Here is a 42,578-nt window from a genome sequence, read left to right on the forward strand (position 1 = left end):
AGGCTCCGTTTTTGTAAAAGATCTCTTGAAATTTCACAAACGGCAGGTAAAAATGTTGGCGTATCTGATTTCAAGGAAACATGTTCCCACCAAGAAAGGCACCATGTACTTCGGAACATGGATCGATGCAAACGGGGAGTATTTCGATACGGCACATTTTCCGGATAGTCTTAAGCAATATGATTTTCAGGGGGGAGGATGTTATTTATTGCTAGGAACGGTGGAAGTAGATTTCCATTTTCCTACCATCACCATTCACAAAATGGCAAAAATGCCCATGATTCCCGATCCTCGATATGCCTATGACAAAGAAAAGCAATATGATATTCACCGCCAGATTAAAGAAGATGTGAGTATGACTCATAGAAAACCTTATCCTCAGGCGTATGAGATCGGATTGATAAGACACAAGATACAATAACCCTACTATTATAATATAAAAATGAATCAGTTGAGTTTATTTAACACAGAAGAATTCTACGAATTTCCGAAAAATCTTTTGGATTACAGGGAAAGCTTCCTGAGCAGGGAAGAAGCAGACCTGCTTAAAGATATAGTATTACATACAGCTCCATGGGAACAGAGTACTCAGAAGATGTATGATAAAACCGTGCTCACCCCACGATTAACGGCATGGTATGGGGATTCAAAATATGCTACATTAAAAGAAAATAAAAAGCCTACGAATCCGTGGACTCCAGAATTGTTTTCTTTAAAACAGAAAATTGAGAAAGAGTTTGGCTGTCAGTTTAATGGGGTTTTACTTAATCTCTACAGAGACCACAACGATTCGGTAGCTTGGCACAGAGATAAAGAAAGTCGTTATGGGAAACGACCTGTAATCGCATCCATCAGTCTGGGTCAGACAAGAAACTTTGATTTCAGAAAAAAAGATCATCATCAGAGTAAATATAGCCTTCCGCTTCCCCACGGTTCATTATTGATTATGAAAGGAGATTTGCAGGAACATTGGGAGCACAGAATTGCTAAATCAAATGTACCTATGAAAGAACGTATAAACCTTACTTTTCGATTAGTTAAGAGCCTATATTCGTGATTCAAATCACATGTATTTTGTGATTTGAACCCTTTCTTTTTTTAAAAATTATTATTTTTTTTGTGTAAAGATTATATTCAGATCTCGATCCTCTAGAATTGCTTTATTAGAATGGGGGATTAATGATATTACAACAGTAAAGTGAAACAACTGATATTTTTTATGCATCGTAATATAGACGTTAAAAATATTCTCTTTTTTGAATGTATCGGCTCCAGTATATATGGAACTTAAAAGTTAACTAGTCTATCATAGTTTGACTGAAGTATTAAAAAACTTTAGCATTCGTTTCTGCTAAACGGCTGTAGTTTGGAGAATTAATGGTAAATTGGCTAGATCTTATTTCATATAAAAGCTTGGGTAATTTGTCAATACGCTTCGTTTTCTTACAATTTTTGTAGGGGTAACGAAAGTATATTGCTAATAACTAATGAGTAAATAATATGAAAATTGTATCCTTAGAACATCCGAGCAAGTTATTATTTGTAGAAGCACTGGATTATAAAAATCCTTATGATTTTACCCAAATACATAAACATGATTATTTCGAGATCATTTTTGTTGAAAAAGGAGGGGGCTCTCAATTAATAGATGATCAGAGGTTTACACTGGAAGATCTTTCTGTGTTTATCATACAACCTGGACAAGTTCACTTACTTAATCGAGAGGTTGCCGAAGGAAAAATTATTCAGTTTGGGAAAGATATATTTGCTCACATGTTTCCTTTGGAATTTCATCATCTATTATTTAAACAGCCTAGAGTTCAGATCTCAGAAGCCGATTTTTTTCACTTATATTCTCTGATAGAGCATATGGGTACAGTAATTAAACAGGAAGAAGCATCTGGTTTGGCCATTTTCAAATCTTACAGTTATCTTCAAATTATTTTAATACACTTGATCGAAAAACATTCCGTAACACAAACAAAAAATAGTAAGCTTGCAGCACGCTTCTTAGAACTCTTAAGTCTGCATATAAAAGATAAAAGAAATGTTGTTGATTACGCCAATATGTTATACGTAAGTGTTGATACATTAAATTGTCATTGTAAGCTCAATTTTGGAAAGACTCCATTGAGTTTAATTAATGAAGAAGTGGTTAAAGAAACAAAAAGACTGATGCTGCTGGGTACCCATTCCATTGTAGAAATAGCCTATGAATTAAATTTTAACAGCCCATCTAATTTCAGTTCTTTTATCAAGAAAAATACGGGAAAAACACCTAAACAGCTTAACGTAGATATTAAAAATATTATATGAACGGGTAATTCAGGGAATTCATAAATCTAATCGGGAAATTTGAAACTTTTATATAAATATTGAGCATAGTTTTGTTGTACCGAACTAAAGGAGGTATATGATGTACCACTGATCATGTTTCTTTTTATTAGAAGAGACTTGAATAAGCAGAATGACTTGTTTGCCGTAGGAGTCTATGCCATACGGCTTATTAATATATTCATATTCAACCAAAATAAAGATCTGTAAGTAAGACAATAGATTTTTAGAGATTAAGTTAAACACGAGACGGAATTATCCGTCTTTTTTATTTGCATTGAGTTTTTATAGAAAAAGTAGATAATTCGGGAAATACATAAATCTGTTCAGGAAATTTGAAATTATAATAAAAAAATGACCGGTAATTTAGCGTAATAAATAAAGAATCAAATGAAATGGATTTACCGCAAAATATAGATATAGGTTAAATCATTGAATGCTCATTATTTTATCAATGGTAAATATTTTACCGGTATCAACAAAATAAAGATTTCAATTTATAACGATACAGTTGTTTATATTCTATCTATCCTATTCCTAATCTTATAGATATGATAAAAGGGTCTATTTTATCTAATACTGAGAGTATACATTGTAAAGTTGTAATGAAGAAACTTTTACTTTTTTATTAGTCGAGACGGGCTTGCCCCGTCTTTTATTTTATAATATTAGTGAAAATGTGTACTTAAGGCTGATAATGAGATCATGTAATCTTGTACTTTTTGTTTTAGAATTTAATAAATAGATAAATTTGTCTTCTCAATGAATAGATCATGAATACTTTTAGGCAGCATATAGAAAAAATTACCCCCGTAACCGATGAAGAATTTGAGTATATTTTTTCTTTGTTCTCAATTAAAAAGCTTCGAAAGCATCAATTTCTGGTACAGGAAGATCACGAAGTAACCAATGATTATTGGGTAATCAGCGGCTTGCTTAAGGCATATCATATCAATGAGGATGGAAAAATGCATATCCTGCAATTTGCGATGGAAGATTGGTGGATATCGGACTATCAAGCTTATAATAATAAAACACTTGCAACCATTTCCATAGATTGTATTGAAGACTCAGAGCTTCTCGTCATATCAAAGGAAAATAAAGAAAAGCTTTGCAGCGAAATGCATACCCTTGCTAACTTTTTTAGGAAAAAATCTAATATTGGGTATGTTGCTCTTCAACAACGTATTTTGATGCTGCTGGAAAAAAATCCACAGGAAAGATATAACCGATTGTATCAACTGACCCCACAACTTTTACAAAGACTTCCAAAAACTTTACTGGCTGCATATTTGGGGGTGTCAAGGGAAACTCTTAGTCGTTTAAAGCAACCTTAATGTGATTGAACTCACATTCATTTTGTGATTGACATCATTTTATTTCTCCTTATATACTCTCAATTTTGTGTATCAATAGTTATAAATATAATACATGAAAAAGGGAGTGTTATTTTTGTCGCTTAATACAAAATAAATATTCCATAATAAGTAAAAAAACTTGAACCTATGAAAAAAAAATGGGTAGTGGGAGTTTGCTGTGTAGCGCAGATATATACTTTTGTTTCTGCTCAATCAAAAGTCCAGTTAAAATCAACAATTGAAATAGTATCTTCTTTTACCGATGAACGTCCCAGTAATATAGCCATTTCCCCTGAAGGAAGAATATTTATCACGATGAGTGCCGAAGGAAACACTCAATTTATAGTCAGAGAAATTCTCCCTGATGGCAAAACGCTTTATTTTCCGGATGCAGAATGGAGCAAGAAGCCGACAGGTAATTCTATGAAAGGGATTAGTTCTGCAATAGGTATTCAGGTATCATCAGATAATATTCTTTGGGTATTGGATATGGGAAAGAGTAATACAGATCCTAGGCAGACTCCCAAACTTATGGGTTGGGATATCAAAAGTCATACATTAGTACATGTATACCCTTTACCTGATGCTGTGCTGCGTCCGTCATCATTTTTACAGGATTTTGTAATCGATGAAAAGCACCAAACCGCTGTTATTGCTGATATGACAATGGGAGGGATGGTATTACCGGCATCTCCGGCATTTGTTGTCATCAATTTAAAGACCGGTTACAGCAGACGGATGTTAGAAAATCATAGTTCTTTTCAGCCGGCTGATGAATCTATACGAGTGAATGGAAGACCCATAAGCCATCAATTTGCAGACGGAAAAAAATATGAACCAAGATATCCTCTTAATCCAATTTCTATTGATGCGGAAAGAAACTGGATTTATTATGGAGCACTTGGTGGAAAAAAGATTTACCGTATTGCAGCGGATGCAGTGGCTAATGAAAAGCTTGAAAATGATGACCTGGAAAAACGAATTGAATATTATGCTGAAAAACCTAAATCAGATGGATTCAAAGTCGGTGCCAACGGACAAATCTATATAACCGATGTCGAACATAATGCTATTGGGGTTTCGACTCCGCAGGGGTACAGAATCTTAGTCCAGGACGATAGGTTATTTTCGTGGCCCGATGGCGTTGCCTTGTCACCTGATGGTTACCTCTATGTAGTCTCTGATCAGCTTCAAAATAAACCTTGGTGGAACAATAATCAGAATGACAGTAAGCCTCCTTACTATGTACTTCGGATTAAGATAAAATAGGAGATCTCACAAACTTCATTTTGTGAGTGTAATCACACAATAGCAAAGAATGTTTAAGGTAATTTTGTAAGGTTCAATCTTAATATATAATCTAAATATGATGAAAAAGTACACAAAAGATTTACTGATCTTCTTATTATCTGTTGTTATGGTAGCATGTGCTAAAAGCGAAAATAAACCGGTTAAACAAAAAGAAATGATGAAAACAAAAAAAGTGTTGTTTGTGACAACTTCATTTGATCAAGTACAAACGAATGGAAAAAAAACGGGACTTTGGATCGAAGAGTTTGCAACACCTTATTATGCACTTTCCTTAGAAGGCGTAGAAATTACAGTGGCTACCCCTAATGGAGGAAATACACCGATTGATCCTAAAAGTACCCAGCCTGAATATGTAACAGCATCTGTTAAAAAGTTTTATAGTGATCCAGTGGCACAAAAGAAACTTGCTCAGACAATGGCTCTTAAAGATGTGAAAGCAGAGGATTATGATGCTGTTTTTTATCCTGGTGGTCATGGACCTATGTGGGATCTTCCGGATAACCCATATTCCATAGCCTTGATTACATCATTTTATCAGAATGGTAAACCCATTGCTTTGGTTTGTCATGGTCCGGCAGCATTGAAAAATGTAACTGATAAAAAGGGAGTGTCTCTAGTAAAAGGTAGAAAAATTTCAGCTTATACCAATACTGAAGAGTCTACTGGGCAAACCTTGGATATGGTTCCTTTTTCCTTAGAAGATATGATAAAGTCAAAAGGAGCCCAATATGTTAGAGGAGAAGACTGGAAGCCCTATTCAGTGCAAGACGGATTATTGATTACAGGGCAGAATCCGGCATCAGCGGAAGCTGTAGCCAAACAATTGATCAGTACTTTAAACAAGTAAAAATATATAAGGAAATAATTGATCGTTATATATTGACAGGTTGTCTTATAGAAGCAGACTACTAACATAAGTTAGTAGTCTGCTTTTTATATTATATTTTGATTAGTCTTTGATAATTTTTTTAGAAATTATGTCTTTATCAGTCTTTACTTCCACGATATAAATTCCTTTCATATAAGCTGAAATATTAATAGATTCCTGATCATTGCTGATGACTCCGCTCTGTAGTCTTTTGCCTGAGAGATCGTATAGGGTAAATGTTGATTTTCTGGGAGCTTTTATGATATTGATAACATCTTTCGTAAGTGTTGGAGCTATACTAATTTCATGAGTTGAGTTAACGAGATCTTTGGTACCCAATACTTCATTAAATCCAGTGACTATTATTGAATAATTCTGAGGAGCGGAAACTCCGGTATTATTGACCAATGTCCCTTTATTAGTGATCTCTATTCTGTAACTCCTTCCTGCTACAGGAGCATCAATGACAACCTGTTCTACATTGTCAACATTGTTGTCTGCTTTTGTCGCAGGGGTCATGGGGCTGTTAGCATTAAGTTTCCAAGGATAGTAAATCGTATTGTTAGTGGTATCGATAACTCGTACATCAAGATCGTTAATTAGTCTTGACGTTCTATTGTTGAAAACATCAGAGACAGATTGAAAGCTAGGAGTATAATGAGGGTCAATCCAACTGATGGTTACCTTCAGAGGTTCTGATCCTGAAGCTTTAACTGTTTGAGAGTTTTTTACACCACTTGTTAACGTTTCATCTTTGAAGACCACTGTATTATTAGATTTTCCAACAAGGAGTTCCGCTCCTCTTTTTGCATTGATAAAACCCCAGCCAAAATGAGGATCAGGACCAATATTTCCTGCTTCAGAAGCTGAATGAATCGTAAGAGCTTTTGCTGAAGCGGCATTGAATACTGTATTATTGAATAATTGTTTATTGATTTGGGTCCAAAGTCCGATAATCCCTGTTACAATAGGTCCCGAAAATGAGGTTCCGCTACCTGCTGCCCACGTAGAACTTCCGGCACTATTTACGGTGGCTGCATAAAAAACATTGGTACCTACCGTTGAGATATCCGGTTTGATTCCTCCGTCATCTCTCGGACCTGCACTACTGTAATTTGAATGAACAACATCACCAGCTGTAGTGTAACGATTGTTATTACTTGTTATGATATTGGTTGCTCCCACAACAATAATGTTCTTGGCCAAGGAACCGCTTCCGATACAGTCATATCCTAAAGCACAATTGTTAGGCGGCAGGGGATCTGTGGTGTTAAAAGAGGCTATTCCTGTTCCGGTTGCAGTTCTGTAATATCTTGGAGCGTTAGAGCCGGTTCCACCAGGTCCCGAACCGTAAGAATTACCTGCTGATTTTACAATAATATAGGATGGATTGCTATAAACAATCATATCATAGTTACGATCATCATTCGTGTAAGTTCCTTGATAGTCATAAAATGTACTGCCTGATCTAAAACCGTTGTAGACAAAAGAATCTAAGTTTCCGTTATTGTCATATTCTTCGATCCAGCCGGTATCAATCCCATAGGAATGGTTGGAAATAGCAGGCTGGGCAATGAGAATTTTTTCAAATACAGTACTTGTTGCAGTATTTCCAGGTAGCGTAGTGGTATCAAACATATAACTGTCTATTGTTGAATTGATGGCTACTCCTTTAGCGTTTCCTACGGGGACATTATTACTGCTTAGGGGCACATCTCTACCCCCAATGAAGCTACTGACTCCCGTTGCATGATCCGAAAAATTTTCTGTAGAAGCTTCTTTATTGGTAATTCGGCCTGTGGAATTATTGAAAGCGACATGGGAGGCATATACTCGGCCTCCATCAAATACGGTATACTTTATATTTTCACCATTGAAGGCTCCTGTTAATCCTGTTATATTCCCTGAGGTATTCAATAGATCGGAATTAGAATTAAGAAGTTGTCGGGTATCATGAGATTTCAGAAAGTAAGGAACTCCACCATTAAATCCAGCCAGAGAGGATCTTAGTTTTTCAATCTCCTGTTGCTTTTCAGGATCAATATTTGTTCCGTAGATTTTGGTAACATACGCATTGAACTTCTCGTTGTTCTCTTTGTTTTGCCTCGCAAATTCTGTTTTTAGCGTCTCATTCTGAGCACTCATTAAAGTAGCCGCCAAACTGCTTATTAAAAGTAGATGTTTCTTCATAAAAGTTAATTTTTAAGATTGTTAGTATTATTATTTCGGTCTTTATTAATCTGCTTTTTGTAAAATGAAACCTTAATAGTGTAGGGTAGTTATCATTTCATGTGAAAATGTATTTTTAGCACATGAAATAGGTTTTTTATTTGCTAATGCTAAATTACCGGTCATTTTTTTACGATAATTTCAAATTTCCCGATTAGATTTATATATTTTCCGAATTAATTAATAAAACACTATTTATGTAAATTAAAATTCATTAAATAGTGTTTTTGGCTGCTATAATATTTATCCTTTAATTTATTTATTATTAATAGAATATATATTAAGTTGCTAAAGAAAGAATGCTATATCTGAGATGATAGTAGTGGTGAAAAACTTAGAAGTACTATTCAAAAATAATTTTGCCGTTGACAATTGTAACCGTTCCTATGCTTTGTAAATATTTGACGGTTCGTATAATAGTTTCTACACGTAATCCAGTAAGCGAGGCAATTTCTTGTCTGCTAAGCAATACTTGATTAGAAGCTGTCAGTTGATTTGAGTTTTTTAAGTACTGGAGAAGTTTAATTGTTTTTTCAGCAGGAGTTTCTACATTCTGGCCATTCATTAGGTAATTATAATGCATATTTTCTGCCATGCATTTATAGAGCTGTAGCAGAATGTCAGGATTATTTTTTAGAATTAAGGCAAAATTTGACCTTTCTAATATGAATATGCTACTCTTCTCCATAGCAACAGCACTTACCGAATATTGATGCTGTAAGAATAAGAAGATTTCTCCTAAACAATCTCCAGAAGTAGGTATATTATGAATAAATTCCCGGCCTTTTTTTTGGTGACTTACAATTTTTACTTTTCCTGTCAAAATTTGAAAATAGGAATGCACTTCAGTATTTTCTTTAAATATGAACTGCCCCTTTGTGTAAGTTCCAATTTTAGCTCCCGAGCTTAATAGAAGATCTTCTCTTATTAGCATAAGTGTTTGATTGCACTACTTATACAGCCTTGCTTTATTTCTTAAAGATAGTCATTTTAAACATAACTATTTTATTTATCTTATGACTTAACTAGGGGGAATGAGTAAGTACATTTAGTAAAATTATAGATTTTTACTAAAGGGTTTTAAGAATTATTTCTAATGTATTTCTGGCAATAATAGCTTGTTTTCTTGTTATTTCTTCTGTTTCTGCAATTTTATTAGGATGGACTTTATTTCTTAGCTCTCTGACAAAATGCATTTTTGTTTTATCTGCACTACCAGTATAGCTATTGATAAGATTAAATAACGGAGTAGTAGAGAGGTCTTTATTCAGTAAGGCTTCTAAGGCTGTTCCAAAATTCAATGCTGCATTTTTATATAGTCCATTATCCAATGAAAATTGTCCTTCGATATAGTGTTTTGATGTAATCTCACTGCTTTTATCAGGATTTGTATACGTTGAATCTATGATAAAGTTTAATACTTTAGCATCAGGGCGCATATAAAAATAATTGAGCTCAATAATGATATCGTAATCATTTTGTAATTCGAAAGGTCCTTTCCATTTTGTTCTATATTGATCAAACTCATAAGATTCATCTTCTTCATAAGATACACCATTTACAAAAATTGTTGAACTATGCAGATGGTAACAATTGATAAATGGGGTGAAAATTTCTTGCGCAGGTACATCAATACAATGATTTGAGATTTTAAAAATAGCTTTATACATAATGGATATTAAAGAAATAATGATTATCGGATTGGATTTTTTGAATAAGTTTATTTTATAACAAGCCCAATCCACTTGCCGTACGGTGTAAAAATATTGAAGTTTCCTTGGTTATTCGGAACCCAATAGGTAGACCAATGATTTTGCAAATCAAAAGTGTTATAGCCATTTTTTTTATTGGATACTGCAAAACCGGTCCAGTTTGCATGGGAATCAAAAATTAGAATAACTCTTTCACTAGCTTCAACAGTAAAGCTTAAAGGAGTCAACTGCAAGTCATAGATGAATGCTCCGGATATGTTGGTGGATATGTTTGGATTTAAGCTCAAGGTAATTCCGGGATTAACTGAACTATGGATAGTGGGATTGAGTGAACCGGTAAGAAAAGGATTAATAGAGCCGGTAATGATAGGATTGATCGAACCTGTTATAAGAGGATTGATTGAGCCTGTAATAATAGGATTCAGTGACCCTGTTATTAATGGATTTATAGAGCCTGTTATGTTCGGATTAACAGAACCGGTTACAAAAGGATTGATCGCGGAATTTATTTGAGGGTTTTTGTGAGAAGGTATATGCATCGTGTGGTGTATGGTGATAAAAGGTAAGAATAGGTCTTACTATCAAATATACAAAATTCGTATACTTTTCTGTATTGTTTTTGTAATTTATTATTGATGGTAATGTATTTTTGTGAAATAGATAGAGTGTGTTCCGTTGTGTTAATAATAATGGTTATAGTATAAGCTATTTATCATGATAAAAGCCACCAATGTGGTGGCTTTGTAAAATATTTTATCGTTAATCCCAGTAATCCTCTTCATAGTCATCGTAGAAATCCTCCGGATGACGGCTAATAGGAATATCTTTTATAATACGGATATGGGCTCTTCCAAGATCAATTCCTACTAAGAAGGAAGGGACATCTAACGAAAATCTCCATCTTCCGCGATCCTGAAATACATATCCTCTACGGTAAGGATCATAAAAAGTATTGTACTCCCTAAAGTATACGTGATGATGTGAATCATACCTGTGGACTTTTGCCCATTTGGGAAAACCGTGTTTATAGCTTTCTTTATAATATTTATCACGTTCTTTATCACGCTTTTTATAATATTCGCCTCTTCTCTTATCTTCCTCTTTTCTCTCCTTCCAATATTTTTTATCGTGTTCATGCCGCTGAGCGCGGAAGGTACCTGTTGTTGTTACCAACATTCCGATTGACAGTGCAATCAGAAAAACTACATTTCTCATTTTAATATACTATTTCATCTATTAAACAACTTTAAGACCAATTTATTTTATAGCTATGGTTTTAAAGGATGTTAAAAAAATAACCTTGACCATTTTTGGTCAAGGTTACATTTTAATGATTTATCGTCGTTGACAATTTAATTAGAAGTCATATCCAATTCTAAAACTTAAGTTAGGAACTACTTGTAGATCATAGTCTGACTTTAGAATTTTACCAACTCCTAGACCTAATTGAAGTTCATAATTGAAATTTTTTGCAAAATTTCTTCTTAATCCCCATGTAGGAACTAATGAGATCATTGGATTTACCTTAATTCCGTCAACATTTGAAATAACAAACCAGTCAGGAGCATAGCTTAACTTTGCAGAAAGATAATTTGCAGCGTTATATTTTATATTCTTGTTTTTATTGCTTCTTCCAATACTATTGTAATACCATTTTGGAGTTACTGACACTGAGGGTGCCAATGCAAAACCTGTTTTAGAATATAAATCTCCACCCCAGATACCTGCTGTTAAGTCGACTTCACTTCTCAATGTAAATTGTTCAGAAAGATCAGATTCGTTATAAATGTTTACCCCAAAAAGTCCTGCCTGAACACCAAAAAAAGATTCTTTGTTGGACTCTTTTTCTTGAGCATAAATACATGTAAACATCGAAACGAAAATAAAAGAAATTATCTTTTTCATATTTTATTGTTTTTGAAAACTAAAATTACCGGTTAAATTATTCTTCGTCCAAACTCCACTGCTTTTAGACTCTTTTAAATAGCCTGAAAATTTGTAATTACTTTTTGTATTCATATCAAACTTTCCATCAAAATTGACATAGCCATTTATCGATTCTTTTGTATTGCTTGGAGTCAGGTTGATTTCGCCAACTATTGTACCCTCTTTTTGAACTACAAAAGTGACTGAACCATTATCATCTCCAGTGAAATTCCCTGACCAGTTTCCTTGGAATCCTGAATTTACTTGTCTTGCACTTTCTTCATCAGAGATGCATGAACCAAGTGAGAATAAAATAAGAAATAATAATATTAAATTAGTTTTCATAAAACATTGAGTTTAATTGTTATTGAGCATTTAGTTTTACACCATGCCAAGCTCCGTTCTTCTTAGCGATTCCGTACATACTAACTGCAACTGCCGTAGGCTGAAGGAAATTGAATTTATAGCTTGTAACTGCTAAACCAGTTCCTGTTCCGCCACCAAAAGTATATGTGAATTGAGGAGTTGCAACACCCCAATTAAATACTCTTTCGATAACATCTTGGTTATCTTGAATTTGACTGAAATCATAATACTGTATGTAAGTGCTTTGATAAGAGTCAACTACGAATGCTACTCTGTTCAGTTTTTTATTTTGCCCTTCAAGAAACTTGTTAGCCTGCTTCCATGCATTATCCCAAAATAATTTGTTGAGTTGAGCTTCAGTCAAACCTGAAACGTCTGCTGTAAATTGAATTACCGCATCAACTGTTGCGTTATTTGAGAAAGGAAAAGTTGGCATGGTTGAAGATCCTGCATTCACATAATCTGTACCGTTTGCTGCTTTATACATTTTTCCGTCCAACCAATAAACTTCTCTTGGCGTATTATCTGAAGCGTAAGTTAAAGAGTGAGAAAATTTCCAAGAAATTGAATTAATACCAATCCCTAATTTATCTGCATCCTCTTTTCTCCATAATCCAGTCCATCCTTTATATTGATGTTTAACTTTACATCCTACGGCATAAACAAGATACAGATTCTGAGAATAGAATTTTACTTTAACTCTTCTTCTGCTTTCGTATTTGTCATCAGTTTCCCAAGTTGTTCCGAAAATATTTCCTAACCAAGGCTTTCTTACTTCTCCAATAGGTAGACCTTGAACAATAGTTGCCATTGAAGGCTCTGCGGGTGGGGTATACGTACCTCCGCCACCGTAACCTCCGCCGCCATAGCCACCACCGTAGCCACCGCCATATCCGGTTCCTCCTGTTCCGGTTCCATCATCAATAGTTTCAATAGGGGAAATATAATAATTAATTTTATTATTGGTATTTTCCAAAGGAGTTAATTCTCCCGTTACTTTATCTGAAATAAAATCTTCTTTTACAGTAATTTCAGTTGGCTCTAAAAGGTTAGGCGAAATCTGTCTTACTTCAAGGTAGTTTTCAAGATTAGCGTAGTTTTCAACTGGTGTAACAAATAATCCGACATCGGTATATTTATATACATTATTAGCAACTTGAATTTCTGCATTACCATTCAGCATGGCAGCATATACATCATCACCAACTATTTCTTCCAGATCGTCCAGATCTTCATAAACATCTTCAGTAGGGATAGTTGTTATGGGATCAAGTGTTCTGGATGAAGAGTTTTTTAAAAAGGTAAGTTTTCTAGCTTTTAAAGTGTTGATCACTTGATCTTCATTTTTCTCAGTAATGATTGGGATTAATGATTCAATGCCCTTATCATTGATGAAATTTTGAACCGACTCAAGGTTTTTATGCTTTAGCTCTTTATAAGTTGCTGCAAGTGACTCTCTGTTTGGAAAATATAATCTTCCGTTTCTTACACTCGCTTGTTCTATTGCATTGCTGTTTTCTGATAATGTTTCTGTAAGTTCTTCTCTACAAGAAGTTGTAAAGATTAGTAAGCTGAATACAGCTATTTTTATTAGTTTGGAATTTTTCACTTATTCAAAATAATTTGATCTCATTTGTGTTTGTGTTGAACTACAAATAAAGATGTAACATTTAATTTGTTCTTGTTTTTTAATTTGTAGCTTGTCATTTCATGCAGACAATTACCAAGCTTGAAATTATCTGCTCCTGCATTAAAGAGTTTCACGGTTTTGTTTTTTTTCAGGCGCAAATTTAATAATTAAACTAATTGAGCCAAATTTTTTTCACTTAAAAATGAGTTATATATCATTTTTTTTATCCACATATTTAAAATGGATATAAATAGTACAGAAAAGCAGGGCTCTATGAACTGATTAAAGAAGGGGGGAGGTGTAAAGTTTCTTCTTAGAATGTAGGGAAGAAGAAGAAGATTAGATTGCTTACAAATAGGATATTAGAGCTTTAAGATTGGATAATAGAATTTTAACCTTATCCAGCGTAGCTCATAAGAATTAAGAATAATGATTAAAATAAGTTGAAATAAATGTAGAAGTACTTTCGAATTTACGTTTTAATTACTTCGACTATTTTCGCGAGTTCTGTAATAATTGGCAATATGAACTGCCATAGAAATCACTAAAGCCCTGATCAGTGACCATCCTAGTACCTCATTGAATCTGCTGCTTGTTAAACCGCCATCATCATAAAAATTAATATCAATAAAAAGGATAATGGGGGTTAAAGCTAATGTTGCGACGATAATATTTCCTATTCTTTTAGTGTTCATGGTATTTTTGTTTTTTAATAAGTATTTTGGGTTAAAAATAACAATAATAAAGGTGTTTTAACAGTTTATTATTTCTAAGTCTGTTGTGGATTTACTAATATAATTTCATTTGCATGCAGTCCATCCCTAATAAATAGCTCGGGTGTATTCTCTTCGTTAATCCCTTCCATCATGACCAATGATTTCGCCTGCTGAAATGCTTTGCCAACGGAATGTCCAAAACCTATTGACGAATAAAACTGTGAAGAGAATACTCTAGCTGCATCATCTCCAATTGAAGTATTCATACCGATGGTGGCTTCTACAAATTCTGATATCGCCTCAGCCTGATTTTTTGAATAGCACGTATTGAAAAATACTAATCTGATATTCTCAGCGGAAGCCATCATCGTCTGTACAATAGCTTCTTTGGTTACTAATTTCATTTTACCATTCTGATCCTGAAAAGCAATTTCATCATTATCGGAACCGTGGCCGCTGAAATGGACTATTGTGGGATTAAGCTCATTGATTGCCTGTAATAAATCCATGGGTTGCAATGCCCAACGGGATTCAAATTGAACGGAATCACGATACTTTGACTGGCGAATCATGTTGGCTATAGCTCTTGCTTCTTGATCCAATCTTAATTGGGTAAGATCTAACGGATTAGAAGCCAGAAAAAGCACGGTGATTTTTTGAGGAATATCTTTTAATGCTCTGATTTCACGTTGCGTTTGCAGATGAAGCTCCTTGTGGTTGATAAGAGTTTTACCGATATCTCTTAAACTCTTATCCTGATCCTTTTTAAATTTTGTTTCAGTGGTTTGGTTCTTTTTATCCAAAGAAGATTGTTCCTTGTCTATTTTAATCTGACAACCCGTAATTTCTTTATCTTTATTTACAATCTTAGCCTCAATATCTGCAATTTTCTTTGTGATTGTCGCAATATCCGTAGTACATTTATTAATCTCTTTGAGCTTGGTATTAATTGTGCTGGCTGATGAAGTTCGTTTTATAGCATCTCTGGCGGCTTGTGCTTTTTTATTAAGCATTGCTATTTTTAAATATTCTTTAGCTTTGTCCGATACCAGTTTAGCCCGTTCTTTTTCCTTTGTTAGTTTCGAATTTTTATAGGTATCAATCAATGCCATAATAGTATATTTTTTTCTAGTAAAATAGTAGTACGAATGTACAATATTCTTTACATTGAAGCTTAACGTATCAATGGAGTAATTAAAAAATAAAGTAACTTTAATTTAGTTTATTTCATAATCGTTGAAATATGAAGAATAGCACTCATTCTATGTTTGATAAAACAAGAGTATACAAATCGATGACTGAAAATGCAGTAATTGATCTTCTCTTGAACTGGAATAATGATCGCAAAAATAAAGACCTCAGAACTTTTTTAAGTGGAATCTTTTATCCCGATCAAAAAGCCTATTTTGAGTATGAAGGCTTCTATGTGACAAAAACAATTCTTAGAGAGGAACTTCAACTTGAAAAAGGGAAGAAACCCGGAGATATTGATGTAATGATCATTCCATTTACGAAGACAAAAATCTATTTTGAACGAACTTCGGTATATGAAATTAAAATAGTGCGTCCTACAAGAAAAAATCCTAGCAGGAATGCCAACTCGTTAGGAGTTACTCAGGTGTTAGGATTGATTGATGATGGTTTTCCTGTCGTAGGTTTGATTCATGTTTCTATAACTGAACCTTTAAGGGAAGAAGAAAAAAGGACTATTAAATTCTCAACAATAAAGGCTAATAAAGAGTTTTTACCTGAAGAAGGGAAATCATTTGAAGACTATTTTGTTGATATTAAAATAGACCAGTTTCCGGGCTGGTCAAGCGAAAATCAAATAAAAAGATTGATGACTTATAACCTGCCTGACTGTATAGGAATCTCTACTCATGGATTAGAATTTTATGATGATGATACGATAACGATTTGTTCTTGTGATGTTTCATATCAAAAAGCAGCAGCTTGCTCATTTAATCCATTAACTTCACAACAAACGATTCTCAAAATTAAAAACCATTTTCTAAAAAATAGAGAGAAATACCAAGTAGTTTTAAATAAGAAACCTGAATGAAAAATGTAATTAGTTTATGCAAAGAAATTTGTATTTAGATCGTCCTTGAATCCAAGATTTGATAAAACTAAACAAATTGCAATTTTTCTTAAACAATATACTTGAGATTGTAAATCTTCTTCTTTGATAGAATTCAAACTTCCATGTGTAATACTATCTCTGGTTTTCTTTAATGTTCCAAACTTGAAACCAAAAGTTGATGGATCAATATTATTCAATTTTAAAGTTTCTTCAAGAGGACTTTTGAATGGCTTAAATTCCAGTTTGTCAACCGTTCCTTTAAGCTTTTTCTCAAACTCTAATTCATCTTCTTTATTGCTTAAAAAAGGTTTTAAAGTCTCAAGTAAACTTTCAGAAATTACTTTTTTTTCAGTGTTAAAATTAAATTTTTCTTGTTTTTGATTAATATTAAAAATTTCGATAATGTTGAATAATAAGAGAAAAGCAGATGCTGGATTTACTTCTCTGGCATGGAGGATATTATCTATTGCTTTTGTGATTTTTTTCTCATTTTTAATGTAATTTGAGTACCAATCATTTTTTAGGAATTTCTCTATCCTATTATTATTTTTTAAAAACTCTGAAACACTTTCCATGTCCGAAACATAGGTCTGGTTTGTTGGTTCCATATTTCTGAAAATATATATATGCTTATCAGTTCTAAAAACTAATTTATCTATTATTATTCGTATTCCGTAGAAAAATGAAAGACAGTTACAAATTATTTGTAGTCGATATTTGATTTCTTCAAATCCAATTTCTTCAAATTTGAAGTTAAGAGTACCTATTTTTTTAATGGTAAATTCCTCACTCGATCTTCGCTCATTATCTATAAACTCCAATTCAGGTCTATATAACATACTATCAATTTTATAATAGTTTGACATACCTTTCATTCTGGATATGGAAAATAAATTTTTATTATCGAGATTTGTGAAAAAAGAATAAAATAGATTGACGACTTTCAGTCCATTTCTATTTAGAAAAACGATACCTTCATTGATAAATTCCTGATGAATGTTATCCTTGATAATGCAAACATTACTAAGAAAGATAGTAAAAAAACGGTTTTTGCCATCATTTTGAAAAGAAATAGATTTATAAACTCTACTTTGATCGAATATAAGAGAAATTTCCGTATCGATAATTTCAAAACTTTCTTCGAATAGACCTAATGCATTAGACGATCGTGAATAATAGATATCAATGTGAGACTTGATGTCATTGTCAATTATTTGAAAATACATTTCTTCATCAGAAACGAATAAATGTGCACGATGAATTTTACTGGAAATTCTTTGATCTTTAAATTTTAAGTTTATACGATAATAATTTTTCATAAATAAGATGGATGATTACTTCAATGCTATTATTTCAAAATAGGAAGGAGCTTATTTTTTTAATAACAATGATAAACTTTATCTAGTTAATAAAACCTATTTTGAGAAAAATATCAAAATAAATTTCAATTGTAGATGATAATAAGAGAAGTATTTCAAGGATATATAAAAACAATAAAAATAATAAGTCTATTATGAAAAAATAAAATATAGATGCTTCTATTAATTAAAACTTATATTAACATTGGTTTGTTTTAGAATATCTTTTCTATGCCAATAAAATCTCCAAAGATAAAGAAGTCCTATTATTATCAAAATATAGGCAAGCCATTTTCCTAAACGCTCTAAAAAATTGAGTCCAACAGCTTTCTCGTAACTTGAAAATCCTTCTATTCCACCAATACCACGTCGATTGAATTTCCTACGGTTGATCCAATAACGTAAGGAGAAACCCGATAACAAGCTTATAATTGAAATTATTAGTAAATACATGTAGTCCGATTTAGAAGTTAATTCATTCTAATAGGACTAAAATTACAAAATTTAAATGATTGATAATAAATAATATATTTAGAATTTAATTCTTTAATTATAAATTTTTTTCAGCATATGTTTTTAGTGAGTCTGCTCAAAAAGAACTTCCTGCAAATCTTGTAAAGGGGTCCAAATTCCGGATTTAACTTTCAGGTAAGTCTTGCATAGCGAGACGATTTTTTCTTCATCCCCAAATCTGATTTTTTTTCTTTCTAATTCTGTTAAGCCTTCGAAAGCATTTGAGGTAAAACCGTATGTTGATAAAAACAAACCGCTCTCTCTTTTTTCATTACAGATTACTTTTAAAAATTCCTTTACAGATTTTTGACCCACCATTTGTTTGGATTTCCAGTGTTTAATCTCAACAATATACTTATGAGGTATTCCTTTTTTGATGATCTCCAAAATAATATCCTTACCTCCATCTTTGCTTGGGGGTGTAAGTATCACATCAAATGCCAAACCTTCAAATAACTCAGCTATTGTTTTCTCCAATTCTCTCCATTCTATTTTTAACAAAAAGTTTGAATCTTCTGCTATTTTTTCGATGAATGTTTTGCTTACAATTTTGATGATGTCTTCATATTCATGAGTATTTAGGTTAGACTCTATTTCAATTTTAGATGTCCAAGATTTCAAGTCATCTATTGTTAATAGTTCCACTTTTAAAGGATCAGTACTATTTACAAAACGATAGCATGCTGAGGTAAACCCATGAGGGGCAAACAAAATAAGACGGTCATAAGGATAGTTGAAAGCAAATGATACCCTCTCGTGTACCCGGTTTTCATGAACACTTTTACCTGAATTTTGAAGAGAAATACATATTCTGTCTCGCGAATCTTGCTTTGTACACATGAAATCAAAGTTACTTGTATCAGGATTTGGATTAAATATCGTTGTAAAACCATCATTTGATAACAATTTTGAAATAACTTGATGAAATGTAAAACAAATTTCTCTATCGTCTTTCGGATTTGCTATAGAGTTTTCTAATACAAGAATATCCCGGATTAATTCATCTTTTTTTGTTGGAGTCATAGCATCAATTGTAAGCTTCAAGATTATATAAAAACAAAAATTGAATAATATAAAATTTATTATAATTAAGATTTACGAAAATTATTTTTGGACGAGTGTTTAATGAAAGACTATTATGTAATGTTTCGTGGTTAAAAATCTTTATTTATTATGGTTTATTTTTTATGCAAGATTTATTCAGTATACTTATTTACAGCATATCTAATTGCTCATTAATATCCTGTAAAAATTTTGATAAAGGTCTTTTATATATTCCCTCTTCACTGGTATAAGTTCCTAGCTCTAATCTAGTATCAATATTTTCTACATTTCCCACTATTTTTCCGAATTTTTTCTCAAGTGAAGATTTGTAACACTTGTTGTATTTTAATTTTCTTTGTATAAGTTCTTCAATATAATCAATGTGGTTGTCATATATTCCATGTAAATAAAATTTTTCTGAAATTTTTGTGGAATCATTAATTTGAATTACTAACTTAGAATTTTGGGTGATATGACTAGTTAAAGATTCGGAATCAATTCTAAATTTTAAATTTTTATACATTTTAGATATATCATATTCTCGATTACCTTTGAACTTATTGCATGAGCCACAAATTGGAAAAAGATTATGTAAAGAAATTGATAAGGCTGGATATAAGCTTTTTGGATAATAATGATCAAATTCAAATATGAGTTTGATTTTTGATTTACTATTAGCAACTAGCGTGTATTGTGCATTGCATATATAACAAGCAGAATTTGTTAGTCCATGAAAATAGTTATATAGTGTTGAAGGTTGATAATTAAGTGAATTAATAACTCTTTTATTGAACTCAGAATTTAGTTTGTTTTTTTTACATTCTTGGCATTTGTTACAATTTTTTCTGTTTATTTTTCCGCTACATTTGAGCTTGTTATTAAAATTAATAATTTTATCAAAACTATTCTTTGCAATTTCTAATTCATCTAAAGTACCAACTAATAATTTACTTAAATGAATATTTAAATAACGTATATACTTTTGATATTCTTCACTTTTGAATTTTCTACATTGTACAATTTTGTTAAGATTGAATTTTTTTTCAGAATATTCAATTAATTTATCTTTATCAAAGTTGAATTTTGGAAGATTCATTGTTATATTATTTGCTTAATTCGTTAATTCTTTTTTGATAAAATTCTATTAATGTTTTATTATCTAGATATTCTTGAAACTTTTTGTCTAACATTTCTAAAAGTGGTTTTCGCAAGAGATGCTCTCCTATAATGTTAATTTCTTGAATTAGTGATTCATAATTTTCAATGTTAATTACTAATTTATCACTGGAGATTGTCTTAAATATCTTCTGTATTTTTTTTGATGCGAATTCGCCCATAAAACCATTTTCTAGAAAAAATTCATCTGCTAACAAGTCATGAATGTTAGCGCCAAAAGAATTAGTTGAGTTCTTACAATAATCTGGCTCCCCATTTTTGAGTTTTAAAATATTTTGATTGGGTATGTCTGATAAAATAAATGGTGAATGTGTAGAAAAAATTATATTAAAATTAAGTTTTTTATATTTCTTTTGCTTGAGTAAAACTAACAAACTATCGATGTAAATTCTTTGATATTCAGGGTGATAATATAGTTCTATTTCATCGAGGATAATATTTATTGCTTTATATGTGAGAATTTTTGAATCAGAATTTGTATTTGCTTCTTCATTTTCAACAACTGATAAAATATTATCAATATGATATAATAATGATATGAAAGAATGCAATAGTTGTTGTTCTCCTGAACTTAAGTATTTAAGCTCAAAGTCAGAATTGAAATTAGCTTTTCTGAAAAAGAATAGTGCTTCAAAAAAAGCATTAGGTATTTCTTCATCTGTGAGTAATTTTACTTGGTCAAAGTAATTCTTATTAACAGTGTAATAAACATTATCATCCTTTTCAGAAAAATTCTTTTGATCTGAAATAGTTAGGTAATTAAAGAAATTTGATTCTTGCATGTTCAGGACTTGACGAAGTTTTAGTGTCACATGGCTAGAGTCGAGGCTTAATCTTGATAAAAGATTTGAAATATAAATTTCTCTAAAATTAGTACTGGCTAATTTTTCATTAAAATCATCTAGGAAACTATTGATTATTTCAAAAACAGATACGCTTTTTTTGTAGATGTACTGGCAAGATTTTTCGTATTCATTATTTATAACTGCTTCATCATAAAAATTATAATAATATTTTAAAATATTTCTTTTAATGAGATCTATATTTTTAAGAAACATTTTGTCTACCTCGTAAATATTTTGTTTAGTTAGCTCTACAAATTGTATTAAATTAAGGTTACTTCCAGAAGGCGAAAAAAACTTAACATAGTTTCCTATAAAAATATCAACTAAATTATTATTTGATTGTAAATTACCAATTTTAAAATCATTAAATAGAGGCTTAAAACCTTTATAGTTTTTATAATTAAATACTATTTTTATGATTTTTTTGAATATGTACAAATTGCTTAAATTAAAACATTGGTGCATAAACTTATGGCTATCCTGAAAATCTATTTTAGAATATGAATATATTAATTCTCTATATATTATTTTTTTCTTAAAAAATGTATATAATTTATTGAAAAACAATTCATTCCTATAACTGTTGATTAATTCGAATTGGCTTACAACATCTTCAAGTTCATAAGTTTTATCATTAAAGTAAATATTTAGATTTTTCTTAATGTCCAATTTAAATAACAGTTTTTGTATTGATAAATCTCTTATAAGAGCTGATGTTTTTATTTCATTCTCTTCAGATGATAATAAAAATACTTTAAGTAATCTTGAATTCGCTAATTCAAATTCGCTATTTATATTAATATTACCATCCTCTCGATAAGGAGTTAATACAATAGGTGTTTGATAGCCATCATTTTTTATAAAAAGTCTATCTAACCATCTGTCTTGATCAGAAGAACTATTTAATCCATAGATTGAATAGTTAGTTACGATGGTATATATAGGTATCTTATAACTACTACTACGGTTCTCAGAAAGCTCAATATTAGAAAAATCTTTGATGTATAAATTTTTGTTTTTGTGATCCTTGATATAAGATATTTTAGTGAATTTATGTGTGGAATTCCATTTAAGACAATAAATGCAATCATCTAATTGATAATAAAATTCTATAAAAAATTCTTTTGTATATTCACTAGTAATACTTTGATGGTTTAATAAGCGTTCATACAAAGAGTATTCATACAGAAAATAATAGAAAAGCTCTAGTAGAGAGCTTTTTCCACTACCATTTTTTCCTACTACTGCACAAATGTTAATATTGTCGCCATAAAAATCATCTGGGACACTTCTTTTATGTTTAATGATTTGAACATCAGTGTATTCTGTTGTGTTAGCAATTTCATTTCTATCTTTATCTAAAAAAATATAATCACTATAAAATCGATAAATAAAATTATCTTGTAATCCTTTCAGAATATTTTTTCTACAACTATGTTGAATACTGTTGATTTCTTCATTTAAGGGTCGAATTGCTAAAAGTTTAAAATTTTTCATTTTTTATCTGAGTAATATATTACCTTGTATCCCTTTTTATCATTGTTTTTTTTTTCAATGTCTATTAGTGCGTTAACTTTTTCAATTTCACCAATAAACTGATTTTCGATTTCAAAAAATTCTGATTTATCATTGTCAATATCTGTATTTAAGGAGTCGGATAAATTTTTTTCCAATAAGTCAACCATTTATGACGTTCCTGGTTCATATGTATTTTGGTGATTATTAATTTAAAATGCGTTCAGATATTTTTCTAAATACTTAATAGAGTTTTTGTATTCGTCGTAATTTTCTCTGACATATTTACTTGAAAATAGACAGTTTTTCCGTTTTTAGCAATTTATGTTCTGTACTTTCAGCCAATTTTAATGAAGGGATAAACCAAAAATCAGGAGTAGATTCTAAGTCATCAATTTTACCATTATAACAAACCAAAGCATAAATTAAAAAATGTACCGGAATTTGTAATAAGCTAGTCATTGCGTTTATTGACACCTTTAACCTCAAAAATACATGTTCTCCTAAATTAGTTTTGAAGATTATATAAACACCATTTTTATTGCCTAAAGAAAGATATGCATCTTTACCCGTTCTGCAGAAAATGCTCATGATAAGATATTCCTAGGCAAGATTGGTGTTATAATTATTGTCTGAACTTCTAATTGTTTTTTCCATACATTTTGTTTAAAGATATTTTTTTACTTTCTTCTCAACATAAGAAAAATCAATCCATTTACTGAAATTCAATAAAGCAAAATGCTGTTTTTCTTCGGGCATTTTCTCAAGCTCCGACATAATTTTGTTTGGTTTTATTTCATTTCTTATCAGTAATAGTAACATATAAAATTCGTAATCAAAATCCCTTAGAAATTTAAATTTTTCTAAATCTTGAAATGCACATATTTCAATGAGTCTTTTCTTATAATAAGGACTCAAATCCATGAACCATAGATCTTCTGCATTTGATGTAAGTAAATGAGCATTTTCTTGTTTAAGCAATATATTTAAATAGCTTGTATCCCCAGAAACAAAAAAATGATCCAATAACATGTCGGTTACGTCGGTTTCTGCAAAACTTAAATATCTGAGTGCAGCCTTATTGTTATGTGAATAATTTGAATAAAAAAATGTATTAAAAAAATCTGTTTTGTAATCTTCTGTTAACTGCGGCAATAACAATTCTAATATTATTCTGATTCTTATAGATTTATGATATGAAACTTCGGTTTTCAAAAGTTCTTTTAGACTACTGTACATTTTTTCATGTTCGCTGAATGTAGTAACTCTTTTTTCAATGTTGCTAAAGATTGAAGATTTAAATTCAGTGTATTCATTGTCAATATGGTAATTTACTAAATCTTCAAAGTCTATTGTATTTAAAACTGAATGGATTAGAATGTCATATGGGTGCTCTATACTAGTTTCTTCTTTCTTTTTTCTTGATAAAGAAACTAGAAGCTTTTTTTGATGTTCATTCATGGTTATTTGTTTTTATGGTCTTAACTTTTCAATAATATCGTTTAAAGTCTCAAACTCTTTATCATCAAGGATATCTAATGAATTATTTGTGGCTAATAATATAGTTTCCTTACATACATTTATGCACCTTAATAGAGGACTTACAATAGAATTTCCGTGTTGAACAAATTTATATTTTATAGGAAATAACAAAATTTTTGACGTAACTACTTCCAATTTTCGATTAATCTAATTGTTTTATTATCTGGTTCATTTGCTTTATCAATTGGAGAAATATCAACCATAATGGGTATTTGTAAGCATTGCCCGGCAATAATACAAGTGCCTGTTGGCAAAATAGGTAATGATTCAAAAGAAACTTTATCCAAATATGATACAGTCCTTTCAACCGCAAGAATATCGTTATTATTAATTAATCGGTGTAGAATAAAATTATGTAACTGAGAAATAATTGTTGCGGAAATATCCGACGGTCTCTGACTAGCAATTGTCATAAAAACACCAAATTTTCGCCCTTCCTTTATTATTTCCTCAAACGTTTCTAATCTGTAGTCTTTCCAAGTTTCGCTTTCTCTTTCGGAAATATATGAAAGAATATTATGAGCTTCGTCCACTATTATATTTAAGGATTTTTCTTTTTTCCTATTGGATTTTTTATGTTCTGAGTAAAGTTTTTGTGACACGAGTAGGGGAATCATTTTTTTTATGTTCGTATTAGTTTTATGCAAATTAATAACACAAAAAAAATTATCATGCCAAAAATCTTCTTCATCTAAATCATCTATAACTTTAATTACAGCATCAATATCTTTATGGAAACTTTTTAGCTTATTTATTACAGGGGAAATATGTTCGTTGATAGCTCTATTGCTAAATATATCATTTATTAATTGTAAATAAAGGAAATGTATTATTCTCGAAATAAAATCTTTGCTAAATTCATATTGAGTTATATGCTGATAAAGTAATGTATCCTCTATACTTTCTGGGTTACTTCGCAAATATTTGCCATCAAATACAAATTCACCATATTTATTGTTGAAGTCAACATCATTTGCCAGATCAACTTCAATATTATCTTCGTCATATAAAGGTGGCAGAATTTCTCTAAAATAGTCGAGCAATAATTCAGCTTTAATTTTATCAGCCATCTTATATACGTCTTTAACCCTTTTTCTGAGAATATTCTTAAAATATTCTAAAGCATCATCTGACTTAACAATTTTTTTATAAAATTCTAAAGTTCTTGCCACAAATGGTTTTTGTGTCTTTTCAGTTGCATTTGCAATTATACTGAACAAATCTTTATCAAGTAAATCGCTTTCGTGAAAGATAAGCTTATCCTTCTTACGTGCAAAACGAGTATTTAAATTGTAAACTTTTTTTTCTTCAATTATACTGTATTTGGATTCGTACTCGCCGTTAAAATCGAAAAGAAGAAATTTTGCATTTTTATTAAACTTTTCTTCGTTCTTAAACTTCATAAAAAGTTCGTAATATACTTTTGCCAAAGTATAAGATTTACCGCTGCCTGTATTTCCAAAAATACCAATATGACTAGCAAAGAGTTCATTAATACCAATTTCCACATTTTGGTTGGGTTCATGGGTTAAGGTTCCAATATTTAATGGTAAATCAGTTTTTCCTACAAAATGGTGTACATCTTGAAATTCTTTTTTATCTAACAGAAAACATTCATTATTAATTAGAGGAAGCTCTTTGATACCCCGTTCAAAACCCCGTTTTGTAAAAAAGCCTAGGAGCTTTACAATTAAAATTCGCTTAATTTTCTTTTTTTCATTTGTATAATCCTTATCAGTAAAGTTAGAATCTTCATAAATAGATTCGCCATCAACTTTACCGATGATACGATTAAATCCTTTTGTAATTTTAATATAGCTATTTACCGAAATATTTCTAATTATTTCACCATTATACAATAAATGTGAACTATTTTTACTCTTGTCAACTTCAATTTTTACTGTTCTTCCTTCAACCGAAACTACCTTGCCAACTTTAAAAATAGAATCTTTTTGTAAATCTTTTTCCATTTTTTAATCACAATTAATGTTATCTAACATTTTTTTAAATATAGTTTCATTGATGACATTAAGATTAAAATTCTCAATTTCAGTTAGTAGCTCTACATTATGAAAATCTTTTAAATCAATATTATCTAATTTAAGATTACTTACTATATCTGTTGCTGCTTTAGTGTAAGATGATATAAAAACTTTTAGTGTAGGATTAGATCTTATAGCTCTGAAAGTAATATCTCGGATGTGCTCGTCTGCCATTGAAAATCCGAAAATAAATAATACACTATTTTCTTTTTCTAGCTCATTCGCATAAAGCCTTAACATTTCATAATATGACTTGTTGAAAGTCGTATCTTTGAATTTTGCTTTTGTTGGATTTACAACTTGAAGTTTTTCATACGCCGAAACAAAATCTTTAGTATCTATAATTGTTGTTTTTTGTGCTTCTTTAACAATTTCTTTAAAGGGAATATTTTTTTTGTGTTTATTCCAATAATCATTATCTAACTTAATGATGTCTAAAAATTTGATTTTATTATACTCTTCTTGAATTGAATATATTGTATCAATGTTATTGAAAATTAATTGATTACCTTCAAGTTTCCATGTAATTGATCCATGTATTTTTAGTAGATTATAAACCGGGATTTCAGCAATGTTATCGTAATGAAGACTTTTTTGATAAAAAGATTTTTTAAAATTACTTAAGCTAAAAGTTTTCTTGAAAACACCATTAAATCCATCATTAAAATGAAGATTTAGATCTTCTATCACTTTTTCTAAAAAGATATCGATGTTTGTTGTAAATAAGTTGGTTTGTTTATTTACTGTATTACTCCTTCTTTGATAGATTATTTGATTAATTAATCGAAGAAAATCCTTGTAACCTTTGTACGTGTTCTGAAGTTTTTCGATGTCATTTTTAGGTGCTGAAACTAACTCATCTTTAATTGACACTATATCGTATAAGAGAATGTTTTTTTGCATTGCTACAACAAAATAACTTGCATATAGACTCGCTTTAATATAATCTCTTAAATCTGCTTTTATTGAAGTATCATTTTCTAATTCAGTTAGCCAGATTTCAATATTTCCTAACGTTCCAAAAAAAGGATTTGAAAGGCCTGAACCAATCAAAAAATTTATATTACAATCTTGGATTATGTTTTGCCAAGTTTTTAGCTTGTCTTCAAATGGATTCGGGGTGGCGCTCATTTTTCTATGGTTATTAGTTTGAATCTATTTGTTTAACAATCAAATTTTATTAAAATTAATAATTGTTTCTTCAACTCTATTACGGCTTCCCGTAACAATAAAATTAAAACTCAGTATTATTACTAATATTTAATCAAAGATTATAATCTATTCTTTATCAATAATTTTTATAAAAATAAATCAGATAAAAATGATTTTAAAAAATAGAATTTTAGAAAAAAAATTCCGAGAGTATGAATTAAGAGTAATAATAAATGGCCAATTTCTCAAAATATGCGGTTAAATTAATTCTAAATTTGTATGCTTGTAAATTTCTTCGTATCCAATATCTAAGCACATCTTATTAGAAGAATAATTATTTAGATCCGTCATTAAAAAACTTTTTTGATTTTTGTCAAATAAAATTTTACTGCATTGAGACAATAATAACTTGCCTAAATTTCTATTTCTAAAATCAGGTCTCACAAAAATTATTCCGATATCAGGATCAGAAATTGTACAAAACGCTACAATTGTTTGTGATTCCTTTAGTATATAAATGGAGTTATCTTTTATATGCTCAATAATCGTAGCGTTTATAAAAGCTTTCTCTTTATTTCTCTTTCCTTCATATTCTTCAACATAATAGGCTAGCATCATTTCCGTTAGTTCTGTATGGTCTTCTAATTGTGGTAGTAGTGGTGTTTCACTATTTAAAATTAATAAACCTTTATTATTTAGTTGGTAAAAAATGCGATCCTTTATAACTGAAAAATTTGTTACATTCTTTCCTCTTATAATGCTGTAAACTAAATTATAATCACCCATTATTTCAAACCCCTGAAAAGATTCAAAATTTATGATACTTTGCAATTCAAGTGTAAATTCTTTTAATGTGTCGCCATAGATAAATAGTTTTCCATCTGTTTCAATGTAAATAGCCCAATATGTATCCAATCTCAAAATTCTTGTATTTTCTGTTATTGGCAGTTGACCAGTAGCAAACGCGTAATGTAAAACATTACTAAGATATTTGTATTTATATTCAGTTACATCAATATTATAGTTTAAAAAATGAAAAAAGTCGTCTTTTTCATTGATAGTAATTATTTTCATAATATGTTATTAGTTAAATCTAATATAAAAAATATTTTTTTATTAATATTTATGTTTACAAGGCATTATATTATTTTACCGGAGAAATTTAATAGTTTTGAAACATATATTAATAATTATTAAAAGATGATGATCTCTTTCTTGTGGAAACAGAATTCATATTGGTATTTCATAACCTTTAATTTGCAAATGTTATAAATTTCTTTATATAAGAATTATTTCACCAATATTCTGAGCGTAACTATTAAGAAATTTGCAAATAAAAAATCCTGACTATCAGTCAGGATTTTATCTATTTATATTGCCAAAAAAATCTTCTAAAGTCATTTGCCTTTTTTGACAAATTTTAATCAAAGTTTTTAAAGACATATTGTAATCAGTCTTAGATGTTCCTAATGCAATATTTTTAATTCTTCTTACAGTACTTTCTTCGACACCACATTTTGAAGCAAAATCTCTCTGTGACTCCGCTTTTGAAATCCAGTTAAGATAAATGTATTTGCAGATATCAACAATTATGTCTTTCTCATCCTCCATTATAACAAATTAAATGAAAGAACAAAAAAATAGTGCGGTTTTCTGTGCGCAATGGAAAATTATTGTTATATTTGTAAAATAGGTTACAGAAAGTGTAACTTTGTGATACTTCAAAGAAATAATGAAGCTATTGCTTAGAATCTTGTACTAGAAAACTGGTAATTTTTAAACACACAAGACGATAAGTATTAAGCTCACGACCTAGGCGTGGGCTCTCTTATCTGTGTGTAAGGTATACCAGTACCCCTAGTTCAGAGAATGTAGAGTTCCCATGCCGTTTTTTCCAATGAAGTTGCTCTTTCTACATAAAAATCTAAGCCCGCTCTACGCATAAAGTATCAGAATATAGGATACAATAGGAGGGTACAACCTATTGCGGCTGTAAAAAGCTTACACGGGAACACAGATTTCATTCATATTAAATTCTTTCCGGTGCCTTGCGGTCACTGATTACAGAACCTCACCAGTCCTTTTTCATACCAAAGGGCATCAGGAAAGTCTTTACTTCAACCCATGAATACAAGCAACAACTAAAATTAAAATTAAAATCGAAGAAAAAAGAAAGCCCTTTCCCATACAGTTTGCAGACCTACGGAAAAGAGCAGAAATCAGTTATTAATTAAAAATTAAAAACCTTTACAAATCTATGAAAAATTCCTATTACCATATAGGAGGCATTTTCTTTGGGCTTATGTTTGCCGCGGTAAGCACCAGTATAAAAGCCCAAATACGCACCATTTCCGGTACCGTCACTTCATCAGGAAAACCTTTGCAGGGAGTCGTTATTTCCCAAGAGGGCAGTGATCAGGTAACCATGACCGGAGCCAACGGAACCTACCGTCTGGAGGTTTCAGCAGAAAATCCCATCCTATTGTTCAGACACCCTGATTATGCAGAAGAGAAATTCAAACTCACGCATCAAACCGTCGTTAATATCAGCTTAGAACAAAAAGTAAAGGGAATCGAAGAAGTTATTATCAATGCAGGATATTATAAAGTTCGGGATAAAGAGAGAACGGGAAGTATTGCTTCGGTTTCTGCTAAGGACATAGAAAACCAGCCTGTAACCAATGCATTGTCGGCAATGCAGGGCAGAATGGCAGGGGTGAGTATTGTTCAGAACAGTGGAACTGCGGGAGGTGGTTTTGATGTTCAGATCAGAGGTCGGAATTCTTTACGAACCTATAGTACAAGCAGCTTCAATGCGAATGCTCCCTTATATATTATTGATGGAATACCCATGCCATCAGGAAATGAGTTCAGATCGGGACTTGCATCGGCGGTTTTACCGTACTCTGATACCAATCCTTTAAATGCCATCAATCCGGATGATATACAAAGCATTGAAGTCTTAAAAGATGCCGATGCAACAGCGATCTATGGTTCTAGAGGAGCAAATGGAGTGATTCTGATTACCACAAAACAAGGAGTCAAAGGTAAAACACAGTTCAGCTTCAGTTCCTCCTACGGATTGGGGCGCATTGCACGACTTCCTAAAATGATGTCTACCGAAGACTATATAAAGATGAGAAAAGCAGCCTTTGCCAATGACGGAATTCAAACGATTCCAATTACAGCTTATGACTTGAAAACGTGGGATCAAAATAAATATACCGATTGGCAAGACTATTTTATCGGGAATTGGTGTGAACAGACTGGCAATCATATCAATGTATCGGGTGGAAATGAAAATACAAAGTTTACGCTGTCAGGTGCTCATGATGAGCAGACCACCGTATTTCCGGGTAATTATCGGTATAAAAGGAATAATGCAGGTCTTAGTGTACAACATCAAAGTACGGATCGTAGATTTTCAGTGAATTTCTCATCCTATTACACCACCCAAAGCAATGTGTTGCCACCCACTGATTTTTACAGAATTTATACCGGTATAGCTCCCAATGCTCCCGATTTGTATACACCTGATGGAAGCATCAATTGGGAAAATAACACGTTTACCAATCCGATGGCCGCAGCTTCTCAAACCTATAAGACCGACTCCAAACAGCTGATTTCAAATCTAACATTGGAATACAAAATTGTTTCAGGGCTTACCGCAAAATTGAATAGCGGATACACCGAAAATACAATTAATGAGAAAAGGCTCTATCCTAAAACATTCTATAATCCGAGTACGAATATCGGAAGCGAAAGATCAGCGATCAGAAAAGGAGAAACGAACAGCACAAGCTGGATTGTTGAACCTCAGTTGAGCTACACTAAACAGATCGGTAAGCATAGTTTCAATCTGTTGGTAGGAACGACTTTTCAGGAGCAGCAGGCGACCAATCAGGTATTGTATGCCTCCAACTTTCCATCGGATGAACTGATTGAAAATATAGGTTCAGCACAAAGTGTTGTCGTAAGCAGCACAGGATCTTTTGTCTATCATTATCAATCGGTATATGGTCGCTTTAACTATCAGTTGGATAAAAAGTATATCCTGAATATAACGGCTCGTCGTGATGGTTCCAGCAGGTTTGGACCCGCCAACAGGTATTCCAATTTTGGAGCATTGGGAGCAGCATGGATCATATCCAACGAAAAATTCTTGGAATCTCTACCATGGATAAGTTTTGCTAAGTTAAGAGGAAGTTATGGAACGGCAGGGAGTGACCTGATAGGAGATTATCAGTATTTAGATACCTATCAAAGCGGTTTATACCCTTATGACGGAGTACCAAGTGTCAATCCTGTAAGGTTGTTTAATCCGAATTTCGGATGGGAAAGAACCAAAAAATTTGAAACAGCACTTGAATTGTCATTTTTTAAGAACAGGATTAATTTTACGGGAGCCTATTACAGAAATAGAAGCTCAAGTCAGCTTGTAGGAATACCATTGCCGGGAACTACAGGGTTTACAAGTATTCAGGCGAATTTGGATGCAACGGTACAAAATTCAGGATGGGAATTTACATTGGAATCGACCCATATGAAAAAGGATGATTGGAGCTGGAATACCTCCCTTAATCTATCCGCACCAAGAAATAAATTAATTGATTTCCCGAATATTCAGGGCTCTACTTATGCCAATACTCTGGCAATCGGACATTCGACAGTGATCAGAAAATTGTTTCATTACACCGGAATTGATCCTACAACGGGAGTATACCAATTTGAAGATGTGAATAAAGATGGAAAGCTGGATATCAATGACCGAACAGTAATCAAAGATATTGGGGTACGTTGGGAAGCAGGGATTACCAACAATATTCAGTATAAGTCATGGAAGCTGCAATTTTTGATTCAGTTGGTCAATCAGCTACAGAATAACAGCTATTCTTACGCGGCAAATCTAGGATTAATGGGAAACCTTCCCATTCAATTTTTAGACTATTGGACTCCCGAAAATCCTAATGCAACATTTCAAAAACCAACGACCTATGCAAATACGACTCTGGCAAATGCCGCTTTGAATTTTAACAATAGCGATGCAACGGTAAGTAATGCTCTTTATGTGAGACTAAGAAATATCTCTTTACAGTACGATTTTCCTAAAGAGACTTTTAAAAGTATGCATATGTCCGTGTTCTTTCAGGGACAGAATCTGTGGACTTGGACAAAATTCAAGAATCTGGATCCGGAGTTTATCACGGCTGGGTTTACGCCTCCTTTACAGGTTTTTTCCCTAGGGTTTAACATAAAATTTTAAAAGATGAAAAAAATAAAAAAGACAATAGTATTATGTATGGTTGCTCTATTGGTGAGTTGTCATGACTTTTTGGAAGTTGATCTCCCCAATGATCAGCTGACAGCTGATCTTATTTTTAAAGATGATCAGCTTGCAAAAGCAGCAATGGCTGGAGTGTACAGATCATTGGAAGAAAAAGGCTTTCTTTCAGGTTCCTCAGCAGGAGGAGGAGGGTATATGGGATGTTATGCGGATGAGTTGGTATCTTATCAAATCAGTACATCTAACCTGACTCAGTTGTACAGCACAACAGTTAATCCTCAATCTAATGTGGTAAAAACGTTATGGAATGATACCTACAATCAACTTTACAGCATCAACAGGGTGATTGCTGGATTGACTGCCTCTACGGGTCTATCAGCAGATGTTAAAGCCAAACTGATGGGCGAAGCATATTTTCTCAGAGCATTTCTGCATTTCTATCTAACGCAGACCTTTGGAGATATTCCCTATGTGACCTCTGTAGACTACGTAGAAAATTCCAAGATTAAGAAAACCCTTTCAGATCAGATTTTAATATTGTGCCTTGATGATCTTGCAAAAGCCGAGAATGGACTTCCCCAACAATTATCACCGGGATTGAGAATCAAACCCACCAAAATGGCTGTTTATGCCTTAAAGGCAAGGATATTTCTTTATAAAAAAGATTGGGATAATGCCATTATCACTAGCTCGAAAGTGATTGCTCAGGGAGGCTACACGGTAGAAACCGATTTGTCCAAAACATTTCTGAAAGAAAGTAAAAGCTCGATATGGCAACTTGAACCTATAAAAACAGGAAATAATACAAAAGAAGGAAGTTTTTATACGATTCTTTCTGCACCGCCTACTCAGGTATCTCTAACCTATGATTTTGTCAATTCTTTTTTTCCGGGAGATCAAAGAAAACAAAAATGGATAGGAAGCAAAAGTGATGTGCAACAAAATATGTATTACTTCCCCTCAAAGTATAAGCAATCTTCGGTTACAGCAACAACGCTTGAAAATTCTATAGTGTTAAGAGTGGAAGAAGTATTTCTGATAAGATCTGAGGCTTATCTCAATAAACTGATGCTGTCGCAGGCGCTTTCAGATCTGAATATAATAAGAACAAGAACCGGACTCGCTGCTTTTAGTTCCAATATTCCAAATGAAATCATGCATGAGATCATACAGGAAAGAAGGCACGAGCTATTCGCAGAATTTGGTCATCGCTTTTATGATCTCAGAAGGCTAGAAATGCTTGATGATGTTCTTCCCCTTGTAAAGCCACAATGGAAGCCATTTAACAAAAATTTGCCTCTCCCTGAAAGTGAACTGCTGTTAAATCCCAATCTTGGAGCTCAAAACGATGGATATTAAGAGAATATATTGTCTAACACTGTTGCTCGCCACATGCAGTCTCTATAGGTCACAGATTACTGAGGATTCAATACGGCTGACAAACGAGAAATACTCAAAGTTTTACTTTAGTAAGCCCTCAGCAATAAGCCCCGATAATAGATGGATGGTAATAAGCGACACGAATTTCTACGGATTGCAGAGAGCAACACTGTTGGATATCAAAAATAAGAAAACAGAAGAGCTCCTTTTTGGTAGTCGTTATTTTTTCTTTAGTCATAATATCCTTGTTACCCAAAGAACGAATCATACTATTATTAGAATTTTGGAGGAGCAATTAGAAAAGACCATTACAGGGAATTTCCAATACAAACCTTTTGTAAAAGAGGGGAAAATGATCTTTTATGAAAGAAAAGCCAGACAAGTAGTAATTGTTGATAATAGCCTTAAGGAGATAGCAAGTCTTGAAAATGTTGAAATGGTGCGTTTTGATGAGGAGCTGCCGTCAGTGAGTTTTATCATTGATAAGAAAATATATAGTATTGATCTAAAATCGATGAAAAAGACAAAGTGGGGGAGTGCAGATCAGGTAAAATGGATGGGAAACCTGAAATCCGAACTGATTACTCTGCAATCAATGAATGGAACCTATCACATAGGTCGCTATGCTAAAAATAATGTAGCACGTTCTATCCCATTAGACATGCCTCAACGTTTTTATCTTGATAGTCTTTTATTGTCATCTGTTGAACTCAAAAACAATCGGTATCTGATCATACCTCTTAAAAAAGAGAGGCTTAGTAAAAAAGAGAAAAATGAAATTTTTTACACCCATCAAAATCATAATTACAAAAATCCTTTTTCACAAATGGCAGTATATGATCTGAAAAATGAAATATGGAAAAGACTGCCCAATGTGTCAGATGAATTCGCTCAGCAACAATTTATTGATAATAGAGAAACGATCTTATATTACGATCCCTCAAAGGATACTCTTGAATCTTTTATTAATGCAAGATATGAGCAAAGTATTGAATTGGATTTTGGAGGGCGAAAAAGAAAAATAGACAATGTTCACGCACTACCCGAAAATTTTTATTTTGATCCCATTTCAAATACCATGATTTACTATAAAGATCGTAGGTGGAGAATTGAAAGTATAATGAAGAATATAAGCCGTGAAATACCGTTTGAAAGACCAGAATACTTCATTAGTGAGGTATATAGTGGTTTGTCTGATCGTCCTTCAGGTAAGGTATATCCTACTAATCTGTCATCAAAATACATCATTACGGATGAGTATGATCTTTTTCTGGTCGATGTCGTCCATGTGACGGTTAAAAGATTAACATTTGGAAGGGAAAAAGAAATGGTTTTCAGTATTCCGGAACCTACAGGCTTGGGAAGGACCTCAGATTCTCACTGGGATAAGGAAGTAAATATAAAGGTAGATCTCAGTAAAAAAATCTTGCTTAAGGCTCTGAATAAAAAAGACTATAGTTCCCAACTCTGCGAGTATGATGTGAAAAAATCTGAACTAAAAATACGGGAGGAAACAGGTAATAGGATTCAGGATATTTACCAAGTAGGAAACACGATTGTTTATACCATGGAATCCTATCAAAAACCATTATCAGTATATACGTTACAGAATGGCGTTAGCACATTGGTGTATCAAAGTAAGGGAGTTGATCAACAAGAGTTGGTCAATCTGAAAAAAGAAATCATAAGATACGAAGTGAATGGAAAGAAATATAATGCAGCATTGCTGTATCCAGCCCATTACAAAGCTAATACGACGTATCCCTTGATTTTTAATATTTATGAGAGAAAATCAAAAGATATTTTGATGTATCAAATTCCTTACCTATTCGATACACAGGGATTTAATATCATGCACTACGTATATCAAGATTACTTTGTTCTGTTACCTGACTTTGATTATGAAGTGGAGAATGTCGGCCGCTCAATCTCAAAATCTGTGGATGCAATTGTAGAAAAGCTTACAACTAATAAAAATATAGATTTGAATAGAATGGCCGGTGTCAGGGCATTCATTTGGAGGGTATGAAACGGCATTTTTAATGACTCAGAATAAGTGGTTTACAACCGGAATTGCAGGTGCGGGTTTTGTTGATCTTCCAAGACAGGCAATGAGTTATCACAAATTTTCATATTTAAATTATGTACCTGATTACGCAAGGATTGAGTCTCAACAAAATAGGATGATCAAAAGTCTGTTCGAAAATTATCAGGGGTATCTTGATAATTCACCGATATATCATTTGAAAAAGTTGTCAAAACCGATATTGTTATGGGCAGGTAAGGATGATGACAATATTCATATCGATCAATCGAGAAGCTTCTTTATCGGGATGAAAAGATTGGGCAAAAAAGGAATTTTATTGGAATATGCAAACGAAAAGCATAATCTGAGAAGTCAAGAAAATCAGCTTGATTTAAATGTAAAGGCTTGGCAATGGATGGACTTTTACCTTAAAAGTAATAAACCTTCGGAATGGATAAGACCGATGTTGGAATAAAAAAGGCTGCTGTTTTCACAGCAGCTTTCTAAATTATTGACGTTGATAAAGTTCAACATTACAGGTACTAAGGTTTTCAGGTACATCTAATCCAAATACCTGTGTACCGGATGGAGTCCCGTTTACGGTGCAAATGACCGTTGGAGTCGTATCACATTCCGCCACTTTTTCACAGCTTCCAATACTGTGATTAAAAATGTAACCGTCCTGTGGTGCTAATTTTTTTGCAGTTGTGTTATCTGCGTGACTTGCATACGCTGTTCCTATTCCCATCAGGATAACAGCAGCACTTAAAAAGTGTGTTCTAAAAGTTTTCATAATAATAAGAATTTGAAATTTGTTGCCTACAGTTATAGGTCTTCGGCTTTACCTGTGCGCCTTTCAGCGCTTTTTGTACATGCGCTTGTACCTCATGATATCATTACCTATTAATACATAAAAATAATTTTCAGTTGCTAAAAAGTCTCTTACGACTTCTTTTTTGATATGGTAAATAGGGAAACTATATAAGTAACTATTACTTTTATACTCATAGACGTCTATAATTTTGGATTTTTTCCAGATGGTCTCCGATTCATGTCTGCCTTTCAGACTTGACATATTGAAAAGTATTCCATCGTAGGCGGATTGGATGAGATTGACTTTTAAAGGTGGTTTTGCCAGTTTTCTCACTCCTTCTTTGTTACTGATAATTTCAATATTAGCCTTCGAAGTTGAGTCTATGGTTCTGCCATTTCCTAAAAACTGGAGATTTTTGTCAAGTCTTCGATATTCGTTTCTATAGAAATAGGTGTAAATGTATTCACCTGACGAAGGATCTACTACAAATTTACCATCGGTGTCAAAAATTCCATCCACCTGTTTTTCAAGAAATTTGTCATTAAATTGTATTGCATCTCTAGAAATATCAATATTTCCAACGACATTTTCATTTCTTGCAAGTGAATGGGTTCTGTATATATACTTGAATGGTTGTATCATTAAAATTTGAGAAAAGAAAAGTTTATCTTTCATAATCAGATTAGCATTTTTATCCGGAAATTTTCCTTCAAATATGGCAGGAACTTTACCGTCCGTAAAACTGAAGTACGGATACTTGACCTGTAACTGTACAGAGCTAAATGCTAATCTTTTGTCACTGATGGTTAGCGTGTCAATTTCCAGCGTTCTAAAATCCGGTACTATTTTCCCCATCAGTAATGGTGCAGTCGTATTCCCTAAAAAGACTGAATCACCTTTCGAACCTGCAAAATAAAATGAATTGGCATTTAAATGGATGGTTTCAGGAAAATCAATGGCATGTGGCCTAAATCTTCGGGTAAAATTATTTTCTTTCTTTAAAATGTACTCTGATGAATCATATAAGTAAGTGATCAAAAAAGCACTGAAAGCAATTACCATTAAAATCTTTGCGCTGTAGATTACAACTCTTTTACCACTATTTTTTTCAAGAATTATAATGCTAATCATTGAAATAATGACACAAACAATATTGAATATCAGATGTTCTGTCCATCCCATTTTTTCAAGTATTCCTCCACAGGAACAAGGGATGAAATCACTAAAATTCAGGATAAAATAGATATAGATGGTAAATGAGGTCATCAGTCCCATTGATCCATATAGACCTAATAAACGGAGCTTTGAAATAACCAGAAACAGGGCAACAATGAGTTCAATACTAATTACTGCATAAGAAATGAAACTCGCATAAGCACTTAATATTGGTGATTGAGCAATCTGAATCTGAAAATTTTCAAAATCCAGTACTTTGCTTATACTTGCATAAATAAACAGTAAGATAAAAAAATAGCTAATACAATTTACCGTAAATTTTGATAGTTTTTTCATATAATTTAACATTTATACAATAAGATCCACTGTACTTTTACTCCTCCATATAATGGCATTTTTGAATTTTCTGATACAGCCGCTGTTGTGGTGTATGTTCCGGTCACTTTCCAAATTCCACTGATAGGGCAAGTATTACCTGACTCAATGATCGTCTCATTCATACAATGCATAAGTGTTTATGGGTTTATTTTCCAATTATCACGATCTTTAGGAGGATCGACTTCTACAACTTCCGGTTCTTTTTCTTGACTGGTACTATCGGACTTTGATGATGGTCTATTGTGAGTATCATCTGTGGCATACACTGGGATTTCACTGGACTCAAGAAGTTCTTCTGATCGACATGATTTTGTAGTAATGAGCAATAAAATGCCTGCTAGAATATAAATTGTTTTAATGTTCATGATCTGGGATTTAAAAATTGATTAATCCCGGCCGGTGTTTTTGTTAGAATTCTGAAACGAAATTAGAAAGCCGAACCTTTGGAAAAAAAGTTTTGTAGACCTGATTTATAAACTATTTATATGTTTTTTATAAATCAGGTCAGAATGTTGTTGGGTTTTAATTTTCTTATTTTCAGAATGTTATATGTTTTGTCGGAGGTTCGTATTTCTCTGTTTTTAGAAATCACGATAAGCTTTATTCATTTTATGTAATTTTATACCATAATAACCAGATAACAATAATTTGCTATGAAAAATATTTTTAGATTGAGTAAAATATCATTCATTCTGCTATTTTCTTGTATATTCTTCAAAGCGACTGATTTTGGAAAATTAAGATCATCATATGATAACTTTGCTGAAAATGATGAAAGAGGATTGGAATTTGTCCGGTTATATATTCAACAAGCTAAAGTTGAAAGTAATTTTAAGGAACTATCTCAAGCATATCGGGATGCTACAAGCTTTTCAAAAGGGAAAAAACTCATATTTGCAGACAGCATTATATGGGCGGCTCAACAATCGAAAGACCCGGATGTAATAGGTAACGCTTATTTAACTAAAGGAAGTGTTTATTATTTTACCTACAGAAAATATCAAAAAGCTCTTGATGAATATCTTATAGCATGGGAGTATTTAAAAAATTCAAAAAATTCTTATTTATATTATAAAAACTTGTACCATATAGGAGTGGTGAAAAGTTACTTAGGGTATTATGAAGAGGCGTTTCAGATGTTCTCAAAATGTCGTTCGTATTATAACGTTTATAAACGTAATGAGAAACTTTCTAATCTAAAATACAATACAAAAAAAGGGTATCTAAATAGTCTTAATCAAATGGCTATTTGTTTATTTTACCTTTCAAAATTTGAAGAAGCCTCAAAGCTTATTGAAGAGGGGATGAGAGAATCCGCAAATGATTTGAATTTTGATATCGAAAGAAGTTATTTTTATAAGTTGAGAGGTGTTCTTAATTATGTTAAGAATGTAGATGAAGCTGCTTTGTCCGATTTTAATGTTGCCTTGATAGGAATAGAAAAAAAACAGGATTTTACCAATGCTTCATTAATTTACTTTTTAAAAGGAAAAATCTTTCTCAGAAATGGTCAAGCTAAGGAAGGCTATGCCCATCTGAAAAAAATAGATTCAATATTTGTACAGCATAAATTTGTGTTACCAGCAGTTCGGGAAGCCTATGATCTTCTTATTCAAAATTGTCAGATGACAAAAAATACAACTGACGAATTGTATTATACTAAGCAGTTATTAAGTTTTGATAAAATACTATCCACTGATTTTAAGTATCTCTCGGGAAAAATATTTAAAGGATATGATACCGAAGATCTAATTCATTCAAAAGAAAAACTGGAGTCATCTTCCCAAATAGCCTATATTATTGCCGGAAGTACAATAATGTTATGTATTGTTTTTTCTATAATGAAATATTATCAGCTTACATATAAAAGAAGAAATATTCTAACTGACAAAAAAGTGGTGGATGAAACTTCTATTGAGGATAATGATAAATCATCTCAGAAGTTGTCTAAAATAACGGATAAGGTGATAAATACTATTCTTAGCAAACTCCAGGTCATGGAGCAAAATGAGTTTTATCTGGAAAAAGGACTTACCCAAAATCAACTTGCCAAAAGATTAAAAACAAATACGACCTATCTGTCCGGAATTATTAATGAACATAAAGGTTCAAATTTTAATACATATATTAATCTTTTAAGAGTGGAATATGCCAAAAAAATGCTGACAACAAGTAGTGAATGGAGGAAATATTCAATAGAAACAATCGCAAAGGAGTGTGGTTTTACCAATAGATCTAATTTTTCTAAAATCTTTATTGAAGTAGTAGGTGTTAGCCCTGTAGAATTTGTTGAAAAGATACAAATGGATCATGTTGAGTAATCAGCTTGTAATTTAATTCGTATTTTTTATTAAAAAAATATGGATAATAACTTATTTATCAAAGAATGTAAAATAAAGCTAAGTTCTTTAGAAAAAAAACTAAACTTAATAGAATCAAAGTTTCAGGGGGAAAAAATTGAATTGTGCGAACGAGCACTGATGGAAATTGATATTCCTGTTCGGGAGATTAAAGCTGTTTTAACAGAACATAAATTTGATGCAGTTGCAGAAGAAATATATTTCTTTAAGATTATTAAACCTCAGTTTATTTCTAAATTTATCTATTATTCTAAACTTCTTTCTATCGAAGTAACCATTCCAAATGCAGGAAAAACTGTACTAAAAGAATATTTTGAGTGCGAACTCTTAACACTGAAAGCATTCTACGATCGTTATACCGACTTTTATGAGTATTATAGACGTAAGGCTACTTTTCTTGATCATAAATACTTTATAAGAAATCAGTTTGATCTTAAAACAAAACTGGAAGCAGGACTTTATGATTATGATGAAAAATTTGCTACTTCTCATGATCATATTGTATCACAGATCATAGCCAACGATTTACTTGAAAAATATCTATTGGAAGCAATTACTAATATTGATGGATATAATTTTAAAACCACAGAAGAAAAGTTAATTTTATCATGGTCTTCTTCAAAATCCTCATTGGTTGAACTTCTTTATGCTTTATATAGTTCTCATACTTTTAACGGTGGAAATATTGAATTTTCCGAAATTGTAAGGTATGCTGAGAAAACCCTACATGTTGATCTTGGAAACTTCTACAAAACTGTACATGAAATCAAGAACCGGAAAACAAACAAAACCAAATTTTTACAACTTTTAAACGAAAATTTAAGTAATAAGCTGTTAGAAGACGATTGAAAAAGCTATAAAAATGATACGTATTAGTTGAGAGTGAATTTTTGTAGAAAAACAATCGCTCTATTTATTATCACTCACAGATAATCTCTCGGTAGTACGAGAAACTACCGAGAGATTCTTATATTTTTTTTAAAACTTTGTCATAACCATAACACAAAAATTATGAATATTGATAAAGCAGAATTTATTTCATGGATGGAAAGAATTATGACACGATTCGACATCCTAAGCGAAAAAGTAAAAGAAAATCAAAATGGATTAAGTAGTATTGATGGAGAACAATTGTTAGATAATCAAGATGTTCTACAGTTATTAAAAATTAGCTCGAGGACACTTCAGCGATACCGCTCCGAAGAAAAGCTATCGTATTACACCATAAGCGGTAAACTTTACTATAAGCTTTCTGATGTTCATCAATTAATTAGAGACAGTTTTAAATCTTCAAACCAAAATAAGCATAGTTGATAATAATTATTGTTCAAACTAATACATTGATTTTGTTGATAGATATAAGCGCTATTCTTGTAAAGGTGCAATTTAAAAAGAATGCTAATGATCTGCTAAAACAACGCTTATTCTTGAAATTAAATT

Annotated in this window: 38 protein-coding genes and 1 pseudogene; 14 read left to right on the forward strand and 25 right to left on the reverse strand. The window is 31.9% G+C overall.

From position 1 onward, the window contains the following. The 6 genes and pseudogenes from RM51_RS17715 to RM51_RS17740 all read left to right on the forward strand — a co-directional run. Positions 1 to 421: pseudogene (locus tag RM51_RS17715) on the forward strand (DNA polymerase III subunit alpha); the annotation flags it as partial. A gap of 21 nt (positions 422 to 442) precedes the next feature. Further along, entirely contained in the window at positions 443 to 1,057 is a 615-nt protein-coding gene (locus RM51_RS17720) for an alpha-ketoglutarate-dependent dioxygenase AlkB family protein (RefSeq protein ID WP_039372748.1), read from the forward strand. A gap of 443 nt (positions 1,058 to 1,500) precedes the next feature. After that, complete coding sequence (locus RM51_RS17725) at positions 1,501 to 2,316, forward strand: helix-turn-helix domain-containing protein (RefSeq protein WP_039372750.1); 816 nt, start codon at positions 1,501 to 1,503, stop codon at positions 2,314 to 2,316. A 791-nt stretch (positions 2,317 to 3,107) separates the two neighbouring features. Continuing rightward, positions 3,108 to 3,671 (forward strand): Crp/Fnr family transcriptional regulator, encoded by a 564-nt coding sequence (locus RM51_RS17730; protein ID WP_039372753.1) that lies wholly within the window; start codon positions 3,108 to 3,110, stop codon positions 3,669 to 3,671. A 168-nt stretch (positions 3,672 to 3,839) separates the two neighbouring features. Beyond that, a complete protein-coding gene (locus RM51_RS17735; RefSeq protein ID WP_084111205.1) occupies positions 3,840 to 4,961 on the forward strand; it encodes an L-dopachrome tautomerase-related protein in 1,122 nt (373 codons plus the stop codon). Positions 4,962 to 5,061: 100 nt separating this feature from the next. Beyond that, complete coding sequence (locus RM51_RS17740; protein WP_084111211.1) at positions 5,062 to 5,850, forward strand: type 1 glutamine amidotransferase domain-containing protein; 789 nt, start codon at positions 5,062 to 5,064, stop codon at positions 5,848 to 5,850. A 102-nt stretch (positions 5,851 to 5,952) separates the two neighbouring features. On the opposite strand, the gene RM51_RS17745 is transcribed toward RM51_RS17740, so the two are convergent. The 10 genes from RM51_RS17745 to RM51_RS17790 form a co-directional block, all read right to left on the reverse strand. Continuing rightward, positions 5,953 to 8,061 (reverse strand): S8 family peptidase, encoded by a 2,109-nt coding sequence (locus tag RM51_RS17745; protein WP_039372756.1) that lies wholly within the window; start codon positions 8,059 to 8,061, stop codon positions 5,953 to 5,955. A 382-nt stretch (positions 8,062 to 8,443) separates the two neighbouring features. Next, positions 8,444 to 9,034 (reverse strand): Crp/Fnr family transcriptional regulator, encoded by a 591-nt coding sequence (locus tag RM51_RS17750; RefSeq protein WP_039372758.1) that lies wholly within the window; start codon positions 9,032 to 9,034, stop codon positions 8,444 to 8,446. Positions 9,035 to 9,170: 136 nt separating this feature from the next. Next, on the reverse strand, positions 9,171 to 9,770 hold the full coding sequence (locus tag RM51_RS17755; RefSeq protein ID WP_131667096.1) for a hypothetical protein: 600 nt from the start codon (positions 9,768 to 9,770) through the stop codon (positions 9,171 to 9,173). Positions 9,771 to 9,820: 50 nt separating this feature from the next. Next, entirely contained in the window at positions 9,821 to 10,351 is a 531-nt protein-coding gene (locus RM51_RS17760) for a hypothetical protein (RefSeq protein ID WP_039372763.1), read from the reverse strand. Between the two features lie 220 nt (positions 10,352 to 10,571). Further along, positions 10,572 to 11,027, reverse strand: coding sequence for a hypothetical protein (locus RM51_RS17765; RefSeq protein WP_039372765.1), 456 nt, complete (start codon positions 11,025 to 11,027; stop codon positions 10,572 to 10,574). A gap of 141 nt (positions 11,028 to 11,168) precedes the next feature. Next, the gene (locus RM51_RS17770) at positions 11,169 to 11,717 is read right to left on the reverse strand and encodes a hypothetical protein (RefSeq protein ID WP_039372767.1); all 549 of its coding nucleotides are present in this window, start codon (positions 11,715 to 11,717) and stop codon (positions 11,169 to 11,171) included. 3 nt (positions 11,718 to 11,720) lie between these two features. Beyond that, entirely contained in the window at positions 11,721 to 12,083 is a 363-nt protein-coding gene (locus RM51_RS17775; RefSeq protein ID WP_039372769.1) for a hypothetical protein, read from the reverse strand. A gap of 19 nt (positions 12,084 to 12,102) precedes the next feature. Beyond that, positions 12,103 to 13,713 carry a hypothetical protein gene (locus RM51_RS19400; protein ID WP_039372771.1) on the reverse strand — a complete coding sequence of 537 codons (1,611 nt, stop codon included), beginning with the start codon at positions 13,711 to 13,713 and terminating at the stop codon, positions 12,103 to 12,105. Positions 13,714 to 14,213: 500 nt separating this feature from the next. Beyond that, positions 14,214 to 14,429 carry a hypothetical protein gene (locus RM51_RS17785; protein WP_039372774.1) on the reverse strand — a complete coding sequence of 72 codons (216 nt, stop codon included), beginning with the start codon at positions 14,427 to 14,429 and terminating at the stop codon, positions 14,214 to 14,216. Positions 14,430 to 14,503: 74 nt separating this feature from the next. After that, a complete protein-coding gene (locus tag RM51_RS17790) occupies positions 14,504 to 15,562 on the reverse strand; it encodes a CHAT domain-containing protein (RefSeq protein ID WP_052248555.1) in 1,059 nt (352 codons plus the stop codon). Positions 15,563 to 15,693: 131 nt separating this feature from the next. Here RM51_RS17790 and RM51_RS19220 point away from each other — a divergent pair, with 131 nt between their 5' ends. Next, a complete protein-coding gene (locus RM51_RS19220) occupies positions 15,694 to 16,512 on the forward strand; it encodes a hypothetical protein (protein ID WP_131667097.1) in 819 nt (272 codons plus the stop codon). A gap of 14 nt (positions 16,513 to 16,526) precedes the next feature. Here the strand turns inward: RM51_RS19220 and RM51_RS17800 are convergent, their stop codons facing one another. The 11 genes from RM51_RS17800 to RM51_RS17850 form a co-directional block, all read right to left on the reverse strand. Then, positions 16,527 to 17,852, reverse strand: a complete 1,326-nt coding sequence (locus tag RM51_RS17800; RefSeq protein ID WP_039372777.1) for a HEPN domain-containing protein — start codon at positions 17,850 to 17,852, stop codon at positions 16,527 to 16,529. A gap of 222 nt (positions 17,853 to 18,074) precedes the next feature. After that, entirely contained in the window at positions 18,075 to 18,344 is a 270-nt protein-coding gene (locus RM51_RS19335; protein ID WP_084111208.1) for a molybdenum ABC transporter permease, read from the reverse strand. 123 nt (positions 18,345 to 18,467) lie between these two features. After that, the gene (locus RM51_RS17805; RefSeq protein ID WP_052248557.1) at positions 18,468 to 19,427 is read right to left on the reverse strand and encodes a restriction endonuclease; all 960 of its coding nucleotides are present in this window, start codon (positions 19,425 to 19,427) and stop codon (positions 18,468 to 18,470) included. A 190-nt stretch (positions 19,428 to 19,617) separates the two neighbouring features. Then, positions 19,618 to 20,544, reverse strand: a complete 927-nt coding sequence (locus RM51_RS17810) for a hypothetical protein (protein ID WP_039372779.1) — start codon at positions 20,542 to 20,544, stop codon at positions 19,618 to 19,620. Between the two features lie 7 nt (positions 20,545 to 20,551). Continuing rightward, positions 20,552 to 22,966, reverse strand: a complete 2,415-nt coding sequence (locus RM51_RS17815) for an ATP-binding protein (RefSeq protein WP_039372781.1) — start codon at positions 22,964 to 22,966, stop codon at positions 20,552 to 20,554. Positions 22,967 to 23,269: 303 nt separating this feature from the next. Then, complete coding sequence (locus RM51_RS17825) at positions 23,270 to 23,575, reverse strand: hypothetical protein (protein WP_039372786.1); 306 nt, start codon at positions 23,573 to 23,575, stop codon at positions 23,270 to 23,272. 75 nt (positions 23,576 to 23,650) lie between these two features. Next, the gene (locus RM51_RS17830; protein ID WP_039372789.1) at positions 23,651 to 24,445 is read right to left on the reverse strand and encodes a hypothetical protein; all 795 of its coding nucleotides are present in this window, start codon (positions 24,443 to 24,445) and stop codon (positions 23,651 to 23,653) included. Positions 24,446 to 24,651: 206 nt separating this feature from the next. Then, a complete protein-coding gene (locus tag RM51_RS17835) occupies positions 24,652 to 26,496 on the reverse strand; it encodes an ATP-binding protein (RefSeq protein ID WP_039372791.1) in 1,845 nt (614 codons plus the stop codon). A gap of 3 nt (positions 26,497 to 26,499) precedes the next feature. Beyond that, a complete protein-coding gene (locus RM51_RS17840; RefSeq protein ID WP_039372794.1) occupies positions 26,500 to 27,699 on the reverse strand; it encodes an SIR2 family protein in 1,200 nt (399 codons plus the stop codon). A gap of 279 nt (positions 27,700 to 27,978) precedes the next feature. Further along, positions 27,979 to 28,794, reverse strand: a complete 816-nt coding sequence (locus RM51_RS17845; protein ID WP_039372797.1) for a GNAT family N-acetyltransferase — start codon at positions 28,792 to 28,794, stop codon at positions 27,979 to 27,981. A gap of 288 nt (positions 28,795 to 29,082) precedes the next feature. Beyond that, entirely contained in the window at positions 29,083 to 29,331 is a 249-nt protein-coding gene (locus RM51_RS17850) for a helix-turn-helix domain-containing protein (protein ID WP_039372799.1), read from the reverse strand. 646 nt (positions 29,332 to 29,977) lie between these two features. On the opposite strand from RM51_RS17850, the gene RM51_RS17855 reads away from it, so the two are divergent. The 4 genes from RM51_RS17855 (at position 29,978) to RM51_RS17870 (ending at position 36,885) form a co-directional block, all read left to right on the forward strand. Then, positions 29,978 to 32,983 carry a SusC/RagA family TonB-linked outer membrane protein gene (locus RM51_RS17855; protein WP_039372801.1) on the forward strand — a complete coding sequence of 1,002 codons (3,006 nt, stop codon included), beginning with the start codon at positions 29,978 to 29,980 and terminating at the stop codon, positions 32,981 to 32,983. A gap of 3 nt (positions 32,984 to 32,986) precedes the next feature. After that, positions 32,987 to 34,363 (forward strand): RagB/SusD family nutrient uptake outer membrane protein, encoded by a 1,377-nt coding sequence (locus RM51_RS17860; protein WP_039372804.1) that lies wholly within the window; start codon positions 32,987 to 32,989, stop codon positions 34,361 to 34,363. A gap of 145 nt (positions 34,364 to 34,508) precedes the next feature. Further along, positions 34,509 to 36,413, forward strand: a complete 1,905-nt coding sequence (locus tag RM51_RS17865) for a hypothetical protein (protein ID WP_039372806.1) — start codon at positions 34,509 to 34,511, stop codon at positions 36,411 to 36,413. After that, on the forward strand, positions 36,385 to 36,885 hold the full coding sequence (locus RM51_RS17870; RefSeq protein WP_131667098.1) for an alpha/beta hydrolase family protein: 501 nt from the start codon (positions 36,385 to 36,387) through the stop codon (positions 36,883 to 36,885). Before RM51_RS17865 ends, RM51_RS17870 begins: the two co-directional genes overlap by 29 nt. A gap of 33 nt (positions 36,886 to 36,918) precedes the next feature. On the opposite strand, the gene RM51_RS17875 is transcribed toward RM51_RS17870, so the two are convergent. The 4 genes from RM51_RS17875 to RM51_RS17885 form a co-directional block, all read right to left on the reverse strand. Continuing rightward, entirely contained in the window at positions 36,919 to 37,203 is a 285-nt protein-coding gene (locus RM51_RS17875) for a DUF6520 family protein (protein ID WP_039372810.1), read from the reverse strand. Between the two features lie 63 nt (positions 37,204 to 37,266). Beyond that, positions 37,267 to 38,736: a MauE/DoxX family redox-associated membrane protein gene (locus tag RM51_RS17880; RefSeq protein WP_039372830.1), complete on the reverse strand. Its 1,470-nt coding sequence runs from the start codon at positions 38,734 to 38,736 to the stop codon at positions 37,267 to 37,269. Between the two features lie 5 nt (positions 38,737 to 38,741). After that, positions 38,742 to 38,900 carry a hypothetical protein gene (locus tag RM51_RS19565; RefSeq protein ID WP_165585021.1) on the reverse strand — a complete coding sequence of 53 codons (159 nt, stop codon included), beginning with the start codon at positions 38,898 to 38,900 and terminating at the stop codon, positions 38,742 to 38,744. A gap of 15 nt (positions 38,901 to 38,915) precedes the next feature. Continuing rightward, on the reverse strand, positions 38,916 to 39,143 hold the full coding sequence (locus tag RM51_RS17885) for a hypothetical protein (RefSeq protein ID WP_039372811.1): 228 nt from the start codon (positions 39,141 to 39,143) through the stop codon (positions 38,916 to 38,918). Positions 39,144 to 39,431: 288 nt separating this feature from the next. On the opposite strand from RM51_RS17885, the gene RM51_RS17890 reads away from it, so the two are divergent. From RM51_RS17890 to RM51_RS17900, 3 genes are all read left to right on the forward strand, one after another. After that, positions 39,432 to 41,099, forward strand: coding sequence for a helix-turn-helix domain-containing protein (locus RM51_RS17890; protein ID WP_039372814.1), 1,668 nt, complete (start codon positions 39,432 to 39,434; stop codon positions 41,097 to 41,099). A 39-nt stretch (positions 41,100 to 41,138) separates the two neighbouring features. Then, a complete protein-coding gene (locus tag RM51_RS17895) occupies positions 41,139 to 41,987 on the forward strand; it encodes an RteC domain-containing protein (RefSeq protein ID WP_052248559.1) in 849 nt (282 codons plus the stop codon). 162 nt (positions 41,988 to 42,149) lie between these two features. Then, a complete protein-coding gene (locus tag RM51_RS17900) occupies positions 42,150 to 42,452 on the forward strand; it encodes a helix-turn-helix domain-containing protein (RefSeq protein WP_039372817.1) in 303 nt (100 codons plus the stop codon). Positions 42,453 to 42,578: the final 126 nt, after the last annotated feature.

The sequence above is a fragment of the Chryseobacterium taiwanense genome, from assembly GCF_000813825.1.
In the GTDB taxonomy this organism is placed as follows: domain Bacteria; phylum Bacteroidota; class Bacteroidia; order Flavobacteriales; family Weeksellaceae; genus Chryseobacterium; species Chryseobacterium taiwanense.

Bases quoted from the DNA above. Each gene is read 5' to 3' on its own strand.
- RM51_RS17720 (WP_039372748.1), top strand. From the start codon at position 443: ATGAATCAGTTGAGTTTATTTAACACAGAAGAATTCTACGAATTTCCG.
- RM51_RS17725 (WP_039372750.1), top strand. From the start codon at position 1,501: ATGAAAATTGTATCCTTAGAACATCCGAGCAAGTTATTATTTGTAGAA.
- RM51_RS17730 (WP_039372753.1), top strand. From the start codon at position 3,108: ATGAATACTTTTAGGCAGCATATAGAAAAAATTACCCCCGTAACCGAT.
- RM51_RS17735 (WP_084111205.1), top strand. From the start codon at position 3,840: ATGAAAAAAAAATGGGTAGTGGGAGTTTGCTGTGTAGCGCAGATATAT.
- RM51_RS17740 (WP_084111211.1), top strand. From the start codon at position 5,062: ATGAAAAAGTACACAAAAGATTTACTGATCTTCTTATTATCTGTTGTT.
- RM51_RS17745 (WP_039372756.1), bottom strand. From the start codon at position 8,061: ATGAAGAAACATCTACTTTTAATAAGCAGTTTGGCGGCTACTTTAATG.
- RM51_RS17750 (WP_039372758.1), bottom strand. From the start codon at position 9,034: ATGCTAATAAGAGAAGATCTTCTATTAAGCTCGGGAGCTAAAATTGGA.
- RM51_RS17755 (WP_131667096.1), bottom strand. From the start codon at position 9,770: ATGTATAAAGCTATTTTTAAAATCTCAAATCATTGTATTGATGTACCT.
- RM51_RS17760 (WP_039372763.1), bottom strand. From the start codon at position 10,351: ATGCATATACCTTCTCACAAAAACCCTCAAATAAATTCCGCGATCAAT.
- RM51_RS17765 (WP_039372765.1), bottom strand. From the start codon at position 11,027: ATGAGAAATGTAGTTTTTCTGATTGCACTGTCAATCGGAATGTTGGTA.
- RM51_RS17770 (WP_039372767.1), bottom strand. From the start codon at position 11,717: ATGAAAAAGATAATTTCTTTTATTTTCGTTTCGATGTTTACATGTATT.
- RM51_RS17775 (WP_039372769.1), bottom strand. From the start codon at position 12,083: ATGAAAACTAATTTAATATTATTATTTCTTATTTTATTCTCACTTGGT.
- RM51_RS17785 (WP_039372774.1), bottom strand. From the start codon at position 14,429: ATGAACACTAAAAGAATAGGAAATATTATCGTCGCAACATTAGCTTTA.
- RM51_RS17790 (WP_052248555.1), bottom strand. From the start codon at position 15,562: ATGGCATTGATTGATACCTATAAAAATTCGAAACTAACAAAGGAAAAA.
- RM51_RS19220 (WP_131667097.1), top strand. From the start codon at position 15,694: ATGAAGAATAGCACTCATTCTATGTTTGATAAAACAAGAGTATACAAA.
- RM51_RS17800 (WP_039372777.1), bottom strand. From the start codon at position 17,852: ATGAAAAATTATTATCGTATAAACTTAAAATTTAAAGATCAAAGAATT.
- RM51_RS19335 (WP_084111208.1), bottom strand. From the start codon at position 18,344: ATGTATTTACTAATAATTTCAATTATAAGCTTGTTATCGGGTTTCTCC.
- RM51_RS17805 (WP_052248557.1), bottom strand. From the start codon at position 19,427: ATGACTCCAACAAAAAAAGATGAATTAATCCGGGATATTCTTGTATTA.
- RM51_RS17810 (WP_039372779.1), bottom strand. From the start codon at position 20,544: ATGAATCTTCCAAAATTCAACTTTGATAAAGATAAATTAATTGAATAT.
- RM51_RS17815 (WP_039372781.1), bottom strand. From the start codon at position 22,966: ATGAAAAATTTTAAACTTTTAGCAATTCGACCCTTAAATGAAGAAATC.
- RM51_RS17825 (WP_039372786.1), bottom strand. From the start codon at position 23,575: ATGAGCATTTTCTGCAGAACGGGTAAAGATGCATATCTTTCTTTAGGC.
- RM51_RS17830 (WP_039372789.1), bottom strand. From the start codon at position 24,445: ATGAATGAACATCAAAAAAAGCTTCTAGTTTCTTTATCAAGAAAAAAG.
- RM51_RS17835 (WP_039372791.1), bottom strand. From the start codon at position 26,496: ATGGAAAAAGATTTACAAAAAGATTCTATTTTTAAAGTTGGCAAGGTA.
- RM51_RS17840 (WP_039372794.1), bottom strand. From the start codon at position 27,699: ATGAGCGCCACCCCGAATCCATTTGAAGACAAGCTAAAAACTTGGCAA.
- RM51_RS17845 (WP_039372797.1), bottom strand. From the start codon at position 28,794: ATGAAAATAATTACTATCAATGAAAAAGACGACTTTTTTCATTTTTTA.
- RM51_RS17850 (WP_039372799.1), bottom strand. From the start codon at position 29,331: ATGGAGGATGAGAAAGACATAATTGTTGATATCTGCAAATACATTTAT.
- RM51_RS17855 (WP_039372801.1), top strand. From the start codon at position 29,978: ATGAAAAATTCCTATTACCATATAGGAGGCATTTTCTTTGGGCTTATG.
- RM51_RS17860 (WP_039372804.1), top strand. From the start codon at position 32,987: ATGAAAAAAATAAAAAAGACAATAGTATTATGTATGGTTGCTCTATTG.
- RM51_RS17865 (WP_039372806.1), top strand. From the start codon at position 34,509: ATGGTAATAAGCGACACGAATTTCTACGGATTGCAGAGAGCAACACTG.
- RM51_RS17875 (WP_039372810.1), bottom strand. From the start codon at position 37,203: ATGAAAACTTTTAGAACACACTTTTTAAGTGCTGCTGTTATCCTGATG.
- RM51_RS17880 (WP_039372830.1), bottom strand. From the start codon at position 38,736: ATGAAAAAACTATCAAAATTTACGGTAAATTGTATTAGCTATTTTTTT.
- RM51_RS19565 (WP_165585021.1), bottom strand. From the start codon at position 38,900: ATGAATGAGACGATCATTGAGTCAGGTAATACTTGCCCTATCAGTGGA.
- RM51_RS17885 (WP_039372811.1), bottom strand. From the start codon at position 39,143: ATGAACATTAAAACAATTTATATTCTAGCAGGCATTTTATTGCTCATT.
- RM51_RS17890 (WP_039372814.1), top strand. From the start codon at position 39,432: ATGAAAAATATTTTTAGATTGAGTAAAATATCATTCATTCTGCTATTT.
- RM51_RS17895 (WP_052248559.1), top strand. From the start codon at position 41,139: ATGGATAATAACTTATTTATCAAAGAATGTAAAATAAAGCTAAGTTCT.
- RM51_RS17900 (WP_039372817.1), top strand. From the start codon at position 42,150: ATGAATATTGATAAAGCAGAATTTATTTCATGGATGGAAAGAATTATG.